Annotated in this window: 50 protein-coding genes and 3 tRNA genes (1 of these 53 running past the window's edge); 26 read left to right on the top strand and 27 right to left on the bottom strand. The window is 40.6% G+C overall.

Annotation, left to right across the window (positions count from 1 at the left end):
* From AAEY98_RS18745 to sstT, 4 genes are all read left to right on the top strand, one after another.
* Positions 1 to 777: the 3' portion of a DEAD/DEAH box helicase gene (locus AAEY98_RS18745; RefSeq protein WP_351018755.1), read on the top strand. 510 nt of this gene lie to the left of the window's left edge; the window shows 777 of its 1,287 coding nt (coding positions 511-1,287); its start codon lies off the left edge, out of view; it ends in the stop codon at positions 775 to 777.
* Positions 778 to 788: 11 nt separating this feature from the next.
* The gene (locus AAEY98_RS18740; RefSeq protein ID WP_101086564.1) at positions 789 to 1,268 is read left to right on the top strand and encodes a dual specificity protein phosphatase family protein; all 480 of its coding nucleotides are present in this window, start codon (positions 789 to 791) and stop codon (positions 1,266 to 1,268) included.
* A 506-nt stretch (positions 1,269 to 1,774) separates the two neighbouring features.
* Positions 1,775 to 2,668 carry a chemotaxis protein CheV gene (locus AAEY98_RS18735; protein WP_162023549.1) on the top strand — a complete coding sequence of 298 codons (894 nt, stop codon included), beginning with the start codon at positions 1,775 to 1,777 and terminating at the stop codon, positions 2,666 to 2,668.
* 500 nt (positions 2,669 to 3,168) lie between these two features.
* Positions 3,169 to 4,401 (top strand): serine/threonine transporter SstT, encoded by a 1,233-nt coding sequence (gene sstT / locus AAEY98_RS18730; RefSeq protein WP_101086565.1) that lies wholly within the window; start codon positions 3,169 to 3,171, stop codon positions 4,399 to 4,401.
* Between the two features lie 287 nt (positions 4,402 to 4,688).
* On the opposite strand, the gene AAEY98_RS18725 is transcribed toward sstT, so the two are convergent.
* The 3 genes from AAEY98_RS18725 to AAEY98_RS18715 all read right to left on the bottom strand — a co-directional run bounded on the left by AAEY98_RS18725 (position 4,689) and on the right by AAEY98_RS18715 (position 6,701).
* Positions 4,689 to 5,342: a pseudouridine synthase gene (locus AAEY98_RS18725; RefSeq protein ID WP_101086566.1), complete on the bottom strand. Its 654-nt coding sequence runs from the start codon at positions 5,340 to 5,342 to the stop codon at positions 4,689 to 4,691.
* A gap of 151 nt (positions 5,343 to 5,493) precedes the next feature.
* Positions 5,494 to 6,075: a protein disulfide oxidoreductase gene (locus AAEY98_RS18720; protein WP_351018751.1), complete on the bottom strand. Its 582-nt coding sequence runs from the start codon at positions 6,073 to 6,075 to the stop codon at positions 5,494 to 5,496.
* Between the two features lie 29 nt (positions 6,076 to 6,104).
* Positions 6,105 to 6,701, bottom strand: coding sequence for an acyl carrier protein phosphodiesterase (locus AAEY98_RS18715; RefSeq protein ID WP_351018748.1), 597 nt, complete (start codon positions 6,699 to 6,701; stop codon positions 6,105 to 6,107).
* Between the two features lie 194 nt (positions 6,702 to 6,895).
* On the opposite strand from AAEY98_RS18715, the gene AAEY98_RS18710 reads away from it, so the two are divergent.
* The 6 genes from AAEY98_RS18710 (at position 6,896) to secF (ending at position 12,649) form a co-directional block, all read left to right on the top strand.
* Positions 6,896 to 7,084 (top strand): hypothetical protein, encoded by a 189-nt coding sequence (locus AAEY98_RS18710; protein WP_162023547.1) that lies wholly within the window; start codon positions 6,896 to 6,898, stop codon positions 7,082 to 7,084.
* Between the two features lie 68 nt (positions 7,085 to 7,152).
* Positions 7,153 to 8,193, top strand: coding sequence for a tRNA preQ1(34) S-adenosylmethionine ribosyltransferase-isomerase QueA (gene queA, locus AAEY98_RS18705; protein ID WP_101086569.1), 1,041 nt, complete (start codon positions 7,153 to 7,155; stop codon positions 8,191 to 8,193).
* A gap of 142 nt (positions 8,194 to 8,335) precedes the next feature.
* Positions 8,336 to 9,460 (top strand): tRNA guanosine(34) transglycosylase Tgt, encoded by a 1,125-nt coding sequence (tgt, locus tag AAEY98_RS18700; RefSeq protein ID WP_011638151.1) that lies wholly within the window; start codon positions 8,336 to 8,338, stop codon positions 9,458 to 9,460.
* A 25-nt stretch (positions 9,461 to 9,485) separates the two neighbouring features.
* Positions 9,486 to 9,818, top strand: coding sequence for a preprotein translocase subunit YajC (yajC, locus tag AAEY98_RS18695; RefSeq protein ID WP_011638150.1), 333 nt, complete (start codon positions 9,486 to 9,488; stop codon positions 9,816 to 9,818).
* An 18-nt stretch (positions 9,819 to 9,836) separates the two neighbouring features.
* Positions 9,837 to 11,687, top strand: a complete 1,851-nt coding sequence (secD, locus tag AAEY98_RS18690) for a protein translocase subunit SecD (protein ID WP_059744418.1) — start codon at positions 9,837 to 9,839, stop codon at positions 11,685 to 11,687.
* Positions 11,688 to 11,701: 14 nt separating this feature from the next.
* Complete coding sequence (gene secF, locus AAEY98_RS18685; protein WP_101086571.1) at positions 11,702 to 12,649, top strand: protein translocase subunit SecF; 948 nt, start codon at positions 11,702 to 11,704, stop codon at positions 12,647 to 12,649.
* A gap of 56 nt (positions 12,650 to 12,705) precedes the next feature.
* Here secF and AAEY98_RS18680 read toward each other — a convergent pair whose 3' ends face one another.
* Together AAEY98_RS18680 and AAEY98_RS18675 are read right to left on the bottom strand one after the other, a co-directional pair.
* The gene (locus AAEY98_RS18680) at positions 12,706 to 12,924 is read right to left on the bottom strand and encodes a hypothetical protein (protein WP_351018744.1); all 219 of its coding nucleotides are present in this window, start codon (positions 12,922 to 12,924) and stop codon (positions 12,706 to 12,708) included.
* Positions 12,917 to 13,318 (bottom strand): DUF3224 domain-containing protein, encoded by a 402-nt coding sequence (locus AAEY98_RS18675; protein WP_101086573.1) that lies wholly within the window; start codon positions 13,316 to 13,318, stop codon positions 12,917 to 12,919. The genes AAEY98_RS18680 and AAEY98_RS18675 overlap by 8 nt, the downstream gene beginning before the upstream one ends.
* 165 nt (positions 13,319 to 13,483) lie before the next feature.
* Between AAEY98_RS18675 and AAEY98_RS18670 the strand changes: the two genes are divergently transcribed.
* The 5 genes from AAEY98_RS18670 to AAEY98_RS18650 all read left to right on the top strand — a co-directional run bounded on the left by AAEY98_RS18670 (position 13,484) and on the right by AAEY98_RS18650 (position 16,921).
* Positions 13,484 to 13,804 carry a putative signal transducing protein gene (locus tag AAEY98_RS18670; protein ID WP_101086574.1) on the top strand — a complete coding sequence of 107 codons (321 nt, stop codon included), beginning with the start codon at positions 13,484 to 13,486 and terminating at the stop codon, positions 13,802 to 13,804.
* Between the two features lie 385 nt (positions 13,805 to 14,189).
* Positions 14,190 to 14,549 (top strand): rhodanese-like domain-containing protein, encoded by a 360-nt coding sequence (locus tag AAEY98_RS18665; protein ID WP_162023543.1) that lies wholly within the window; start codon positions 14,190 to 14,192, stop codon positions 14,547 to 14,549.
* Between the two features lie 8 nt (positions 14,550 to 14,557).
* Complete coding sequence (locus AAEY98_RS18660; protein ID WP_351018741.1) at positions 14,558 to 15,469, top strand: precorrin-2 dehydrogenase/sirohydrochlorin ferrochelatase family protein; 912 nt, start codon at positions 14,558 to 14,560, stop codon at positions 15,467 to 15,469.
* 78 nt (positions 15,470 to 15,547) lie between these two features.
* A complete protein-coding gene (locus tag AAEY98_RS18655) occupies positions 15,548 to 16,084 on the top strand; it encodes a YaeQ family protein (RefSeq protein WP_101086577.1) in 537 nt (178 codons plus the stop codon).
* A gap of 234 nt (positions 16,085 to 16,318) precedes the next feature.
* Entirely contained in the window at positions 16,319 to 16,921 is a 603-nt protein-coding gene (locus tag AAEY98_RS18650) for a CBS domain-containing protein (RefSeq protein ID WP_242445127.1), read from the top strand.
* Between the two features lie 97 nt (positions 16,922 to 17,018).
* On the opposite strand, the gene AAEY98_RS18645 is transcribed toward AAEY98_RS18650, so the two are convergent.
* The 15 genes from AAEY98_RS18645 to AAEY98_RS18575 all read right to left on the bottom strand — a co-directional run bounded on the left by AAEY98_RS18645 (position 17,019) and on the right by AAEY98_RS18575 (position 36,992).
* A complete protein-coding gene (locus AAEY98_RS18645; protein ID WP_351018738.1) occupies positions 17,019 to 19,463 on the bottom strand; it encodes a S8 family serine peptidase in 2,445 nt (814 codons plus the stop codon).
* 473 nt (positions 19,464 to 19,936) lie between these two features.
* Positions 19,937 to 20,314: a rhodanese-like domain-containing protein gene (locus AAEY98_RS18640; RefSeq protein WP_443024174.1), complete on the bottom strand. Its 378-nt coding sequence runs from the start codon at positions 20,312 to 20,314 to the stop codon at positions 19,937 to 19,939.
* A 13-nt stretch (positions 20,315 to 20,327) separates the two neighbouring features.
* Positions 20,328 to 20,540 (bottom strand): YgaP family membrane protein, encoded by a 213-nt coding sequence (locus tag AAEY98_RS18635; RefSeq protein WP_101086581.1) that lies wholly within the window; start codon positions 20,538 to 20,540, stop codon positions 20,328 to 20,330.
* 45 nt (positions 20,541 to 20,585) lie between these two features.
* Entirely contained in the window at positions 20,586 to 23,846 is a 3,261-nt protein-coding gene (locus AAEY98_RS18630; RefSeq protein ID WP_162023540.1) for an efflux RND transporter permease subunit, read from the bottom strand.
* Positions 23,847 to 23,851: 5 nt separating this feature from the next.
* Positions 23,852 to 24,913, bottom strand: coding sequence for an efflux RND transporter periplasmic adaptor subunit (locus AAEY98_RS18625; protein ID WP_192116324.1), 1,062 nt, complete (start codon positions 24,911 to 24,913; stop codon positions 23,852 to 23,854).
* Positions 24,914 to 25,113: 200 nt separating this feature from the next.
* Positions 25,114 to 26,397, bottom strand: coding sequence for an OmpP1/FadL family transporter (locus tag AAEY98_RS18620; protein WP_101086584.1), 1,284 nt, complete (start codon positions 26,395 to 26,397; stop codon positions 25,114 to 25,116).
* 406 nt (positions 26,398 to 26,803) lie between these two features.
* Positions 26,804 to 28,264 carry a sodium/proline symporter PutP gene (gene putP, locus AAEY98_RS18615; protein ID WP_182744553.1) on the bottom strand — a complete coding sequence of 487 codons (1,461 nt, stop codon included), beginning with the start codon at positions 28,262 to 28,264 and terminating at the stop codon, positions 26,804 to 26,806.
* A gap of 134 nt (positions 28,265 to 28,398) precedes the next feature.
* Positions 28,399 to 29,106, bottom strand: coding sequence for a DUF3379 domain-containing protein (locus AAEY98_RS18610; protein WP_101086586.1), 708 nt, complete (start codon positions 29,104 to 29,106; stop codon positions 28,399 to 28,401).
* Positions 29,099 to 29,662 carry a sigma-70 family RNA polymerase sigma factor gene (locus AAEY98_RS18605; RefSeq protein ID WP_011638133.1) on the bottom strand — a complete coding sequence of 188 codons (564 nt, stop codon included), beginning with the start codon at positions 29,660 to 29,662 and terminating at the stop codon, positions 29,099 to 29,101. The genes AAEY98_RS18610 and AAEY98_RS18605 overlap by 8 nt, the downstream gene beginning before the upstream one ends.
* Positions 29,663 to 29,763: 101 nt before the next feature.
* On the bottom strand, positions 29,764 to 31,398 hold the full coding sequence (locus AAEY98_RS18600; RefSeq protein WP_351018733.1) for a BatD family protein: 1,635 nt from the start codon (positions 31,396 to 31,398) through the stop codon (positions 29,764 to 29,766).
* Positions 31,392 to 33,497, bottom strand: a complete 2,106-nt coding sequence (locus AAEY98_RS18595) for a VWA domain-containing protein (protein WP_351018731.1) — start codon at positions 33,495 to 33,497, stop codon at positions 31,392 to 31,394. The genes AAEY98_RS18600 and AAEY98_RS18595 overlap by 7 nt, the downstream gene beginning before the upstream one ends.
* On the bottom strand, positions 33,497 to 34,516 hold the full coding sequence (locus AAEY98_RS18590) for a vWA domain-containing protein (protein ID WP_351018728.1): 1,020 nt from the start codon (positions 34,514 to 34,516) through the stop codon (positions 33,497 to 33,499). The genes AAEY98_RS18595 and AAEY98_RS18590 overlap by 1 nt, the downstream gene beginning before the upstream one ends.
* Positions 34,510 to 35,058, bottom strand: coding sequence for a DUF4381 domain-containing protein (locus tag AAEY98_RS18585; RefSeq protein ID WP_351018725.1), 549 nt, complete (start codon positions 35,056 to 35,058; stop codon positions 34,510 to 34,512). Before AAEY98_RS18585 ends, AAEY98_RS18590 begins: the two co-directional genes overlap by 7 nt.
* Positions 35,059 to 35,994: a DUF58 domain-containing protein gene (locus AAEY98_RS18580; protein ID WP_351018722.1), complete on the bottom strand. Its 936-nt coding sequence runs from the start codon at positions 35,992 to 35,994 to the stop codon at positions 35,059 to 35,061.
* Positions 35,995 to 36,035: 41 nt separating this feature from the next.
* Positions 36,036 to 36,992, bottom strand: a complete 957-nt coding sequence (locus AAEY98_RS18575) for an AAA family ATPase (RefSeq protein ID WP_059744447.1) — start codon at positions 36,990 to 36,992, stop codon at positions 36,036 to 36,038.
* Positions 36,993 to 37,240: 248 nt separating this feature from the next.
* On the opposite strand from AAEY98_RS18575, the gene fadI reads away from it, so the two are divergent.
* The 3 genes from fadI (at position 37,241) to AAEY98_RS18560 (ending at position 41,212) form a co-directional block, all read left to right on the top strand.
* Complete coding sequence (fadI, locus tag AAEY98_RS18570; protein ID WP_059744448.1) at positions 37,241 to 38,551, top strand: acetyl-CoA C-acyltransferase FadI; 1,311 nt, start codon at positions 37,241 to 37,243, stop codon at positions 38,549 to 38,551.
* A gap of 5 nt (positions 38,552 to 38,556) precedes the next feature.
* A complete protein-coding gene (fadJ, locus tag AAEY98_RS18565) occupies positions 38,557 to 40,683 on the top strand; it encodes a fatty acid oxidation complex subunit alpha FadJ (protein ID WP_192116331.1) in 2,127 nt (708 codons plus the stop codon).
* Between the two features lie 316 nt (positions 40,684 to 40,999).
* Positions 41,000 to 41,212 carry a hypothetical protein gene (locus AAEY98_RS18560; protein WP_101086592.1) on the top strand — a complete coding sequence of 71 codons (213 nt, stop codon included), beginning with the start codon at positions 41,000 to 41,002 and terminating at the stop codon, positions 41,210 to 41,212.
* A 236-nt stretch (positions 41,213 to 41,448) separates the two neighbouring features.
* Here AAEY98_RS18560 and AAEY98_RS18555 read toward each other — a convergent pair whose 3' ends face one another.
* From AAEY98_RS18555 to AAEY98_RS18545, 3 genes are all read right to left on the bottom strand, one after another.
* The gene (locus AAEY98_RS18555; protein WP_350979594.1) at positions 41,449 to 41,892 is read right to left on the bottom strand and encodes a hypothetical protein; all 444 of its coding nucleotides are present in this window, start codon (positions 41,890 to 41,892) and stop codon (positions 41,449 to 41,451) included.
* A 105-nt stretch (positions 41,893 to 41,997) separates the two neighbouring features.
* Positions 41,998 to 46,344: an EAL domain-containing protein gene (locus AAEY98_RS18550; protein ID WP_335692886.1), complete on the bottom strand. Its 4,347-nt coding sequence runs from the start codon at positions 46,342 to 46,344 to the stop codon at positions 41,998 to 42,000.
* 247 nt (positions 46,345 to 46,591) lie between these two features.
* Positions 46,592 to 49,381, bottom strand: a complete 2,790-nt coding sequence (locus tag AAEY98_RS18545) for an insulinase family protein (RefSeq protein ID WP_351018719.1) — start codon at positions 49,379 to 49,381, stop codon at positions 46,592 to 46,594.
* 188 nt (positions 49,382 to 49,569) lie between these two features.
* Between AAEY98_RS18545 and sixA the strand changes: the two genes are divergently transcribed.
* On the top strand, positions 49,570 to 50,043 hold the full coding sequence (gene sixA, locus AAEY98_RS18540; protein ID WP_351018716.1) for a phosphohistidine phosphatase SixA: 474 nt from the start codon (positions 49,570 to 49,572) through the stop codon (positions 50,041 to 50,043).
* Between the two features lie 84 nt (positions 50,044 to 50,127).
* Here the strand turns inward: sixA and smrB are convergent, their stop codons facing one another.
* The gene (gene smrB / locus AAEY98_RS18535; protein WP_162023529.1) at positions 50,128 to 50,655 is read right to left on the bottom strand and encodes an endonuclease SmrB; all 528 of its coding nucleotides are present in this window, start codon (positions 50,653 to 50,655) and stop codon (positions 50,128 to 50,130) included.
* Between the two features lie 79 nt (positions 50,656 to 50,734).
* Here smrB and prmB point away from each other — a divergent pair, with 79 nt between their 5' ends.
* The 7 genes from prmB to AAEY98_RS18500 all read left to right on the top strand — a co-directional run bounded on the left by prmB (position 50,735) and on the right by AAEY98_RS18500 (position 56,911).
* Positions 50,735 to 51,679, top strand: a complete 945-nt coding sequence (prmB, locus tag AAEY98_RS18530; protein ID WP_101086598.1) for a 50S ribosomal protein L3 N(5)-glutamine methyltransferase — start codon at positions 50,735 to 50,737, stop codon at positions 51,677 to 51,679.
* Between the two features lie 56 nt (positions 51,680 to 51,735).
* Positions 51,736 to 52,830 carry a chorismate synthase gene (gene aroC / locus AAEY98_RS18525; protein ID WP_351018713.1) on the top strand — a complete coding sequence of 365 codons (1,095 nt, stop codon included), beginning with the start codon at positions 51,736 to 51,738 and terminating at the stop codon, positions 52,828 to 52,830.
* Positions 52,830 to 54,002, top strand: coding sequence for an MFS transporter (locus tag AAEY98_RS18520; RefSeq protein WP_192116336.1), 1,173 nt, complete (start codon positions 52,830 to 52,832; stop codon positions 54,000 to 54,002). Before aroC ends, AAEY98_RS18520 begins: the two co-directional genes overlap by 1 nt.
* A 71-nt stretch (positions 54,003 to 54,073) precedes the next feature.
* The gene (locus AAEY98_RS18515) at positions 54,074 to 55,228 is read left to right on the top strand and encodes an ATP-NAD kinase family protein (RefSeq protein ID WP_351018709.1); all 1,155 of its coding nucleotides are present in this window, start codon (positions 54,074 to 54,076) and stop codon (positions 55,226 to 55,228) included.
* Between the two features lie 3 nt (positions 55,229 to 55,231).
* Complete coding sequence (locus tag AAEY98_RS18510) at positions 55,232 to 55,510, top strand: YfcL family protein (RefSeq protein WP_101086601.1); 279 nt, start codon at positions 55,232 to 55,234, stop codon at positions 55,508 to 55,510.
* 23 nt (positions 55,511 to 55,533) lie between these two features.
* Positions 55,534 to 56,082, top strand: a complete 549-nt coding sequence (locus AAEY98_RS18505) for an RNA methyltransferase (protein WP_162023525.1) — start codon at positions 55,534 to 55,536, stop codon at positions 56,080 to 56,082.
* A 466-nt stretch (positions 56,083 to 56,548) separates the two neighbouring features.
* Positions 56,549 to 56,911, top strand: a complete 363-nt coding sequence (locus AAEY98_RS18500) for a rhodanese-like domain-containing protein (protein ID WP_351018705.1) — start codon at positions 56,549 to 56,551, stop codon at positions 56,909 to 56,911.
* Between the two features lie 410 nt (positions 56,912 to 57,321).
* On the opposite strand, the gene AAEY98_RS18495 is transcribed toward AAEY98_RS18500, so the two are convergent.
* The 3 genes from AAEY98_RS18495 to AAEY98_RS18485 form a co-directional block, all read right to left on the bottom strand.
* Positions 57,322 to 57,397 (bottom strand) — tRNA-Met (locus AAEY98_RS18495).
* Between the two features lie 45 nt (positions 57,398 to 57,442).
* A tRNA-OTHER gene (locus AAEY98_RS18490) sits at positions 57,443 to 57,539 on the bottom strand.
* Positions 57,540 to 57,585: 46 nt separating this feature from the next.
* Positions 57,586 to 57,661: transfer RNA gene (locus AAEY98_RS18485), tRNA-Met, on the bottom strand.
* Positions 57,662 to 57,671: the final 10 nt, after the last annotated feature.

The following is a 57,671-nucleotide window of genomic DNA, read 5'->3' as shown; positions in this document are numbered from 1 at the left end:
ATGTTAAGCCTTGGTTTTACTGAAGAATTGACTCAAGTACTCAATTTACTTCCTAAGCAAAAACAAACGTTATTGTTTTCAGCTACTTTTCCAGATGAAGTACGCCAACTAACGCAAGCGCTGCTCGTTAATCCGCTTGAGATACAATTACAAAGCGCTGAAGCGAGTACATTAGTACAACGGGTAATGACGGTTAATCGTGAAAAAAAGACCGCATTACTTGCGCACTTGCTACAACAACATCAATGGCGCCAAGTATTGATTTTTGTTAATGCCAAAAATAGTTGCAATCATTTAGCTCAAAAACTGGCTAAACGTGGTATCACTGCAGAAGTGTTTCACGGTGATAAAGCCCAAGGCGCGAGAAGTCGTGTATTGGAAGGTTTTAAAGCAGGAGATATTCAAGTGCTCATAGCGACTGACATTGCTGCTCGTGGCCTTGATATTGAAAAATTACCAGTGGTAATAAATTTTGACTTACCGCGCAGTCCAGCAGATTATATGCATCGAATTGGTCGCAGCGGACGTGCGGGAGAGGTCGGTTTAGCGTTGACCTTGTTGTCGCATGATGAGTATCATCACTTCTCTGTTATCGAGAAAAAGAATCAAATTCGCCTTGAACGTGAACAAGTTAACGGATTTGAGGCTGATGATGTAGTGCCTGAAAGCGTACTGGAACAACCTAAGCCAATGGCGAAGCCAGAAGGTAGCGGTAAGAAAAAACGTAAAAAGTTGTCCTCAGTTAATGTTGATATTTGGGCTAAAAAACCAGATTAGTAGTAGGTAATATGAAACATATTTTTTGGTTAGTTGATGGACAAGTTGCAGGCCGTAGCGGTCCAAACAAAGATGCGTGGGACTTAGCTGAGTTAAAGCAAGCCGGTTTCGGTGCAATTGCATCCTTAAATAATGGTGAAGGTTGCGATATCGACGCTATGGCTGAATTAGGTCTTCGTCATAAAGTATTTAATTTACCTGATAATATTCCACCTAAGCCGCATGATTTAGCTATTTGTGCTGAAATACTCCCCCAGGTATTAACATTTATTCGTGAATGTGAAACTGATCAGTTACCCGTGTTACTTCATTGTCGCTCTGGGATCAATCGTACAGAAATGGTGATGGCTTATTATATGATGGAGAACGGTGCAGCGCCTTTGCATGCGGTTAGTCAAGTTCGTAATGCCAGTGGCTTAGCGTTCGATGCTGAGGGGTGGGATCAATTTGTTTATGATGTGCTTTACGAGCTGCAATCTGCTTCGAACTGATTAATGTCAATTTAAAGCATCATAATAATGAGGGAAACAACGATAATTAAATCAGTGGCTGATTTAATTATCGTTGTTTCCCTTTGTTGTTTTTATTAGGCTATATTCGGTGCTAACTTGCACTCTGTTCTAGCTTATATGTGTATATTGCCGATTAAGTTTTTTCCCGGCTTTGATAAATTACATAAGAAAGGTTCACAACAATTCAATCGTTGATCTTTTTTGCACGACATATCGACAACTTGTTGCGGAAATAGTACTAATGTAGTTTGCTATTTCTGGTTATCAACCAAAGTCTCCGCCTCAAATACTCATTATTTATAGAACCGTAATTGTATCGTAATGATTTATCTAGTTGGCTATTATCGGATGAATAGCTAATTTTGTGATTTGTAATGATCTTTGCAGATAAAATAGGCCACTTAAGCTAGTCTAAAGACTGACGATAAATGCTATAGTGAAGTAGATTTCAGTCTTCAGATGAAGGGGTAATGATGAGTCCGAAAATGAGCAAAGCGAATCAATCGCAGGGTTTATTGCTTTTTAAATTAAATCAAACACAAGTGTTTGCTTTAGGTACTTTAAAAATTCGTGAACTCGTGCCGTTTACTCCTTTAACTAAAATCCCACACTCTCACTCGGCTATTCTTGGTGCAGCAACCATTCGGGGTATGACTATTCCGATTATCGATATGGCTGCAGGTATTGGCTATAGACCCGTTACCGAAGCAGAGCTTAAAGATAGCTATATCATCATTACTGATTGTCAGAGAATGGTGATAGGTTTTCTTGTGCGCTCAATCGATAAAATCATTGAATGTAATTGGCGTAATATCGAAGCACCTTCAGGTAACTTAGGCAAAAATGCCTTTTTAACAGGTGTAACCCGTTTTAATGATCAGCTGGTTCAGTTATTAGATGTCGAGTTATTACTGTCGAAAATATTTCCGGATGATCCGATTAATAATCGAGCGATATTAACCGATGTACAACGTGAGAAATTAACACCGTTACGTATTTTACTGGTGGATGACTCAAAAGTTGCCCGTAAACAATTATCTGATGCATTAGACTCTATTAACATTGCTTATCAGGTGACGGCAGATGGTCGCGACGCTCTGCAGATGATGCAACAAGCCGCGGAAGAACGAAAGCCTATTGATTTACTGGTGAGTGATATTGAAATGCCAGGACTTGATGGATACGAATTAGCCTTTGAGGTTAAAAATAATCCAGCAATTGAACATGCGTACATTATTTTACATACGTCATTATCCAGCGAAATCAGTGTCAGCCAAGCCAAACAAGTCGGAGCCAATGAGGCGTTAACTAAGTTTGATGCTAAAGAGTTGATTGAAGCGATGCTTAGAGGTGCTCAAGCATTGCAGCCTGCTGGATGATTGTCATTGTTTTATTTTTGGTATTTTCAGCCTGTAACATGGTTAACAATTTAACAGCAAGTAACCTGTAACCGTCAAATTAGTGCTCTCTTTATGACCGATGATTGAATTTTTTTACTCATTTGGTATCAACACTAGACTTATTACATGGCATCCTGATATATAGCTACAAGGCTTTTATAGTGTTCAGTATATTCGCTGGGCACAAGGTAATGCTTAACTTTAATGAGGGAGTGCTATCCCTGAAAACGGATTGATTGAAGTGTGCTAATTGAGTGTGGTGAGTTAATCTCCCTCAATGAGTAAGATAGTAGGGTGTTTTCAGTAATAGCATTGATATTATCGAGATGTCATGACTATCGTAACCTAAGTATTATATCGCTGTAAGTTGCAAGGTGATGAATACGTGGATACGACGAGTATTATGATGTTTCCTTTTCTAAAGATAAGCAAAACCTTGATCATAAAAAGTCATAAATATAATAATCATAGGTTAAGCAATGAATCAAAAAACATCACTGTTAGCTCGTATCGCTAACGGTAGCCTCGTGCTACAAATCATCAGCGGAATCATTTTGGGCGTGATTCTGGCAAGTATTTCAACCACAGGTGCCAATAATGTGGCTTTTTTGGGCTCACTTTTTGTGGGTGCTTTAAAAGCCATTGCGCCAATACTGGTTTTTGTTTTGGTTGCATCATCGATTGCCAATCAAAAGAAAAATAGTCAAACCAATATGCGTCCTATCATTGGGCTATATCTTTTCGGAACGTTTGCAGCGGCATTAACAGCAGTATTATTCAGTTTTGCTTTTCCAACGACTTTACTACTAACAGCCGGGATAGAGGGCTCAAATCCTCCTCAGGGGATTAGCGAAGTAATCAATACCTTATTGTTCAAAGTTGTTGATAATCCGGTGAACGCATTATTAACGGGCAATTACATCGGTATTTTGGTGTGGGGGGCAGGCCTTGGGATAACCATGCATCATGCCAGCGACAGTACTAAGCAAATGCTCTCTGATGTCAGTGATGCGGTGTCAAATATAGTCCGCTTTGTCATTCGTTTAGCACCAATTGGTATTTTTGGTTTAGTTGCGGCTACATTTGCTGAAACAGGTTTCGACGCTCTTGCGGGTTACGGCCAATTATTGATGGTACTTGTGGGATCCATGTTATTCATTGCTTTGGTGATTAACCCTATTATCGTTTATGTCAAAATTAAACGTAACCCATATCCATTAGTATTTAAATGTTTACGTGAAAGTGGTGTGACAGCCTTTTTCACCCGTTCAAGTGCGGCCAATATTCCGGTCAACATGGCATTGTGTGAAGAGCTAAAATTGCATAAAGACACCTATTCTGTGTCTATTCCATTAGGTGCCACCATTAATATGGGCGGTGCTGCGATTACCATTACGGTATTAACATTAGCAGCAGCTCATACTTTGGGTATTCAAGTGGACTTTATGACAGCTCTGTTATTGAGCGTGATAGCGTCCGTTTCTGCTTGTGGTGCTTCAGGTGTTGCCGGTGGTTCACTATTATTAATCCCATTAGCGTGTAGTTTGTTTGGCATTTCTAATGATGTTGCTATGCAAGTTGTGGCAGTTGGTTTTATTATTGGTGTGATTCAAGACTCAGCTGAAACTGCATTAAATAGCTCTACAGATGTGATCTTTACTGCTGCAGCATGTGAAGCTGCTGAAGCGAAAGAGACAGCTCAAGCGCGTTAATATCGTGAAAAAGTCCTTATTGATAAATGCCGACGCGATAGCGTCGGCATTTTTTTGTTTGAATGGCCAAGGTAACCTGATGTGAAGATAACAAACGCCTCTCAAACAGTTCCTTGTCTTGATACCTGCGTTATGCTTTACACAAGAAGACTTGCAATAGGCTAGATATTGACGCGTCGATTCGTCTTGTTACTAAGACAAATAATAATATTGAGAAGGATTAATCGCTAAGCTTTTAATCCTTCTGACTACATTCTCATCTCTTATCCCAAGCTCTGGTTAAGATATTAAAATGGATGCTGACTAAAAAACGTCATCTCGACTTGGCTATAAGGATGGGTAATTGTGAGCGATTGCGCATGCAGGTTTAACCGTTTACTGGCACTAATTGTTTCGGTATCGCCATAAAACTCATCGCCTAAAATGGCATGGCCAAGCGCCAACATATGAACCCTAAGCTGATGAGTGCGGCCAGTATGAGGTTTAAGTTCCATCAGCGTTGACTGCGTCCTATGTTCAAGTACCTGGAAGTAGGTTAACGCAGCTTTGCCTGAATCTGTAAGCATTTGGAATGGTGGTGAATCAGGATTAGGTCCTAGGGCAAAGTTCACTTTACCTTGTTGTTCACCCACGTGGCCAATCACTTCAGCAATGTACACTTTTTTGGCCTGGCGATTTTGAAACTGAATTTTTAAATGTGATTCCGCTTTTTTAGTACGAGCAAAAATCATGATCCCAGAAGTATCACAATCTAAACGATGGATCAAAATCGCTTCAGGATAGCATCGTTGCAAACGGGTTATGGCCGTATCGTGTGTGTCAGGTGAACGCCCTGGATTTGATAATAGGCCTGAAGGCTTATTGATGACGATAATGTCACGGTCTTTATAGCGTATGTCCAACCACGGAATTGAGGGTGGTTGATAAGTAAAGATGTGCATTATAAAGTGTCTCTCTAATTGTGTCTGATTCAGGTATTGATGTGGCGAAACGTTAATCTCGCGAGTACTCATGTTGCGGATACTAACAAAGTTTTACTGATAACCAAAAACCAATTATTCGACTGAATAATGCTGTTTGGTTATGGCGGCTTTACCAGGTCGCTAACCATAACCGTAATGACATTCCCCAACTGCTTGTTACGCCAGAGGTAACAAAGCGAATATTGTTTTCAGTATCAACGATATAAATAGCAGGCAATGCCATGGCGCCCCATTGTTGGCTTAATAACATTGTTTGATGCTGATTGATGACATCAAAATGATAATGATGATGTTGCATAAAGGTGCTGATGTCGTCGTCAGAACCTGAAGCTACTGCAATGGAAACAACCTGATAATTTGGATTAAGATTAACCGAGTTCACCATAGGAGAGGTCACTTTACACACCGGACACCAAGTGCCCCAAAAATAGACCAAGGTGGGTTTATTTTGGGTACTGTTCTCTCTGATATGCTGCTGGGCGTCAATTGATGCTGAAGTAAATAATGATATTGGTTTATTGGCGATAGTATATGCGTTAATTGGCATCGCTATGCCTGTTCGCATATCTCGCTGTAGATAACTCGCGATAGCGAACAACACCACCGCAATAACGATTATATCGCGTAGACTCGTTAGCCAAAACCGTTTGGTTTTGAGTGTGTATTTTAGATTAAGTAACCATGACGGCATACGACATTAATTCCTATAAATACCCTGTACTAAGGTAAATATGCTGCCGGAGTCTTACGACTATAAAGCCTGCTATAGGCCATTAACTGTGGATAAAAGGTTCTAAATGCAATCTCGATATCAATATAAATCTTATCGATATCGTTAATGGCATGGTCAAAAAGTTCTGGTTTTGATAAACGACGACTGACGCCTTTAATCGCTTGATCTAATCCTTGCCTTGTTTGGTAACTACTTAGCCAATCTTGCTGGATAATTTGTGGCGCAATGGCCTGTAACGTCGGAGGTAGTTCAAGTGTAGTACTAAGCTGGTGGTATGCTTTTTGGCAAAATTCATCTAATGGCTGATGATGATACTCTTCCCAATAAAATGCTAAGTAATGATCAAATACTAAGTCTACTAATATCGGTGCAACACGACGTGAGGTTTTAGGAAACAGCTTGAGCAGGTCGATAATAATTTCATGACTATCAGTAATTTGGTCTATTTGTCGATGAAGCCATATCCCTTGTTGCAGATGTTTTGGATGTTGCTCTATGTTACCTTTCGCGAAATCACCCGACAAATTAGCTACTAGGTGAGTATCGCTGATGTCGGCTAAATGTAAGTGAGCTAAAAAGTTCATAAATTGTACTTCTAATTTTATTATTTTACAGTATGATACAAGCCGTTTGTAACAAAGCGTTACAAAGTGGCGAGTGAGTGGTGTTAATCATAACGTTTTATAGATAAATGTCATGGAGTATTGAGCTTCGTATCATTGTGATGCGTATATGTAACTGCTTTTTAAAGGTTATAGGATTAATTTAGGGATCAAGGATGATGAAAGACTGGATTAAAAAGTTATTGGGTAAGCCAGCTGCACCAAAAAGAAATAAAGTACACATCGACATGCGTTATGAAGAACATTCATATAAATCGGACCAAACCTTTGACTCTGCCAAGTCAGATACTATTGAATTGGACGATATCGACACCGAGTCGATAGAACAAAAGCCGACAAAATAATCACCAAACTTGATCTTAACCCGCAGTCGCCATAGACTAGCGGCCGTTTTTACTGTTGAGATCATACTATGCGTGTTGCAGATTTTTCATTCGACCTACCTGATGAGCTGATTGCTCGCTATCCGACAGCACAACGCAATGCTTCGCGTTTACTCACATTAAGTGGCGAAAACGGTGAGCTTGCCGACAAAAAGTTTACTGATTTATTCAATCTGATCAATCCTGGAGACTTGATGGTGTTTAATAACACCCGAGTCATACCTGCGCGTTTATTTGGTCAAAAGTCGACTGGCGGTAAGCTTGAGATTCTCGTTGAACGTATGCTCGACGATAAACGTATTCTAGCCCATGTTCGCAGTTCAAAATCGCCTAAAGTGGATACGATTATCGACTTAGACGGCGGCTACCAAATGAAAATGTTGGTTCGTCACGATGCTTTGTTTGAGCTTGAGTTACTGTCCGATAAAACCATATTAGAAGTCCTTGAAGACGTTGGCCATATGCCACTGCCTCCTTACATTGATCGTCCAGATGAAGATGCTGATAAAGAACGTTATCAAACAGTGTACAACCAAACGCCAGGCGCAGTAGCAGCACCTACAGCAGGCTTACACTTTGATGATGCCATGCTAGCCGATTTAAAAGCCAAAGGGGTTAATATTGCCTTTGTTACTTTGCATGTCGGTGCCGGTACATTCCAGCCTGTACGAGTAGATAATGTGCTTGAGCACAAGATGCATTCAGAATGGGCTAATGTGCCACAAGAGGTTGTTGACCTAATTGCGCTTACTAAAGCGGCTGGAAATCGTGTTGTTGCCGTCGGCACAACCTCAGTGCGTTCATTAGAAAGCGCAGCACGCGCGAGTGGAGAAGGTCCGCTTGAAGCCTTTAGTGGTGATACCGATATCTTTATTTACCCAGGTTTTCAATTTAAAGTTGTTGATGCCATGGTCACTAATTTTCATTTACCAGAATCAACATTAATCATGCTGTTGAGTGCTTTTGCAGGTTATGAAGCGGTCATGAAGGCTTATCAACATGCTATTACGCAAAAATATCGCTTTTTTAGCTATGGCGATGCGATGTTTGTGACGAAAAAAGCCCCGTAGGCAATGAATTTGATTTAAAATACTCGCCCACAATAGTGGGCGTTTTTTTGATTTAATGTGTCAGTAACCTTGAAGCATTAAAATTTGCCCTCATTACTATAGAAACTAAACGAGTCAGACTGTTTATCTGGCAAGGTGATTTATGAAATTTGAATTAGATACAACTGATGGTCGTGCACGTCGCGGACGTCTTATTTTTGATCGTGGCACTGTAGAAACACCAGCATTTATGCCTGTTGGAACTTACGGTACGGTAAAAGGTATGACGCCTGAAGAAGTGCGCGCTACTGGAGCCGACATTTTATTGGGCAACACCTTCCATTTATGGTTACGTCCTGGCGAAGAGATCATGCGTAAACACGGTGATTTGCACGATTTTATGAATTGGCAACGCCCTATTCTAACGGACTCGGGTGGATTCCAAGTGTTTAGTTTAGGTGACATTCGTAAAATTACTGAAGAGGGTGTGCATTTCCGTTCACCGATCAATGGTGAAAAGATTTTCTTAGACCCAGAAAAATCAATGCAAATTCAGGATTCTTTAGGATCTGACGTGGTGATGATTTTTGATGAATGTACACCGTATCCAGCGACACATGACGAAGCACGTAAGTCGATGCAAATGTCACTGCGTTGGGCTAAGCGCTCACGTGATGAGTTTGACCGTTTAGAAAACCCAAACTCTTTGTTTGGCATTATTCAAGGTGGCGTATTTGAAGATTTACGTGACGAGAGTGTAAAGGGTCTTTTAGACATAGGTTTTGATGGTTATGCCGTAGGTGGTTTAGCTGTTGGCGAGCCTAAAGCAGACATGCACCGTATTTTAGAGCATGTTTGTCCGCAAATTCCTGCTGACAAGCCGCGCTATTTAATGGGCGTAGGCAAACCTGAAGATTTAGTCGAAGGTGTTCGTCGTGGTGTGGATATGTTTGACTGTGTAATGCCAACACGTAATGCCCGTAATGGCCATTTATTTACCAGTGAAGGTGTCATTAAAATTCGTAATGCACGTCACCGTGATGACACAGCAACATTAGATCCTAAGTGTGATTGTTACACTTGTAAAAACTATTCACGTGCTTATTTATACCATTTAGATCGTTGTAATGAAATTCTAGGTGCGCGTTTAAACACCATCCATAATTTACGTTATTACCAAATGTTGATGGAAGGTTTGCGCGGCGCAATTGAGACAGGTACATTAGACGCCTTTGTTAAGGAGTTCTATACCAGTTTTGGTCGTGAAGTACCTGAGTTAATCGTTTAATTTTAGCTAATAAGAAGAGAGAACTATGTTTATTTCAAATGCATATGCAAGCCCAATCAGTGGTGTAGCCGGTGGCGAAACCATGCAGTTAATTTTCATGCTAGTCATGTTTGGATTAATCTTTTACTTCATGATTTTCCGTCCACAGTCAAAGCGTGTAAAAGAGCACAAAAACCTAATGGCGTCAATTTCAAAAGGTGATGAAGTGTTAACCAGTGGTGGCATTCTCGGTAAAGTGACCAAAATCGGTGAAGAAAGTGATTATGTGTTATTAGCGATTAATGATAACAACCAAATCACGATTAAAAAGGATTACATCGCAGCGGTATTGCCTAAAGGTTCTATCCAGTCGTTATAAAGCCAAGAGGGCTATGGTGTGTTAAATAAATACCCAATGTGGAAAAACATCATGGTGATGCTTGTCATCGCCATTGGTAGTTTTTATGCAATACCAAATTTGTTTGGTGAAGATCATGCAGTGCAGATTGTCGCAACTCGCGGCGCAGAAGTGACTGCATCGACACAAACGACTGTGGTTGATTTATTAGATAGTCAGGGTATTGCCGTAAAGCGTGCCGAGCTTGAAAATGGTCAGTTATTGGTCCGAGTGCAAAATCCTGAGCAGCAGTTGGTGGCTAAAGAAGCTATCGCTGAGCTGCTTGGTCAGAAATATACCGTTGCGTTAAACTTAGCTCCGGCAACCCCTGAATGGCTTGAAGCTGTTGGTGGGTCGCCGATGAAATTAGGTTTAGATTTACGTGGTGGTGTTCACTTCTTAATGGAAGTGGATATGGGCGAAGCTATTCGTAAAATGGAAGAAGCTAAGATAGCTGATTTCCGTAGCCAGCTTCGTGAAGAAAAAATTCGTTATGCTGGTATTCGTAAAACCCCTAAAGGAATTGCGATTAAGTTTCGAGATGCTGAAACTGTTGACCAAGCTGAGACTTATTTAAAAACTCGCAGCAATGACATGACCTATACCGACGCGAGTAGCGGTAATGAGTTTATGCTTCTTGCTACCATGAGTGATGCTTACCTTAAGCAAATTAAGGAAGAAGCATTACAGCAAAACATTACCACTATTCGTAACCGTGTTAACGAGTTGGGTGTTGCTGAGCCTGTAGTACAACGTCAAGGCGCTGAGCGCATTATTGTTGAACTGCCTGGTGTACAAGACACAGCTCGTGCAAAAGAAATTTTAGGTGCTACGGCATCGATTGAATTTCGTATGGTTGACGATAAAGCCGACGTAAGTGCAGCAGCAAATGGTCGTGTTCCAGCAGGTGCAGAAGTGTACCAACGCCGTGAAGGCGGGATTGCCGTATTGAAAAAAGAAGTGATGCTAACGGGTGATCATATCACTGGTGCACAACCTACTTTTGATGAATACAGCCGTCCACAGGTAGCGATTAATCTTGACGCGAAAGGCGGCTCGATTTTCTCTAACGTCACCAAAGATAATATCGGTAAACCAATGGCAACATTGTTTATCGAATATAAAGACAGTGGTACACGTAATCCTGATGGCACAGTGAAAATGACTCGTATTGAAGAGGTTATTTCAGTTGCGACGATTCAGGCTCGTTTAGGTCGTAATTTTGTCATTACCGGTCTTGAGCATACTGAAGCACAAAGCCTAGCGTTATTATTACGTGCAGGAGCGTTGATCGCGCCAGTGACCATTGTGGAAGAAAGAACTATTGGCCCAAGCTTAGGTGCTGAAAACATCCAAAACGGTGTTCAAGCGATGATTTGGGGCATGGTTGTTGTTCTTGTATTTATGATGGTTTACTACCGTGCATTTGGTTTTATTGCCAACCTTGCATTGATGGCAAACTTAATTATGGTTGTTGGTGTGATGTCTATGATCCCAGGTGCGGTATTAACCTTGCCAGGTATTGCGGGCATGGTATTAACGGTGGGCATGGCGGTTGACGGTAACGTACTTATTTTTGAACGTATCCGTGAAGAACTTCTTGGCGGTCGCAGCGTACAACAAGCTATCCATGAAGGTTATGGTAATGCTTTTTCAACCATTGCAGATGCTAACATCACCACTTTTATGACCGCGTTAATCTTGTTTGCTGTCGGTACCGGTGCGGTTAAAGGCTTTGCTGTTACCTTAATGATAGGTATCGCGACTTCGATGTTTACAGCCATAGTTGGCACACGCTCAATCGTGAATGCGGTTTGGGGTGGTAAGCGCGTTAAGTCATTGTCTATCTAAGGGAGAAGTTGAATATGTTGCAAATATTTTCAGTAAAGAAAACAGTCGACTTCCTTCGTCATGCACTTCCTATTAGTGTAATGTCGTTGATCTTAGTTATTGCTTCTTTTGTATCGCTAGGCGTACAAGGTATTAACTGGGGCTTAGACTTTACCGGCGGTACGGTTGTTGAAATGGAGTTTTCAGCACCTGTTGACTTGAATGCTTTACGTGCGACCATGACCACAGCGGAAGCTGAAGGTGCGGTAGTACAGAACTTTGGTTCAAGCCGCGATATATTGGTGCGTTTACCGGTAAGAAATGAGTTAAAAAGTGATGTGCAGGTTGCAGCAGTATTAACTGCTGCACAGTCAATTGATTCAGGCGTGATTCAAAAGCGTGTTGAGTTTGTTGGGCCACAAGTAGGTAAGGAATTAGCGGAGCAGGGTGGCTTAGCCGTTATTGTTGCTTTAATCTGTATTCTTATCTATGTATCATTTCGTTTTGAATGGCGTTTAGCTGCAGGTTCTGTAGCGGCGCTAGCCCATGACGTTATTGTGACCTTAGGGGTATTTTCGGTATTACAGCTTGAGTTTGACTTGACCGTATTGGCAGGTTTATTAACAGTTGTGGGTTACTCACTTAACGATACCATCGTAGTGTATGACCGTATCCGTGAAAACTTCCTTAAAATGCGTAAAGGCACCCCTGTAGAGATTGTGAATACCTCAATCACTCAGACCATGAGTCGTACTGTTATTACTACAGGTACTACATTAATTACCGTTATTGCGCTGTTTTTAAAAGGCGGCACAATGATCCATGGTTTTGCGACTGCATTGCTACTCGGTATTTTTGTTGGTACATACTCATCGATTTACGTGGCAAGTTATTTAGCCATTAAATTGGGTATCAACCGTGAGCACATGTTACCGGTAGAGATTGAGAAAGAAGGTGCTGATCAGCCTTCAATGATGCCTTAATAAGTATTATTAATCTTAATCGCTAAAAAGAAACCCCAGCTTGCTGGGGTTTCTTTTTATGCCTTAGTTATGTTCTGTTGTTCTGCTAAATGCACTTCACAGGCAGCCATCAAGGTTTTGTGCCATTGAGTTTGTGGGTCGATTATCAGCGCTTCCCACCCATCACTGCCGAGTATATCAACACTGAGAAACATCAGTGAAGTTACCATCATCTTCCCAGATACTCTAAATGTACCGATATTAGTCTCTAAACGAGAAATGGTTATTTTAGTCATGATGCAAAGTGATGAGGTAATCTGCTTGGCCGTTTTCGGTTGAGGTAAACTCACCGTGGCCGATAAATTGATGCAAGTTATCGGTACCCGAGTCAGCTATTACATTGAATTGGCTTTGTGCAACACCTTGTGAGAATACCCCATTATGTTGTAACACTATGGTGCCGGATATTTCTGGCGTGTTTATGGTTAAGTGCTCCATTCCGACAAATACCGCTGCCTCCCCATTTTGATATGACATTACATAGCGAATTTGAGCAGAACCATTGATATCACCAGAATACGTTTGGGTAATTTCGGCAATGGTTTGTTTGCTGTTATTGTCGTGTTCAGCATATGCCGATTCATTCCAAGCGGTGATTTGAAATACACCTTTTAAGACTATTTTTGTCATGTAGAGCCCTGCTTATGATGTTATTAAATGCGAAGAGTTCATATAAAGTTAACATAATCATTGTCTATGACAAATGTCCAATTTATAAACAACACTCGACAGATTTTGGTAGAGGCAGTAGGATGAAACAAATTTGCCAGCAAGAGCAATGCAGTAGGATAACGCATGGAACAACGAAAAGTATTATTAGCCGGTGGTAATTTACTGCAGGCTCACACATGGAAAGGGCTACTGGAAACCAGTGGAATTGAAGTTGATCTTAAAGGTGAAGCACTCATTGGTGGTGTAGGCGGTTTACCGATTGAAATGCAAACGGTAGAATTATGGGTAGCAGACAATCAACTTGTCACTGCGCAAACCTTACTCGATTCACTCGATATTGAACAGCCTCAATGGCAATGTGTCCAATGCCATGAAATAAACGAAGGCAGTTTTGAATTGTGTTGGCAATGTAGTTCGCAAAGAAGTGAAATGCATAACGAATAAACCCGTATGATGGTTTTTTAACGTTGAAAGCCATCTTTCATGACCACATATTATTCAACATAAACGGGGTTTAATCGCGACGTAAATATTAGACGAAAAGTGTCTAAGTCAATTTACGTTTAGTAATAAAGAGCCTAGTTTATAAATATGCGCCCGTTTAGTTGAGCCACTAGGATTGCATATGTGGCTTATTTTGGGGCAATTAGCGCTTATTCATGTAAATGACACCATCATAAACTCCTCGTTATAGTAAATTGCCACTAACTGCAGCAAAATTGCTTTCAAAAATCCAATAGACTCTAATGATTAAACTACTTTTAGGTTTATGACGTATGTAGTGCTAATTTGTCACAAATGAGTGATTTAACTAACTTAAGGAAACGCTATGCAACCCTCTCCAGCATTCGCCAGTTTGGTCGATTCTGTTATGCCACATGTTAGCTTGTTAACCATTGAGCAATATCAACAACAAGATCAATGGCAATTAATTGATGTGCGAGAAGATAACGAATGGTTACAAGGGCATTTACCTAATGCAAAACACCTCAGTCGTGGCATTATTGAACGTGATATAGAGCATCGTTTTCCGGATAAAAATACTCCAATATTACTTTATTGTGGCGCAGGCCAGCGTGCAGCATTATCTGCCTATAATTTACAACTTATGGGTTATACGCAAGTCGCCTCAATGGTTGGTGGCTACCGTGCTTGGATACAACATCAATTCCCTATCGTTGAAGACTGAGTAGATTAATGCAATATTTCCCTTTGTTTGTCGATACTCAAGGTTTGAAGGTCTTATTGGTTGGTGCTGGTGAAGTTGCCACACGTAAACTCGATTTGTTGTCTCGTACGGATGCTCATATTCATGTCATAGCGCCGACGGTTGCCAATGATATTGAAAACTATTATACGCAGGGGCGGATCCAGCTGTCTCGTCGTGAAGTATGTGCTGATGATATTGCCAATGTGGATATCATTTACCTTGCTACTGCCGCTGAGCAATTGAATATGGATTTTGCGCAGTTGGCCACAGAGCGGGGGATTTGGGTGAATGTGGTCGATAATCCTAAATTTTGTCGATTTATTACGCCTTCGATAGTGGATAGAGGCCGGTTAGTGGTTGCGATAAGTACAGCTGGTGCCGCACCTGTTTTCGCTCGAACCATCCGTTCACGCCTCGAAACTATGCTACCGTCATCATTAGCGCCTTTATTTGATTTTGTTGCCAGCAAGCGCGAGGAAGTACAACATAAATTATTAGCAGGCAAAGATAGACGTTTATTTTGGGAACGTTTTTTTACCACTAACCAAGATAAATTCGATGCATTAACAGAACAACGTTACCTTGAGTCTTTTGAAGACTTTAGTGTTAAAGGTGAGATTCTTTTGTTAACCGAGGATACGCCGGCACATTTACTCCCTATTGCAGCAATGCCGCTATTACAGACATTAGACGTGGTTTACAGTGATAGTGCGCTTGATAGTGAGATTAATGAATTATTAAGGCGAGACGCAAGCAGAGAAGCGGTGCCATTGTTAAGTGATATCACTCATCAATATGAACATGGATCTCGTATGTTAATCGTGTCTTCTGCTGCTAAAGTCGCCCAGTTCAGCGCGCATTTTCCAATGGCAAAACATCTACGCCCTGGTGCTATTTAACCCAATATGTACGATGTTCTATTATGCCGAGTCTACTTTGTAGTAGACTCGGTTTTTTTATACTTGTTGGAACCTTTTATGGCTGCTAAAGCTACCGTCTTTAAAGTCTCGCTGCAGATTGCAGATATGGACCGTCATTATTATGCCGATCATCAGTTTACCTTAGCCCAACATCCGTCCGAAACCGATACGCGCATGATGGTGCGTTTACTGGCATTTGCCATTAATGCATCCGAAACTTTAGTGTTTAGTAAAGGGTTATGTGTTGATGATGAAGCTGAACTTTGGGATAAAAATCTGAGTGGTGAAATCGATCTTTGGGTTGAGTTTGGTCAAGCTGATGAGAAATGGCTTAGAAAAGCCTGTGGTCGGTCAAAACACGTTATTCTTTATACTTATGGTGGCCGAAGTGTGCCTATTTGGTGGCAGCAGAACCAGCAAGCGTTTGCTCGCTACGATAATTTAACTGTGATTAATTTTCCAGAAGATGCGGTGAAACAAATGGATGTATTTGTTAATCGAAATATGGCGTTACAAGTTAGTCTTAGCGAAGGGCAAGTGTGGTTGTCGGATGCAAATAATAGCGTGTTAATAGAGCCTGAAACGTTAAAGTAGTGGTATTTACGTGATTTGGGTTGCTATCACATTTTGCTATCATACTTACGATCACAGTAAAGTGAATTTAACCTTAATTTATCAAAAATTAATTAAATTTAATCAAATGGGTCTTGTACTAATAAAATCACAGGCAGATAATCAAATCATGCAGTGAACATCACAATAAATTATAAATCATTAATAAATATGATGTTTCACGTTTCGCGATGGTTGTTGATTAAGGATGTTATTGTGAAGAAATTAGCCCTATACCCAGTAGAAAAAATTGATGAATTAACTTCACCAGAAGCCCATGAAGATATCTCAGTACTATCCTCAGCATTAAACGTGTTTACTGATTTTAAGAAAGTGACACCTATGGTGATAGAATCGAGCACGTCGGCGGTTAAGGTCGAGCACTTAATGCAGAAGTCGCATGTACGTCTTAAATTAGTCATAGATGATAAAGATAAGTTTATTGGCCTAATCAGCTTTGAGTCTTTACATAATCAAGAAATATTAAAACGTGTTGCAGCTGGTCATCAGCGTGAGCATTTAAGTGTTGCAGATTTTATGATCCCTAAAGAAGATCTGAAAGCGATTGATTTTGAAGATTTAAGTTATGCTCGTATTGGTGATGTTATTGAGACATTACAATCAGCAGGACAGCAACATTGTTTAGTGGTTGACCGATCTAATCATGCTATTCGTGGTGTGCTATCTGCTAATGATATTGCTCGTCGATTAAAGCTTGCTGTCGATGTGAGTACACCAAACTCATTTGCATCTATATTTGAAGTGATTGCCAATATTCAGCAGCCTGCCGTGTTGCAAACAACACAACCTCACTATTAGATTTTTAATTATTAGTCTGCTAACTGTTAAAAAGTTAATCCATCAGAAATAAAAATAGCCACATAATGTGGCTATTTTTGTAATCAACGAAATAATATTACTGGAAGCTTAAGCTCCAAGTATCAATATATCCAGTATCTTGTCTCGCATTATCAACTGCTTTTAATGTCCATACACCACTTGATTCTACACCTGCCATATTAGCCGTATAAGTTTGGGTTAGGTTATCGGTTCCACCACCAGTGTTGTTATGCAGTACAACAGTTTGACCTGTTGGGCTAACTAACTGGATTTTTAAATCACCAATATAAGTATGAATAATTCCAATAGACACTGATACCGTTCCTGAATCGCCAGTGCGGCTAACAGTAATAGGGCTAGTGATACCACTAGTGTTGTTGTCTGGAATCGTATAATTTCCGGTATTGTTGTAGCTCGCTGGGCCGCCTGTGTTGCTGCCACCAGTGCTACCAGCGGTGTAGTTAGCCACTAAATTTACACCACTAAATGCACTATAACCTTGTAGCATCACATAGTAAGTACCAGATTGAGGCGTCGCAATTGGGCAAGACTCTGCATTACCACCTTTCCATGGACGACAGTCGTAACTGCTGCTGGTAGGTGATGCGCCATACTGCACATATAAGTCAGCATCGCCAGTGCCACCACTCATAGTGAAGCTTAAGTCTGTCGCGCCTGCAGGAACGTCTAACGAGAAATATAATTCATCGTTTTTAGCGCCAGCTAAGCCTGTTTTTACCACGCCTTTTTCAAGTACGCTGTCACCAGAGCCTGTACCAGGATCGGTTGGACCATTACATGATTCGTCTAGGTAAGCCTTTGCTGCTGTTGCATTAACCATCCCGTAACCAGTTTGGTTATCACGACCGGCAACGCTTAAGTCATCTGCTGTGGCATTTAATGCCGCACGCACTTGGCTGGCGCTACACTCTGGGTGGTAACTCCACACTAATGTTGCTACGCCTGACACATGCGGTGTTGCCATTGAGGTGCCATTGTAATATTCATAATCTCGATTGCCTTGATTACTCACAGTGGCTGACTGACCCAACTTGGCTTTAAGTACAAGCCCCGTAGCCCGATCAACAGACATCGACGGAATCAGAATTTCACTATTAGCGTCCACTAGGAAAGGATTTTGTAACCCTGGTAGTGCAGTGTTACTGTATACAATGACACCTTTGGCACCGGCTGTTTTACAGGCTTTAACCGAGTTTATTTCAGGGTAACTTGAGCCTTGGTTGCCTACACGCTCAACAAGACAGATTTTATTGGTCATGCTACCGCAATTAAAACTGGTTCCATTTACAGTACATTCCGCTAAGGTTCCTGTTGCACTTGCGTTAATTGGTGCCGAAGTGTAGCTAGTACCTGACGGGGTTAAACGGTTGTGCGGCACTACACCATTGTTAAAGTATGACTGACCGCCAATAGTTATATCGGCTAAACGACCTTCGCCAACGGTAACCGTTGATAGAATTGCCTCGCCAGGACCTGAAATCTCAACTTGGTCTGTATACTGTGAAAAAGCGGCATGATCAAGATTGCTGTCAACCGCAGCAACAGACATTACGCTATCATAAGATGCTGGGTAGCTATAACTACTGTCGCCAGCATTACCTGCAGCTGCAATTAATAGCACCCCATTGTTATAATGAGCATTTAATGCATTACGCTCAGTTGTGGTTGAACCACTGCCACCTAAACTCATTGTGACTACGTTTGCACCACCTGAAGTAACACAGGTATCAATAGCAGCGACTAAAGACGATGAGTAGCCCCATCCGGCTTCGTTAAACACTTTTACAACATGAATATTGGCATTCTGGTTAGGCATAACCCCGACCACACCTTCATTGTTCGCTATTGCGGCAATGGTACCTGCTACGTGAGTACCATGGGCATTATTATTACCTGGTTGATACCAGTTACCTGTACCTGAGTTATTGGTCCCGGTTGCATTGTTACCACTTAAATCATTGTGGCTACGGTCATAACCAGAATCAATAATACAGATAGTACGATTACCTGCTTGGCTGTCGCTTAACACTGTCGCACCAACAAAGGTTTGTCCCCAAGGTGTTGTCTCCGCAAGCAGTCTACGGGGTAAATCCTCTTCCACGTATTCAACATCTTGACGCAAACGTAATGCTTTAAGAGAGGGAGAATCGAGTTTAACTGAGTAGCTATTACTACGACCTACACGCTTCATTTCTCGTGCCTTTACGCTGTTCAAAGCTCTAAACTGGGTAAATACTTCGTTAGAACGAGGCTCGTAATCCATGCTGTTGTCGGCTTCAACATTCACATTTTGCACAGCGGCATTGCCATTAAGAGTCTGAGCAGCATTATCATTTCTGAACTTGACGATATATCGTTTAGGTAAAGGTGATTGTTGTTCAATCTGTTGATTAGTTGCAGAGAGTTGTGACGGGGTTGGTGCTGCGTTTACTTGAGTTGAAATAGCCAAAGCGAGTGCTGTCATGCTAAGCACGACCGTTGGGTTTTTATGCTTTTTCATATTATCTTCCATGTTAATCAGGGTGGGACGTAATGTCTTTTATAATTATGTTTTACAGATAAGCTATTTTGCCTATCTGTCTAAAAGGTAACCACATTTTTGCCTGGTGTAAACAAGTTGTTAGTGTTTTTTGTCAAGTAACTGGTGTTATAGAACGGATTTATTTGAGTTTTTATTCATCAAAAACGACTTAACATTCACTTAGAGCTCGAGTTGATAGAATGTTATCTTTCGAGCGTTAATGGAGTTAACTTTATGAAAGCGCTTAACTAGAAAGTGCATAAACGGATCCGTTTTATGCTAATAAATAATTATCTAATATTAAGTGTAAAGATTTTTTTACATAAAAATATAAGGAGTGAAAGCAGTAAGGTTTATCGTATTGATATGAAGAGAATATCAATACGATAAACCATTGTATTTGCTTAATAAAACCACAGTTGTAAATGTGTGACTTTAGATTGTTAGTGAGGTTATCGTGCTGATATTAAGCTATCAAAACCACCCGCATTATAGGTATTGGTGTAACCCTGTTTAACTAATGATTCCTGTGCAATACCACTACGGTTGCCGCTGCGGCAGTAAAGAACCACTTCGGCGTCTGTATCGATATTGAGCTTTGCCAACTCTGGGACGATAATCTCAAATGGAATATTAATCGCACCGTCAATATGTCCAGCAGCAAACTCTTCAGCAGTGCGCACATCAATTAACGTTACACCGCGGTCTATTTTTTCCCAAGCAACGCTAGGCTCTTGCTCTGCAGCCCAAGTAGGCATAAGCGATGCCGCTAATAAGACCAACATCGCTAAGATAGATTGAATAGACAGCAGCATAGATTTTTTAAGCACGATAATTTCCTTGTTATTTATTTAAGGCTATTTCAGCTGCAGTTTTGACGCCGAACTTTTTCATTATCATCGCAGCAGGACAAAAGCCTGTAAAAGCACTCTGAAATAGATTAGCGCCGACAAATACTGTAAGCCAGACAAAATGTGGGCTAACCGTTGCGGTTAACACAAGAGATAATAAAACCATAAAGCCGGCAAAGGCCATAATATTTCGTTCTAATGACATGTTTAGCTCCTTATTGGGCGATGCCCAGTGAATAATATAATTTTGTTACACATGCTTATGTTTCATTACTGAAAAATACAACACTGGAATCACCACCAAGGTTAAAATAGTTGAGATAAAAATCCCAAATATTAAACTAATGGCTAAACCGTTAAAAATAGGGTCATCAATAATAAATAATGCCCCAATTATTGCTGCTAATGCTGTCAACATAATGGGCTTTGCCCTTACCGCGCCAGAGTGGATAACCGCTTGTTCTAACGGAACGCCTGCGGCAGTTTGTTGATTAATGAAATCAACCAGCAAAATTGAGTTTCGGACAATAATGCCTGCTAGCGCTATCATGCCTATCATAGAAGGAGCCGTGAATTGAGCGCCTAATAAAGCGTGGCCAGGCATAACACCTATGATGGTCAATGGAATGGGCGCCATGATGATTAACGGCACGATATAAGATTTAAATTGGCCCACAACAAGTAAGTAAATAGCTATCATACCAACGGCATAAGCAATGCCCATATCGCGGAAGGTTTCATATGTTATTTTCCATTCACCATCCCATAGAATCGACACATCGGTTAATCCATCAGGCTGATTAACCAAATTTTGTTGAATTGGATAACTAGTGTCACCTTGTTCATTTTGCTGATTAATCTGGCTGACCATATCGAACATGCCATAAAGTGGGCTACCCGTTGGCCCTGCCATATCGGCAATAACCATTATCATAGGCACCATATTTTTATGGATAATGGGTGCATTAATCACTTGTTGTTGCACCTTAACTAATTCAGTTAGCGGTACTGTTTCACCTGATTGAGTCGGTAGGCGTAATAACAAGACTTGCTTTAGATCTACTTTAGCGGCTTCATCAAGCTGTAATCTAATCGGCGTGGGATGAGCTAACTGTGCTTGATGCAAGTAACTGACGTCCTTACCATCAACAGCAGTGCTGATCGTATCCACAATACTGGCGTAAGAAACACCCATTAAGCTGGCTTTATTTCGATCAATGATCACTTGCCACTTTTGTTGTTGCGCTGGCAAATATATATCCATATCAACAACGTATTCGGTATCTCTGAAACGTTGCAATAAGTCATTGGCTGCTTGTTCACGTAATTCGGTGTTAGGCGCATAAACCTCAGCAACTATAGGCGACCAAACCGGTGGCCCTGGTGGTACCTCAACAATTTTGATATTGGCTTGATAACGTAGACCAATTTTTTGCAACGGCTCGCGTACAGATGATGCAATGGTATGACTGTCGCGGTCTCGATGTTTTTTATCCACTAGATTGACCTGAATTTCACCGAGCTCTTGGCTGCTGCGTAAAAAATAATGTCGTACTAAGCCATTAAAATTCATAGGTGCATGGGTGCCCGCGTACAACTGTAAATGCTCAACTTCTTCCACACTGCTGAGATATTGACTGAGATCTTGTAATACTCTTTGAGTTTGTTCCACAGGGGTGCCTTCAGGCATATCAACCATTACCTGAAACTCAGACTTATTATCAAAAGGCAGCATTTTTAGTACTACAGCTTGCATTACAGGTAAGGCGATAGCGAAGGCAATCAATAATACGATACCTAAAGCCAAGCCTTTTCGCGCTTTTGGCGCATGTTCGCCGAGTAAAAAAGGACTCATTATTCGCGTAAATAGACGGGTTAATCGATTGTCTTCTTCTACTGGGATACCTGTGTCAGGCGCTTTATTGTTTGAACTATGTATCTTTTTGTGAGGTTTTAACAATATGCGGCTTAACCATGGGGTCATAATAAACGCGATTAAGAGCGAAATAATCATTCCCATACTGGCATTAATCGGAATTGGGCTCATGTATGGACCCATTAGTCCAGATACGAACGCCATTGGCAATAGGGCGGCGATAACGGTGAAGGTAGCTAATATCGTTGGCCCACCGACTTCATCAACGGCATGAGGGATGAGCTCGCTTATGGGTTTATCACTCATTGCCATATGCCGATGAATATTCTCTACCACCACGATGGCATCATCGACCAAGATACCAATGGAGAATATAAGTGCGAACAATGAAATTCGGTTTAGAGTGAATCCCCATGCCCAAGATGCAAATAAGGTTATGGCGAGAGTAATGATAATGGCTACACCAACGACGGCAGACTCACGAAGTCCCATGGTGAAAAATACCAGTAGTACTACCGCAGATGTGGCAAAAATCAATTTGAAAATAAGTGTATTAGATTTATCTCCAGCGGTTTTACCGTAGTTGCGAGAGATAGCGACATTGACATTATTGGGAATTAATACGTTATCGACAGCATCGATTTTAGCTAATACGGCATCTGCAATGTCGACGGCATTTTGCCCCGCCTGTTTACCAATCGCGATGGTTATAGCCGGGTAAGTCCCCTTATCTGTTACGTGCCAAACATGTTGTTTAGGAATATCACTTTTAAGGCTCACATCGGCGACATCAGATAAATAAACTGCACGAGGAAATGGACTTTTCTCCGTTATAGACTCGGGTTGATTAACTTTAATCAGCAGATTATTAACATCATCAGGCGTGCGTAAAAACTGCCCCGCTTGCAGTTTTATTTCTTGATTAAACTGCGTCATCGAGCCGACTGTAGACAGTTGGTTATTATCTTGTAATGTGGCACTAATATCGTTGAACGTTACGCCGAAACTGTTCATCTTGACAGGATCAATACGCACATTTAACACCATCTCGTGGCCACCTTGGCTATAAATTTCTCGAGTACCCGGTATCCGCTTTAGCTCTGTTTCTAGGCCCGATGCGACCAAGGTAAGCTGCTCTGCAGTGATGTTTGGATCTTGAGACCAGAGCGTCAACCCTACTATAGGTACGTCGTCAATACCTCTAGGTTTGATTAACGGCTCACCAATGCCTGCTGCATGGTTAAACTTATCGCTGTTTGAATACAGTTGATTGTACAAATTAACCACAGCTTCATCTCGTGGGACACCAACGTCAAAAATAGCGATAATGAGCGCGCCATCGGGCTGGGAAAATGAGTACAGGGTATCAATGCCTTTTATTTGAGAAATTATCCGTTCTGCAGGTAAGGTGACCTGATTTTCAACCTCCGTCGGTGTGGCTCCAGGGTAGGGGATAAACACATCAGCAAAAGTCACATCAATTTGAGGTTCTTCTTCTTTGGGGGTAATAATCACCGCAAAAAGGCCGAGTAATAAACCTAGAATAGCCAGTAATGGGGTAATGGCACTGTGTTGAAATGCTTTTGCTATTGAGCCTGAAAGGCCAAGTTTTATCGATTCATTAGGTGTTGTCATCAGGTTTACTCCTGACCTTTCGCTGCTGAGGACATAATTAAATATCGTCCAGCATCGATAACAATTTCATCGCCTTCCATTAACCCTGATAATACTTCAGCAGTATTATTCTGATGGTCTACTCGGCCGATACGCACTTGGTTAAGCACAATCTTGTCTGAATGTTTACGATACACTGACGTTAAGTCACTGACTTGATGTATGGCCGATAATGGGATCATTAAACTCGTTCGACTAGGGAAGTTAACGACTACCTTAATCCACTGACCTACAATGACGTCTTCCATGTTACTGGCATCAATATTGACTCTGACTTGATGCTGATGAGTTAACGGATCGGCAAATTGATAGACGTTAATATCATTTGAAATGATTTCATCGCCGTTGAACAATTGAACACTCACTTGCTCCTGTTGTTGCACCTGAGCAACGTCTTGCTGGGGAATTTGAAATACAGCTCTAAGGTGTTGAGTATCGTAGCCAGAGAACAACGCTTGGCCGTAAGATATGGTTTCACCTTGTTCGATAAATCGATGGGTCATTCGGCCACTAAAAGGCGCACTCACGACAGTGTAATTTAAACTCTCTTTGGCCTTTATTAACTGTGCTTGAGCAGCACTGACTGCTTGTTTGCTGGATTTTGCTTTGGCAGTGGCTTCATCCATGGCACCTTTTGATATGGCGCCCTTGGGAAACAATGTTTTATAACGAAGATATTGTGCTTGGGCCTCACTGTTTAGCGCTTCTGCTTTAGCGAGATCCGCTTCTGCCCCCGCGTATCCAGCGCCTTGCTCTTTATTGGTGATTTCTAATAATGCAGCGCCTTGTGGGACGAGATCATTCACATCAAAATGAATATTAATAATCCGTCCTGAGGTTTGTGCAGAAATCGTTGCCGCTTTAATTGCTTCAATTTTTGCATCATAAATACGGGGTTGATATTGTTCTGAATACTCTAGCTTTAATGTAGCAACATCAGAGGCTTGCACTGTATAGGATACTATTGTGGCTAGTACCGTTGTTGCGAGAATTGTGCCGAGGAATAAATTATTAGATAAGCGAGACATAGTGATAGCCTAATGTGAAGTCTATAAGAAAATTCTAATGGACTTTGCACCGTTAAGCAACCGATATATTGTAAAATCGTATAGATTAGAACCCTATGATATAAATGGCATAAAAAAACCGCCAATTAACAATAAAAGGCGGCTTGGTTGGAAACTTTTAGCCCGTGGTGAGCGGGCTAAAAAAGGGTAAATACTGCTAATTAAAAACTGTAGTTATATTGTACTGAGTAGTAAACCGCATTTGAACGCGTTTGTGCTGAAATCTCACTGTTGTAGCCAGGCACTTGAGCAAGAAGGTTACTATTTTCTAGTACAGTAACATCTTCTCCGCGTACAAAAGCGATACCTAAATCAACGCTTGATTTTGCATTTAAATCGTAACTCACACCCGCGGTGTACCAAGTTCGATCAGAATCAGGTATTGATAATGATGAATGCTGATTAACTACGCCCTGATCGGTTGCGACACCTGCGCGTAAAGTCCAGTCTTGAGTGAGGTTATAAGTCGCGCCTAGGCTTAAGAACCACGAATCTTTCCAGTGGTATTCTTTTAAATCTGCTTGGTCGACACCATTGGCACCATCTTTAACCACGATTTTGTCGAATGCACTCCAATTGGTCCACTGTGCAGTGTAATGCACGGCAAATTTATCCGTTAGCTGGTGGAAACCGGCAAACTGAGCAATATCAGCGATAGGAATATCAATTTCATTGTATTCAGTGTAAAGATAATTTACATCACCTTTGGCGGTAAGTTTTGGGCTAATACGATAACTTAAACCAAAGCGATTATCTGGATTAACTTCATACACAACACCAACAATCCCACCTAATGCCCAACCATCTGCATCGACATCGACTAGACTACCAATCTGTGGGTTTTCGCTAGTACGAGTTAAGGTTCCGCTGCCGTAAACGGCATCAACACCAAAACCAAAACTGAACTCATCATTAATGCGATAAGACATACTGGTGTTGAAGTTAATAGTAACCACTTCTGTATTACCGAGTAAGTCTACTGGAGGTGGCAGTGGTACTGCATTGCCGCTAATGGTAGGGGTTCTGTTTGCCAAGTCACCTAAATCGGTGCCAGTGCCGTAGTTACTGAATACCGCAACGCCAAACGCCATTTTGTCATTAATTGGATTGATGTAATAAAAATTGGGGATAACTTTTGCTTCTGCAGCATTATGCTCACTACCAAAAGCAACGTCTTGTCCGGCAAAACTGCCTTGTGCATCAGATACTGATACATCAATGTCTGCATAAACAACACCTAAAGATAGCGCTGTTTCATCAAAAAGAGCCATGGCTGCAGGATTACGAGATAGAACCGATGCGTTGTCAGCAATAACGGCATCACCCGCCATTGCACGACCAATACCAGTAGCAGATTGGCTGTTTAACTGAAAACCAGCAGCGGATGCTTGTGCACTGAGTAGGCCTACCGCGGTAGCAATGAGGGTCTTGTGGAATTTATTCATTATTATGTCCCATTTATTATTACCGTTTTGCACAAAGTTTATTCACTTCAAGCATTTGACGGTCAAAATTTTAGGCATATTAGGTAAGTGTGACTAATGTAACAACTCCGACCAGATGTTAGTTGTTGTTAATATTAAGTTAATTCTGGTTTTTAATCGTGAAGTAGGTGTTTGATAGCATGGCAGTATATGTAAATTTATCAGCAGTTTTAGATAACCATTACTGTGCAGTTAGTTTAAGTTAAAGTTTATTCATAGTGGATTTTAGAGACTAATCAGATGAGATTTATCGAAGCTTGTTAGGTCATTCGTTGGTATTGACACTCGATTATAAGATTAGTAGCTCAACCTCTGCAATTACAGCGGTTGAGCTATTAAAATGACTAATACAGCCTTTTATTGGAGTTTATTGTGTTTTTAAAGATTCTCGAAAATCGGCAAAGTCGGCGATAGTTTTCGGTGTTGGTGGTGACATTTTACTGACGATTACCCCCACTAACATTGCGAAAATAAATCCAGGGACGATTTCATACAACTCAAAAATACCGCCAGTCAGTTGTTTCCACACGACAACGGTAAGAGCACCCACTAGAATGGTTGATATCGCACCATTACGGCTATAACCTTGCCAAAATAGTGATAATAACACCACGGGACCAAATGCAGCTCCAAACCCAGCCCATGCGTAACTGACGAGTCCTAATACGCTGCTTTCAGGATTAAGTGCAACAACGCCGGCTACTAATGCAATGGCAATAACGCCAATACGGCCTACTAACATTAACTCTTTACTGCTGGCTTGTGGACGTAACCATTTAAGGTAAAAGTCTTCTGTGATGACACTAGAGCAAACCAGTAATTGTGAGTCAATAGTACTCATAATGGCAGATAAAATAGCGGCAATCAGCAAGCCGCCAATCCATGGATTAAAAGCGGCATGGGCTAAATGAATAAAGACTGTTTCTGAGTTCTCAAGTGGCTCTGCAGCAAAATAAAGACTACCGGCAATACCCGTTGCTAAGGCACCAACTAACGACACTAACATCCAGCTCATGGCGATACGACGAGATAACACTAAATCTTTTGGACTGCCGATAGCCATAAAACGAGACAAAATATGCGGTTGGCCGAAATAACCTAATCCCCACGCTAATAGCGACACGAGTCCAATGACGGTGGTGTTTTCGTTAATAAACGACAACATAGCAGGATCGATTTGTTCAAAACTTGCTTGAGTATCGGGTTGGCTGAAAATTGCAATGGGTACAATTAATAATGCAATTAACATTAAGCAGCCTTGAAAGAAGTCAGTCCAGCTGACGGCAAAAAATCCACCTACGAAAGTATAAGACACAATGATGAATGAACCGATCAGTAAGGCGAGGTTATAATCGAGGCCGAATACTTTTTCAAATAATATCGCACCGCCCACCATGCCTGAAGAAGCATAGAAAGTGAAAAAGATCAGGATCGTTAATGCCGAAACCAATTTCAATAGTCCATGAGAGTCATTAAAACGGTTTTCAAAAAAATCGGGTAACGTCAAAGAATTATTGGCAACTTGGGTATAAATTCGCAGTCGTTTTGCAACAAATAACCAATTAAGCCACGCACCAAACACTAACCCAAATCCAATCCAGGCTTCACCTAAACCACTTAAATACACCGCGCCAGGTAAGCCTAATAACAACCAACCAGACATATCTGATGCGCCAACACTTAACGCTGTTACTGCGGGCCCCATTTTGCGACCACCGAGAATGTAATCATCAACAGTGTCTGTTTTACGATAAGCCCAGTAACCGATACCCATCATTAAGGCAAGATATCCGATAAAGGTAATGATGATTGGCGTTTGAATTTCCATATTGCTTCCAGGTGATTATTTTTATGGTCGACATGCTAGCAGAAGTTTGATCTAGTTCACACTTTGATTTTTTAAGATGAAAAAAAATCCGCTATTCCAATGAAGTAGCGGATTTTAAATCATTAATTTATAAATTATATAAAGGTATTTTCAACTTCTTTTTTGACAAACTCAAGGTCAGAAGCGGGCTCGCCCACTAACACCATATAGGCGTCGGCTGTTTGAAAGCTTTGGCCTTTGTATTGATTGTCTGCAAATGCTTCTTCTAACACAATACGACTTTCGACGGGCACAATAAACAAAGTGACTTTGTTTCCGTTCTCGTCGGCCATCACTAAATGCAATGATTTAACACCTTGGAAGTCGCAATAAGAGGTGTAAAAAACACGGCCTGGTTGTTGGATAAATTTCGAATCACTTAATCCTTCTAAACTGGCTAGTTTAAAGTTTACGTCATTAAAACCAATATCCTGTTCCATCACTAATGCTTTGGTTTCATGATGAACATGAGCCAACGAGTTTTCCCCTAAGTTTACTGGCGTGAAGCGTAATAAACTAAAGCTAACTCCCACAATAAAGGCAACTGAAGCAGCCATTGCCATTAAGTAACGGGTCTGTTTTTTGTTTTTTTGATGCTGACTCAATTGCTGTCGTAAAATTAACTTATCAGCAAGCCCATCAGGCACACTAATATTGAGTGCTTGAGTGAGTCTATGATCAAATGCTTGTAGATCTTTGACAAATTTAGCATCGTCTTCATTTTCAGCTAAATGAGCTAAAAAATCGTCGGCTTGATTATTGGGGTCACCGTATGCATGGCGACGAAACTGTAGATCATCCATTTGATTGACCTCTTACCTCTGGTGCTTCGAGAGCGTCTTTTAACTGGTTTCTGGCTCTAAATAAACGGGTCATTACCGTATTTCGATTGAGTTCTAGCATGGTGGCAATCTCTTCACCACTAAACCCGCCAATCAGCTGCAATAACAACGGCTCTCGATATTCGATATCGAGTTTACCTATTTGACGACGTAACCAATACTGCTCGGTATCTTCTTCATGACTTGTCGATAGTACATCTTCAAGTAAATCTTGTTCTACGTCGCTGTAGTCAAATTGTTTACGCTCAAAACGTCTGGCATTTTCCCGTCTTAAAATGGTAATTAGCCAGGCTTTAGCCGCTTTTTCGTCATTTAATGAGTCCAAAGAACGCCACGCCCTTAAGAACGTTTCTTGAGTAATATCTTCAGCAACATGTTTATCACCACACAACCAAAAGGCGTAGCGAAATATGTCGGTGTGAAGAGCCCTGACAAGGCTATCGTATCGTCGTTGTTTTGTTAGCATCTCAGATAAGACCGCAGGTTCGGACTTTTTCTTTCGCAATGAATCAAACATTTTTTAACTTTTTTGAGTTAATAATATGTAACAGCTTAAAAAGGAGGAGGATTAATAGCAAGCTAAATAGCAGCATCTAGCTACTATTTAGCTTTTTAATGTTATGGATTTAGCTCTGCTATTATTGATTTTTTATTGGCGAGAGGGGGTTGTTGATAAGCCAAAATGGCATCCATTAACGATTTTTTATCAATCGCTTGTGGTTTATTGCTATATTTGTCTGCTTGTAGCTTATTCATTGCTAACGCTAATTGTTCTGATAAACCGCTGATTTGAGCCAAAGTCATCAATTTACCTAAACGTTCGCTAAAGTAGGCTTGTACCGCAATAATCGCCGCACTGCTGTCGTTACGGTCGCATGCATGAATAATTGCATTGAGTCCAGTCGTTGCTGTTTTTCTAGGTATTTTGAGGTTTTTATTGTCTTGATTAAATTGTGGCAACGTGCGGTTTACCGATGCTGCTTTACGCCATAATACTAAAGTGATGAGCCATAATACCGCCAGAACAGCACTCAGTAACGGCCAATATCCGCTGGCTTGAACTGCGCTAAAACTATCCGCTGGTGGAATATCTGTCGTAGCCGTTGTGCTGCCTATAACGTTAATCGTACGGGCTGGCAATGTGGCAAATTGTTGCTTTTTAAGATGTGGGTTCCACCAAGGAACATTTATCTCAGGTAGAGTATAAGTACCTGGTTTTGTTGGCACAATAGCAGTAGTGATACTGTATTGTGATACCACTTGATTGTCGCGAACAAAAGTTTGTCTTAACGGCTTTTCTGGATAAGCTTTTAAGCCGTCGGCCAGTGGAATATCGATGTCGGGTAAACTAGTGTCATCGGTATTAGATGCAATTAAACTAATTGTGCGGGTAATTGGGCTGCCCACTTCAAATTCGCTGATATCGTCCGGCCACGTCTCTTTTAATACCGCAATATCGCTGACTAACCATTTTCCTTGGTAACTTGGCGGTGTTGAATTGATTTGAATGACTTCTCTTTCCGCTTCTGTTTGCATTGGCCGACTTTCATTAAAGCCAAACATACCTCCGCGTCTAGGGGCTTCAACAAGTACATCGCCTGAGAAACTGGCGCCATTGATAACTAACTCCCCTGGCAGATCGGCAATAATACCGTAAGTGCGTTCAATGACTCTAAAGCGACGGCCATCAATGATCTCACTGCCATCTTTGTCTTCGCCTATTTGCTTGATTTGCGCGCCTTCAATAACGGGAGCACTTAATACTCCTCGTTGTAATTCTACTGCAAGGTATAGTTTTACTTTATAAGTGATTAATTGGCCCACATAAGCTTCTGAGGCACTAGTGTTGATGTTAATAAATACGTTTTGTACTTCGTCGGTAGTTGAACCTTGTGGAATAACTTTTAAGGTAATTGAGTTTGAGCTAATTCCTTTGATGTTAAACGCCGGTATGGTGACATTGCCCACTGACTTAGGTGACAATAATACCTGCCAGCGAGTTTCTTTGGTGGTGTCAAAGTTAACCATTTTAGTGCTGCGGCCAACGCTAGTTCTTCCAACAATAAAGTCATCGAGCAATACTGAGGTATCTAATGCCCCCGCATTTAGATCATCATCGGCAATAATATCGAGTACGAAATACTCGCCGGTAACAATTGGATTTCGGTCTATGGTTGCTTGTACTTGGCTAAGTGCAAATACCGGTGCAGCAATGATGAATAGCAATAGGCTAAAAAAAGTTCTGATTACCACTGTTCATTTTCCTTAGGCGGTTGACTATTTTGACGACGTTTTAGATATTCAAGCTGCATTTTATTGCGGATTAACACTTGTGGATCTTCGTTTATGGCGCGAAGGGCACGTTGCATATCTGCAGGCAAATCATCTTGATTAATTTGTGAAGCCGAGATCATTTCTGATGGTTTGCCATCTTTTATGTCTTCGGTATTTGACTCTGTTGACGACGGTACAGCACTCATTTTTTGGTTGCCATCATCTTGTTGGTCTCCATTTTTAGTTGCACTGGCCTGCATGCTAGATTCGTTACTAGCTGGAGAATCTTGCGTTGAATCATCTTGCTGTGAAGTGTTGTTATCTTCAGAGGTTGATGATTGTTGATCCGAACCATTTTGTTGCTGACCATTTTGCTGTTGTGCTTCGTTTTGTGACGATTCGGATTGTTTATCATCTTGTTGTTCATCGCGGTCTGATGGCTGATCACTTTGTGATTGCGGTTTATTATTATCAGATGAACGATCATTTTTATTGTCAGATTGGTTTTCAGCGTTCTGTTGTTGGTTTTGTTGGCCAGATTGGTCTTGTTGACCTTGTTGGTTTTCCTGTTCTCCAGACTGTGATTCGTCGGAATCGGCTTGTTGAGATCCATTTTCATCGGAAGATTGTTCTGATGTAGAGTTGTCATCATTTGAGTTAGATGGATCTTGCTCTGATTTATCAGATTGCTGATCTGATGACTCTTTTTGTTGTTCAAGCAATTGCTGGGCTAAGGTCAAATTCTGTTTTGCTTCAGTAAACGGTGATTGAGCCGCAATAGCTTGTTGATACCGCTTAATGGCCTCTTGATAATCTTTAAGCTGCATTAGGGCATTCCCTTGGTTATATAAACCTTGGGCGCTGCTGTCTTGTTCATAGCCTTCTAGCGCTTGTTGATAATTACCGGCTTTGTATTGCGCAGAGGCTTGCCATTGGGGGTTTTCGAATGTTTCCGCTGCTTGGGTAAATTCACCTTGTTCAAATGCAGACTGTGCTTGTTGGTCTTTAGTTTTCCATAAGTCCTGCCACACAGAGGCTTGTGCTGGTTGACTGTTGGCTAGACTAAATGTCATTGCCGTAGCGAATAGCAAGCTAGGGCTAAGCATGAGGGTTAAGAATCCTTGCCTAAAACTCATTAACATCGGGATGATTAATAGCATAGCTAAATATGGACCCAGATCTTGCCAAGTTTCGCCAGCAAGATCCGTTTCGGTTGCCTTGCCATCAGTTGCCAGCCAGTGGGTGAGGGTGGAGATATCGCTACCATCTGTTTGAGCTGGCACAAGGATCCCTTGATGTTGTTGGACAAGTTTCTGCAATAGACCGTAATCGGTTTTAGCGACGACGATTTCATTACTATTATCACGCAATAATTGACCATCAGCTAAACGAATGGGTGCACCTTGTTTACTGCCAAAAGCCATGATCGATAAACGATAACGGCTGTTAAGTGCGCTGCTTGCTTGATTAAATTGTTGTGCAGAAATGCCATCGGTCATGACAATAATATCGCCACTGACATGACCACCTTGAGCCAATAGTTTTTCTGCTAGAGATAACGCCGCTGTTAAGTTAGATCCTTTAGTGGGCATAATATCGGGTGATAATGTTGGCAGTAAGTTTAAAATAGTGTCACGGTCGCGGGTTAACGGGCTAATGGTATAAGCATCACCAGCATAGGCAATCAACCCTGTTTCGCCTTCTTTTAATTCATTTAATAAGTCGGTCGCTCTAAATTTAGCGTAGGACAAGCGATTTGGACTTAAGTCGGTGGCATACATGGACTGAGACATATCCATAATGAGCACTCGACCTTGTTCGGTTGCAAATACTGGCAGATTTTTTTTGTTTAATGCCGGCCCTGAAAGCGCAATCACGGCGACTATCCAACTGGCAATTAAAAGCCATTTGGGTTGATGACTTTTTTCGACAGTTTGAGTGATTAATAATTGGCTTAAATGTGGAGCTATATATTGTTTCCATGCTGATTGCTGGCTATGTTTACGCCAAAATAATGCACTTAATATTAATACCGGAATGAACCCTAATAGCCATTCAGGGCGAATGAAATGGATCATTATTGATTCGCCTCTTTGGTTTGGTTAGTTTTAGTCTGGTTGGTTTTAGCCAATAACTGACCTGGCCATTGTTGCTGCAAACTGATTAAAAAACTAATCAGTAATGACATTAATAACGGCCAATAAAATAACTCACTTTTGGGACGATAACTCAATTGATCACGACTCACTGGTTCTAACTTGTCTATTTCTTGATAAATGCTGGCTAACTCTTCACTGTTTCGGGCTCTAAAATAACGCCCCTTAGTCATGGCAGCTAATTTTTTGAGTTGGCCTTCGTCTAAGTCCATTGATGGATTAATGCGCTCTTTTCCAAAAATAGTTCGGCGTTCTAATATTTCTGCGCCAACCCCGATAGTATAAATAGTGATGTTACGTTTCGCGGCAATTTGTGCGGCGACTTCTGGTTCAATATTACCTGCATTATTAGAACCATCCGTTAACAGAATGAGCACTCGATTACTTTCGTCAACTTTATCAAAGCGCTTAACCGCAAGGGCAATGGCTTCACCGATAGCGGTTTGCTTGCCGACTAACCCTATCTGCGCATCATCTAAAAATGTAGCAACAGAGCGGCGGTCTAAGGTGAGTGGAGCTTGTAAATAAGCATGATCAGCAAATAAAATAAGTCCGAGTCTGTCACCTTTACGTCGTTCGATAAAGTCACTAAGTACATGTTGTATTAGGGTAAACCTGTTAACAGTTTGTCCATTTATTACCATGTCTTCAATTTGCATACTGCCGGATAAATCCACCGCAATCATTAAATCACGGCCTTTTGCCGGTAATTCTATGGGATCGCCAAGCCACTGTGGTCGAGCGATTGCTAACAACAACAATATCCACATTAGCCAGTAACGTTTTCTGCTGCTTTTTCGGTTTACTGAGCTGGACACTGTAACCGTTGTAGCGATGCCGGGTAGTTGTAAATGTCCGCCGATATTATGTATGTTGATGCGTTTTATCAACAACGGAAGTGGCAGTAAGATTAATAACCATGGCCAGTAAAATGCTAGCATTTGGCCTCCAGATGTGAATTATTGGATGATAACGTTGCATCACTAAAAGGACGTTTATTGCTTAGCCAGGCTTTTGCTAAAGATTTTAATTGGGCTTTTTCGGTTTGGTCTAAACCACTTGCTTGATGTCGCTTAACTAATAGTTGACCAATCATATGTTGCTGGCCAGAGGCGAGGCGAGTATCTAACCAATCAAACCAAGGCTGACCGTTGAGTTTAGCGAGGTGTTCACGCGGTAAATAGGTAAGTGCGGTGCGTTTGAGTAAGCTGTTAACCTGTGCTGCAAAGGTATCATCTTCAATATCATAGCTATCTAGTAACGTCAGCGCTATTTTTCGTGGTGCATGATATTGATGTTGTTTATATAAACGCTTAACTAACCAGATTGCTAAGGTTATTAATATTGCTGCAATTATCCAATATCCAGGTGCGATAGGCACTGCACTGATTGGCTCTGGTAATACAATATCTTGCATTTGCGCTAAAGCGGAGGCTTTGGCATCAATCGGCAATGGCTGTGTTGGTAAGTTAGCAGTGGTCATTTAACGTAAAATATCCAATTGTGCACTGAGCGGTTTAGCGGCATCGATGAATTTAGGTTGTACTTTTATCATATTCATTAATGAGACGAATTGCTGTAACTGCTGTTGCTGAGTACTTAACCAGGCTTCATAACTTTGACGTGTTAGGGTCAGCTGTTGTTGGCCATCTCGTACGGGTAAAGAAAATTGTTTGGGTAACGCTAAGGTTCCCTGCCTTAATGGATCGGTTACCACAAAGGCACCAATATCACAGTGACGCGACAACTCTGTTAAAGGCGCTAAACATTGCTGGTTGATATGTTGGCCGTCAGTAATAATCCAAATAAGTGACCCAGGCTTAGCAATGCGCTGTAGCCGTTGGCAGGCTTTAAACATATGGCCGGGATCGGGTGATAATTGATTTATTTGGTTTAATTGCTGTTGATGGACATCAATTAACCCTGAGGTTAACTGTAAAATACCTTGGCGGCGACTACGTGGCTTTAACTCTAAGTGAGTACTTTCACTGGCAATTAATGCCCCGAGTCTATCGCCATGGTTAATGGCATTCCAACCTAACGTTGTGGCTAAATGAGCCACTTGTACCGATTGTAATAGTAGCTGGGAGCCAAAGTATAAGCTGTGGCTCAAGTCTATCAATAGCAGGATAGGGCGTTCGCGTTCTTCAACAAACAACTTAGTATGTGCAACACCTGTTCGTGCAGTGACTCGCCAGTCTATAGTACGAACGTCATCTCCATTTTGGTAATGACGTACTTCAGCAAACTCCATACCGCGGCCTTTTATTTGGCTGCTTCGGTGACCAGACAATGCTGCTTTCGCCCGCGATTTGCGATCGGGTATGGCGCGGGATAAGCTTTGACAAGCAATAAGCTCTTGCTCATTTAAGCTCACACCATCACTGTAAAGTGGTAATGAATTAGTTGGGTTCATCATAATCTAATCATGCTTAATAATAGGTGCTCGTGCTGCAACATTTACGGTACGGCAACTTGACTAAGAATGTGATCAATCACCTGATCTGCCGTAACGCCTTCCGCTTGCGCTTGATAACTGAGTAACAAACGATGACGTAACACATTAGGCGCAACAGCTTGAATGTCTTCTGGTGAAACAAAGTCTCGTTCATGTAACCAAGCACGCGCTCTGGCGCAACGTTCCAGTGAAATTGTGGCGCGAGGACTGACACCATATTCAAGCCATTTAGCTAAATCAGCACTGTAGCGCGCAGGTTGTCGAGTCGCCATCACAATTTCAACGATGTATTTCTCTAACGGTTCAGCTAAGTAAATATCTAATGCCTGATCTCTTGCTGCAAACACATCGGCTTGTGCGACGGGGTCTATCGTAGGCAACTGATGTGTTTTGGCCTCTTTACGCGATTGGCGTAAGATTTCGACTTCGGTTTCTGCGCTAGGATAATCGAGATTTAAGTGCATTAAAAAACGATCTAATTGCGCTTCTGGCAGCGGATAAGTACCTTCGTTTTCTAGCGGATTCTGTGTAGCCATCACTAAAAATAGTGGTGGTAAAGGATAACTATTCTTACCAACGGTAACCTGGCCTTCAGCCATGGCTTCTAATAGCGCTGACTGAACTTTAGCTGGAGCACGATTAATTTCATCTGCTAGGATTAGATTATGGAAAATTGGCCCCGCTTCAAATTCGAATGTCCCTGTTTGCTGACGATAAATATCAGTGCCAGTTAAATCGGCAGGCAATAAATCGGGAGTGAACTGAATACGATGAAACTCGCCTTCTACTCCATCACATAATGCTTTTACTGCACGAGTTTTGGCTAAACCAGGAGGACCTTCAACTAATAAATGTCCGTTTGCGATAAGTGCTATCAGCAAGTTCTCAGTTAATACGGGTTGACCTAAGACAACATTATCTAAATAGGTGCGTAGTGAGTGGAAACGACTTAACGGCATAGCTGTACTCAATTTATTTAGTTGGCATTGGGATTATTACACCCTATGTTATGAATTCTATTGGTTTTTGGCTAGTAGGATTAACACAATTTAACTCTTTATGAAGTAGATAGTTGTAAACGCCTGTTTAAAACTATTCAATAAAAAGTTAGAATCAGGTCACACTTTGATGGTCTGACCAGATTATCTGGCAAAATAAAAATTTACCGGCAGAGCCGAGATAAGCTAACAATAATAGAGGGTGACACATGAGTGATAGACAACAAGTAACAAATTCCCGGGGTGAGCGCATTGCGATTGTTGCCGGTTTAAGAACACCATTTGCAAAGCAAGCAACCGCCTTTCATGGCGTATCAGCGCTAGATATGGGCAAAATGGTGGTTAATGAGTTGCTGTCTCGCTCTGAAATCGACTCTCAGTTAATTGAACAGCTTGTCTATGGTCAAGTTGTGCAAATGCCTGCAGCACCCAATATTGCTCGTGAAATTGTACTAGGTACTGGCATGAATGTGTCAACAGATGCTTACTCTGTCACTCGAGCTTGTGCAACCAGTTTTCAGTCGGCGGTTAACGTAGCTGAATCAATTATGACCGGCAATATTGAAATCGGCTTAGCTGGTGGGTCTGACTCGTCTTCAGTACTACCTATTGGAGTATCAAAAAAGCTTGCACATGCTTTAGTCGATTTAAATAAAGCGCGTACTTTTAAGCAAAAATTTGCGATTGCACGTCGTTTAGGCTTGAAAGACCTGATGCCGGTACCGCCAGCGGTTGCTGAGTATTCAACGGGTTTGTCTATGGGGCAAACCGCAGAACAAATGGCTAAGACTTACAACATCAGCCGTGCAGATCAAGATGCATTAGCGCATCGTTCACATACATTGGCTACTGAAACGTGGAATTCTGGCGTGCTTCAACAAGAAGTGATGACAGCTCATATTCCACCTTACAAACAGTTTATTGATCGTGATAATAATATTCGTGAAAACTCTGTATTAGAGTCTTACGCCAAATTGCGTCCCGCATTTGACCGTAAGCACGGTACCGTTACTGCCGCCAACAGCACGCCACTAACAGACGGTGCATCGGCCATTATTTTAATGAGTGAAGGTCGTGCTAAAGCCTTAGGGTATCAACCTATTGGTTACATCAAGAGTTATGCGTTTACGGCCATCGATGTATGGCAAGACATGTTAATGGGTCCTTCGTACGCGACGCCATTAGCGTTAAAACGTGCTGGAATGGAATTAGAAGATCTAACGCTGATCGAAATGCACGAAGCATTTGCGGCACAAACATTGGCCAATATGCAGATGTTCGGTTCTAAAAAGTTTGCAGCAGAGAAGCTGGGTCGCAATCGCGCGATAGGCGAAATAGACATGAGTAAGTTTAACGTATTAGGCGGTTCATTAGCCTATGGTCATCCTTTTGCGGCAACCGGTACGCGTTTGATTACCCAAGTGTGTAATGAACTTAAGCGTCGTGGTGGTGGTACTGGTTTAGCAACTGCTTGTGCTGCTGGCGGTTTAGGTGTGGCAATGATTTTGGAGGTGGAGTAATGAGCATGGAAAAAACATTTAATTTAGCTCGTCGTGACGATGGTATTGCCATTTTAACAATGGACGTTCCTGGCGAAACCATGAACACCTTAAAAGAACAATTTGGTCCTGAAATTAGTGAAATATTAACTGAAATCAAAGCTGATAACAGCATTAAAGGCTTGGTTGTTATATCTGGTAAGGCTGATTCGTTTGTTGCCGGTGCCGATATTACCATGTTAGCAGCTTGCAAGAGTGAAGCTGATGCTAAGGCATTGTCACAACAAGGTCATGTGGTTTTTTCTGAGCTTGAAGGATTATCAATTCCTGTTGTTGCTGCTATCAATGGTGCTTGTTTAGGTGGTGGCTTAGAATTAGCGCTAGCGTGTCATTTACGCGTATGCAGTGACGATAAAAAAACCATGCTAGGGGTGCCTGAAGTGCAACTGGGTTTGTTGCCCGGCGGCGGCGGTACTCAGCGTTTACCTCGACTAGTCGGAATTGCAACTGCGTTAGATATGATGCTTACTGGCAAGCAAATTCGTCCTAAACAAGCATTAAAAATGGGGTTAGTGAATGATGTTGTGCCTAACTCTATTTTGCTTGAAACCGCGATAGAGCTAGCAAAAAAAGGTAAACAAGCTGCAAAACCTGTGGTGCAATCTAAAATTAATCAGTTTTTAGAATCATCTTCATTCACTCGCGATATTATGTTTGATCAAGCTCGCAAACAGGTAATGAAGAAAACTCAGGGGAATTATCCTGCGCCAGCTAAAATCATCGATTGTGTTCGTCAAGGTATGAATAAAGGTATGGTGAAAGGGCTTGAGGTTGAAGCAACTCATTTTGCTAATTTAGTGATGTCGAAAGAGTCGGCAGCATTACGTAGCTTGTTCTTTGCCACCACGGAAATGAAAAAAGAAACCGGTGCTGAAGGTGCTGTGCCACGTAAAGTTAAAAAAGTAATGGTATTAGGCGGTGGCTTAATGGGCGGTGGTATTGCGTCTGTAACAACCACTAAAGCTAAAATTCCAGCGCGTGTCAAAGACATTTCAGAGCAGGGATTAAGTAACGCACTATCATATGCTTACAAACTGCTAGATAAAGGCGTTAAGCGTCGTCATATGACACCTATAGCGCGTGACAATATCATGGCATTAATGACAACGACGACTGAATATACAGGTATTAAAGATGCCGATATCGTTGTTGAAGCGGTATTTGAAGATTTAGCACTTAAACATAAAATGGTTCAAGACGTTGAGCGTGAATGTGGTGAAAACACCATTTTTGCTTCTAATACGTCTTCATTACCTATTGGTCAGATTGCTGCAGCGGCAAGTCGTCCTGAAAATGTGATTGGCCTACATTACTTTTCTCCGGTAGAAAAAATGCCGTTAGTTGAAGTGATTGCCCATAAAACCACATCACCAGAAACGATTGCTACCACAGTGGCGTTTGCACGCAAGCAAGGTAAGACACCTATTGTGGTTCAAGACGGCGCAGGTTTTTATGTAAACCGTATTCTAGCCCTGTATATGAACGAAGCTGCGCAGTTATTACTTGAAGGTCAACGTGTTGAACACCTAGATCGCGCATTAGTGAAGTTTGGTTTCCCTGTGGGACCGATGACTTTGCTTGATGAAGTTGGCATTGACGTAGGTGCTAAAATTTCGCCAATTTTAGAAAAAGAGCTCGGCGATCGTTTTAAAGCGCCTGCAGCATTTGATAAGTTATTAGCCGATGACCGTAAGGGTCGTAAAAATGGTAAAGGTTTCTATCAATACGGACCTAAAGCTAAAAAAGCCAAATTGGTTGATGAATCCGTTTACAAAGTGCTCGATATCTTAATCGCTTCGGATAAAGAAGCAAAAGATGTGGCAGAGCGTTGTACTATTCAAATGCTCAATGAAGCTGTTCGTTGTCTTGAAGAAGGGATTATTGCCTCTGCAAGAGATGGTGACATCGGTGCTATATTCGGTATTGGCTTCCCGCCATTCTTGGGCGGCCCGTTCCGTTATATCGACACCTTAGGTGCAAGTAATTTAGTGGCAACTTTACAAGGTTATCAATCACTGTACGGTGACCGTTTCGCACCGTGTGATACGTTAGTAAAAATGGCTAGTGATGGCAGCCAATTTTATAAAAAGTAAACCGAGTGATTGTTATTGATAATATTTAGTTATCAAATTGTAAAAAAGCGGCAGTGAATTGCCGCTTTTTTATGTAACAAAGGCATACCTTTGCCTTATTTTTAATCAATCAGATACTTCTTTACGGTATAATGCCCGTTATTTAGTATGATAAGTCAAGGATGATAGCGTAAACGATCATACGAATGATATTTCGCCATTAAGCTGTAATCACCTCGATATAATGGCGTTAACATGATTGCTTGCGAGTCAAAGATGAATCGTAATGTTGTATAAGTAGGGATTAAGTTAACTGAGTTATTTGGAGTCAGCGATAATGCAGTTTAGTTGGTTATTCATGCTTATTTTAGTGAGTATTAGTAGTGGTTTTTTATTTGGTTTTGCAGCTTATCAGCATGGTTTAGCCGTAAAGCGATGGGGATGTGTAGGTTGTATATTAGGGCCACTCACTTACCCATTGTTTAGCACCCACAAACGCTTGGCTGATATGAAGGTTTGGCGACATGGCCGCTATAGAATAGAAGGTTAAACTCATTTTAGTTTGCTATATAAAAATTCAAATTCAAATTCAAAACAACAAAAAAGGAGCTTATGCTCCTTTTTTTATGGCTGATGGTTAATCATCAGTATCTCAATAATTACTTCCACCAAGCTCTAGCTTGGATGACTTCAAGGTGATTTAAACCTTCAGGCAATTTTACTTTTTTACGAGCTGGTTTTGCTAAACCAAGTGCTATTTTTAGAGAAGTAAACATAGGGTTCTCCTTAAGCTGTTTGGGTGTTAAGCAGTTTAACGCCCGGGATTTTAGCTGTTTGAGAGTTAAGCAGTTTAACACCTGGGATTTTAGCTGTTTGAGAGTTAAGCAGTTTAACGCCCGGGATTTTAGCTGTTTGAGAGTTAAGCAGTTTAACGCCCGGGATTTTAGCTGTTTGGGTGTTAAGCAGTTTAACGCCCGGGATTTTAGCTGTTTGAGAGTTAAGCAGTTTAACGCCCGGGATTTTAACTGTTTGAGTGTTAAGCAGTTTAACGCCCGGGATTTTAGCTGTTTGGGAGTTAAGCAATTTAACACCCGGGATTTTAGCTGTTCGAGTGTCTAACATGCTAACATTGCAAGTATTTGCTGCTTCGGTCATAGGACTATTTACCATTGAATAGCCATTGAATGATAATGCCGATAAAACCGCAACTGTAATTATTCCTTTAATCATTTTAATCTCTCTTATATTTTGTAATTGAAGCTCAGGGTTAAATAACAATATTATTTTGACAACTGAACTTGCATTTGCATTTGTTATGCCAAATATAAGAGGTAGTTATTTATTTTTCTTTAATGTACCGTTTAATGCTTCAAATTTAAGTTTGTCTGCATTCAACATAAGCTCAAAGTCAGCTTCTTTAATAGGCTTACTATAGATATAGCCTTGAATCTCTTCGCAATTAAGTGCTTTTAATATATTGAGTTGTGCGGTTTGTTCAACCCCTTCACCTACCACGGTCAGTCCCATATTGTGGGCAATAGTAATAATTGAATCGACCATCTTGAGGTCTCGGTCAGATTTATCTATGTCATCAACAAAGGTTTTATCGATCTTTAAGCAATTAATAGGAAATCGCTTTAGATAAGACAAAGAGGAATAACCTGTCCCAAAGTCGTCAAGAGCAAGGCTGACACCCATTTTAGCCAATTGCTGCATCACTTTAATCGCTTGTTCGGGATCTTTAATGACAGTTCCTTCAGTGATTTCAAGCTCTAAGTGTTTAGCTGGTAACTTTGTGAGTCGTAAAATTGACTCTATTCGTTGCTGTAAATCGGGCAGAGCAAATTGTCTTGACGATAAATTGACAGCAACACGACCACTAAATAATCCTAGTTCGAGCCATTTCTGCGCAGCAAAACACGCTTTTCGCAAGACGACATCACCAATTTCAACGATTAAACCATTTTCTTCGGCAAGGGGGATAAATTCATTCGGTCCAATCAGGCCTAATTTAGGATGATTTAATCTCACTAATGCTTCCATTCCGTTAAGACGATCTTTCTTCACATCGATTTTGGGTTGGTAATATACTTCAAACAAATCGTCTTTGAGTGCTTCTCTGATTAAACTTTCGATTTCAAGCTGACGTAAAGCATTTTGATTTAATGACTCAGAATAAAACTGATAGCGGTTGCCACCACCAGACTTAGCGTGATACATGGCGATATCTGCTTTACGTAACAATGCTTGCTCGTTTTGCTCGTCTTCAGGATAAAGCACAATTCCGATACTAATGCCTAGTACCAGTGAGTCATTATTAAGAGTGAAAGCTGGCTTTAGACAATTTATCACTTGCGTTGCAATGGCGGCACATGATCCGATATCAGGGTGTTGATCTACGAGTAAGGCAAATTCATCGCCGCCTAGACGGTATAAGCTGGCATGTTTTGGGATGGCTAACTTTATACGCTCAGCAACACCAATTAATAAGTCATCACCAATTTGATGGCCTAATGAGTCATTAATACGTTTAAAATTATCTAAATCAAGCACCATTAGGGTGTGATGAACATCCTTTTTAACTAGGTTGCTGAGTGTCACTTGCAAACTAGACCGATTGGGTAAACCGGTAAGTAAGTCATTATTGGTTAGTTTTCTGAGTTCTTCTTCTTGTTGTTTACGGCGAGTTATATCGGAAAACACGCCAACATAATGACTTGTGTCACCTTGTTCATTGTATATAGCGTCAATAGTCAGTTCCATTAAGAAATAATTGTCTTTACCTTTACTCGCTTCAACTTCGCCGCTCCAACGACCTTGCTGTTTTAGTAAGTTTCTTATTTGTTCTGAATAACTGGCTGGATAACGAGTGAAATTGAGTATTTCATGAGTAAATTTTTCCTTTGTCGAAGCTGCCAGTTCACAACAGGCATTATTGACTTCAACAAATTGATATTTTTCATTGAGAATAAACATCCCTTCAGAAATATTTTCAATTGCTCTAGCGAATAAACGAAGTTGCTCTTCTGCTTGCTTAATATTATTGATGTCTTTAATGGTGCCAGTCATTCGAAGGGGTACATCTTTCTGATCACGTTCAACTATCTTGGCTCTGTCTAAAATCCAGATCCACTCTTGGTTGCGCGCTTTAACGCGATAAGCAATTTCGAAGTGATCGGTTAGGGCATTGAAATGATCATTTAGCGCCCTTGTCACACGATCTCTATCGAGAGGGTGGATATTACTTTCTTCATCAGGATTACCCGAGCGACGACCGTCTTGAGGGAAGTCTAAAGAGCCCCATATATTAGAACGGTAGATTTTGCCACTTTCAATATCCCAGTCCCACATTTCATCGCCACTGCCCCATAATGATAATTTTAAACGTTCTTCACTCTGGGCTATTTTCTTTTGGATTTTTCTACGATGTATTGCTGATTTAATAATTAAAGTAATGATAATTATAATGATGGCAACATAAATTCCTATCGCTAGATTTGATAACCACCATGGTGGAGTTACTAATATCTTAATATTTCTTTCATTAGTCTCTTTTCCGGAAGAACGATTTTTTGCATAAATTTTAAAATTATATTTTCCAGGAGATAAATTAGTATAAGTTACGGAATTATTACCTTCAGTTGATAACCATGTTTTTTCCAGATCTTCTAAATAATAAAAAAATTCAAAATCTTTATTGCTTTCCCCTAAGATATTAAATTTTATAGTGAATGGGTAGTCCGAATAGCGTAATGAGATTTTTTCAATATAATTAAGTGGTTCTTTCAATTTTTCCGAACCTACCTCTACCGGAGAATTAAATAGTAAAAGTTCTTCAAAGTTTATTTTGTTGCTTGGTTCTTTTTCTAGTGTTGATATGATCTCAATTGGATTAATTAGAAGCATACCATCAGGGCTTCCAAGTATTATTTCTTGACCCATACTAAGTGTTGCTTGTGTATTATAATCGTCAAAAGAACCATTTTCAGTATTCAAAATGTATTTTTTATTTTTATTAAGATCTAATAATATTACTTCTCTACTTGAAGCAATTGTAAGAGTATCTTCAATGCTTGTTATTGAATAAATTATCTTCTTTCTATCTATTATTTTTTTTATATTTTCATTTTTTAATACATAAACTGAATTTTTTGTTCCAAAAAATATACTATTTTTATTTTTTGTTAGGTTGAATACGAAATCTTGATTGAATATGTTTGTAAATACACCATTGTTATACTTTATCAAGCCGCTTTGTGATGCTATCCATAAAGTTTGTTTATCGAGTAAGGTGTCATATATAGGGAATCCCGTTTTTGTGTCTAAAAGGGTGATTATTTCTCCTTTAAAATTAAGCTTGTAAATTTTTCCATCAAAAGTAGAAGCAAAAAGGAAATTACCGTGTTTTTTAATATTGAAAATAATATCAGAAAGTAATTTTTTTTCTTCTTTTGTCGTATTATTTTTTAGTGTTAGACCGTCAGATGAGCCAATGAATAAGGTATCACCAATAGATATTATCGATTTAGGCCCATGATTAAGGTTGTTGACTTCAACAGTATTTGATATTGATTTGTTATATCGATAAATATTGCTTTTATTGTTAGCGATAAGTAATCCAGTATCAATGTTAGTCATAGACCAAATGTTTTTTTCTGGAGTATTTATCCTTTTTAGATAATTTTTATTTTGTGATATATCAAAATAACCATCAACATAGTTTGAAATGTAAATATGCTTTTTGTTTTGTGAAATAATAATGTTATTTAATCTTTCTTTTTTTAAATCTATAGTCCCGATCTTTTTTGTTTCTAATTTTTTGTTGATTAAATTTAGCTCGTATAGATGATTTTCAGACAATCCAAGTGTATGTTGTGAGTAAAAATTAGCCGATGAACTTAAGGCCTTAAATTTAAGCTTTGATAATAATAATACGCCGTCATTGATAATATAGATACCGTCATTAGTTACAGCTATTAAGCTATCTTCCATAGTTACTATATCATTAGTACCGCTTAATATTTTTGTAACACTTTGATTTTTAAATTCGAAAACATCACCATCAAAATTCCTAATAAATAATGATTCTTTGCTTTTTATTATTTTTTTGATCTCTTTAAATTTATTTTCATTAATGTCTAATATTATGTTTCTAGTCGCATTGGAATAAGTGATTATTCTATTTTCTAGACCAATGATCACACCTTCTTTCTGTTTCGAAAGTGACCAAATTGTTTGTTTACCAATTAAGTCTGATATTTCATTTTTAACAAATCTCTCTGTATTTTTGTTATACGATACAAGGCCTTTATCTGTCCCGACTAATAATGTGCCATTGTCATCGATAAGTAAATTACGAATAAAAGAACTGGGTAGAGAATTTTCATTTTCTTCTGCATAGAATTGCTTAAATTCATTGCCGTCGAAACGATTTAATCCATTGATAGTACCAACCCAAACGTAACCCTCTGGATCTTCTACGATGGCAGTTACTGTGTCCTGAGACAAACCATCCGCAACACCATAATTAGTGTAGTTTAGTAGTAGATCGAAATTTGATTCTGTGTCATCAGCTTCAATGGCTGCTGCGCCAAAGCTGAAAATAAAATAAACACAGATAAAGAGTAAAATTTTAGGCATAGATTTATACTTATTCTCTTTTGATGCCGCAAAGAAGTTCATGAATTGTCTACTTTTTCAGAAAGCAGGCCCTTTGTCAAAAGCATGTTAACAAAAAAGGTGTGATTGATAGAATATTACGCAATTATCGCTGTAAAATTTGTTTATAGTTATTTTTTAATCAATTAGTTATGTAATACTAAGGTTTTATTTGGTTGCTTGTACTGTTAACAATGATTGAGACATTTTGTTAACCTAATTTCGATTTATCTCGCTTTATATTTTTTAGACCTTTAAACGTCGATGCTGGTTAAAACTGAAATTTATCTGCTTGATGTTTGAATGTTTTTAAGTCGACAATCATATTATCTGAACGAAGGCTTGTTTGGCTGTGATGTTGTTCACCACTGTTAAACAAGACTAAACGGTCACAATCTCTACTGCGCATGTGAGCCACCATAAACTTGATCAAGTGAGCTCTGGTGAGCTTTTCGACTTCCGCGACGACCATTTCACGTTGATTAAATCCATAATCGCGGTTACCTAAGCTCACCCAATAGCGTTGGCTGCGTGTCTTTAGATTGGTATCATGTTCCATTATTTGACTTATCATACCTTGCTTTGTGCTTTCCCATTGTTCATTGGTTATTTGCATAACGGCATAATTAAAGTCGGCGATGAATTCGTCGATTGCTTCGAGAAGTTGTCTTGGACCTGTAGTAGGGGACTGCACATAAAAAATCATCCCTGGATGTCGGTTTAACGGTAAGTAACCTGTCCCAACCATGTAGCCTAATTGTTGTTTAGTGCGTAACTCATGAAAAAAGGTAGATGACATTGTATGGTTCAGTAGACTGAATAACGCCACACGTTCTGGTGTCGCCATCCGAGACTGATAGTAAACAATAATCGCACTATCTTGATGGGAAATGGTTTTTTCGCGAAGTAATGAACCTCTTTTATCTAGGTTGATAAGTTCGCGTGAAGACTCTGCGCTTGGTTTCGTGACTAAAGACAATAGATGTTGCAAACGCTTGCCGAGTTGCTGTGCTTCTTCAACCAGCCAATCCCCGTATACCAAACCTTCAAGATAAACTTTTTTGTAAAATTCGCTGACATGATTGTGTAAATCATCAAGTGTCAGTAGCGTGAGTTCTTCAGCCATTCTTGCGGGTTCAAAACTTCTTTTTTGTAGCGACACGGTTAAGCTGGTAAATAATTGAGATATTGGCTTAGCTTGAGCAACATTATTCCAGCTGCGTAATATCTGATTTTTAATCATACTAAAGCGTTGTTCGGTAAAGTTACGCTCGCGTGCTTTGTTGATGATTAGAGTGAGGAGCTTTTCTTGGTTACCCGTAAAACCGGTTAAATGCAGGGTAATGCCGCCTTGGTGAGGGTAAATATTGTAGTTAAGGCCAGCAACCTCTGCTTGGTATGTTGGTTCAGTCAGATAATCGATAAGCATTTCAACGTATAGTCTTGTTAATGCTGCTTGTCTAGGGGTTGAGCTCGCTTGATCTGAGTCTAACGATAAGTATAAATGCCCTTTAGGAACATTGAATTCATCATCTTTTTTATGCCAAATACGGTAACCTTCGCCTTCTGCAACAATAGTGGGTACTGGAGTATCGCTTTTGTCTGCCCTAGCTTGCGGGTTGGCGACAATAAACGGATTTCTTTCCGGAAGTTTAAGTGACTCTCTTACCGTAACGGAAGACCATTTTGCTATTTGTTGGGGTTGTAATGATCTCACTTGGTACGGAGTGTCGTACCATTTTGCTTGATTATCGACCTGTGATTCTTTTGCAACCGTAAGTAAGCGCATATTAGCTGCCGACATCATAGACAGCAGTTGTGTTGTTTCATCCTCTAGCATTTCATCCATGCGATAGTCGCCATAAATAATGTCTTCAATATCATAATGGTGCATGTTGATACTGAGATGGCTTGCTAAATCCAAGGTTTTGATCTGTTCTTGGAATCGAAACGCAGTGTTAAGTAAATTGGCTCGCTCTTGGTAACGCCATGCTTGTACACCTTGCAGCTTAATCAATTCAATGTATTCAAATACACAAGTTACCACTTCATCAAGCTCTGCAAATCCCTTGTCGGTTAATTGTATGCTGATTGAATAATCTTTGAAGTTGTAACCATTAACCCCACCGCCAGCAGATAAGTTATTGGCTAACCCCTGTACTTTTAAATAGGACAGTAAACTCCCTGGGCTTTCATTACCGAGTAAATGGCTGATAAATGTGAGTGGTTTTCGCTTATAAAATTGGTCTATCTCTGGCAGTGAAAAACTAATACTGACTCGTTTTTGATCTTTCAACGGTACAATTTGTATATGTTTTTGACATTGGTCCTTCGTTATCATTGCTTCAGATGGATAGTGTTTACTTACATTTCTATTGATAATGTTTGAGAAGTATTTTTTAACGATGGTGTCTAGCTCTGCAATAGGGCGTGGAGCGACAACGCACAATGTCATAATATTAGCACTGTAATGTTGTTGATAAAAAGCCAGCAATTCATCCCGAATGTCTGCTTGTTTACCCGCTAAAGTTGTTTGGTTACCGACAGAGAATTTTGAAAATGGATGTTTTGGATTAACGGTTTCTTTTTGAACTTGGTAAACTCGGCGAATATCATCCTTTAATTTTAAGCTAAATTCAGATTCGATTGCCTGCCTTTCACGATCCACTAACTCTAAGTCAAACTTTGGGGCAATAAAAAATTGACTGAATCGGTCTAATGAACCTTCTAAGGCTTCGGCATTAATGCTATAGAAAAAGTTAGTTTGTTCTGTGCCTGTCCAAGCATTATTACTGCCACCATGTTGATTAATATAAGCGTGGTATTCTCCTGAATCTGGATATTTCTCGGTGCCTAAAAATAACATGTGTTCAAGGAAATGCGCCATACCTGGTCGGTCAACAGGATCGTCAAAATGACCAACACTAACCGCCATAGATGCGGCTGCTTGATTTGATTGCATGTCTTCAACCAATAACACTCGAAGTTGGTTGTTCAACACTCGATATTGGTATTGGCGATGATCATTTTGGCTTTTATAAACTGCTGGAAATTCAGGCAAGAGGAGACTCCAGAAAAGATAACTTGTTATATATTGATCTTGTTATTACTTTTTAGCAAATTACCTTGGTCAGTTTTATTCAATTATCGACTAAAGTTTATCTAAATATGCTCAATTCTAGGTTTGTTGTTGCGCTGATTAACGCTACAATTGGTTAAGAATGATAATAAAAACATCACGAGAGAAGTATGCAGCTATTTTTGATGCGCCATGGTGAAGCGAGTTTTGATGCTCTGTCCGATAGGGAACGAAAGTTAACTGAAACAGGCCGTATTCAAACTGGCTATATGGCTAATTGGTTAGCAAAACAGGTCAGCCATTTTGATTTGGTGATTGTGAGCCCTTATTTACGTGCGCAGCAAACGTGGCAAGAAGTCAGTAAACACTTAGCTGAACCCCGTAAGTGGTTAGTACTTGATGATGTGACTCCCTCTGGCGATGCTAAAGTGGCGATAGATGTTGTGTTGGCTTATGCCGAGCAATATAAAGCCGATAATGTATTGGTTATAGCACATATGCCAATTTTAGGATTTATGGTCAGCGAGCTTGTGGCGGGGGTTGAGCCACCTTTGTTTGCTACCTCTGCGGTGGCTCACATAGACAAACAGACGCATAACGCGAGTTTTGTCGCAATGACGGCACCACATCAAGTTGTTGTGTAATGACAATAACGTTTTGAATCACATCTGAATAAAAAAAGGTAAGTGATTACTTACCTTTTTTATGTTCGCGCTTATTTCTTCGTATTAACGTCGGTGAGGTTGTTCACCAATATCAATTAATACCAATAACGCGGCATCGCCACCCCATTCTTTGGGTGCTTGGTGAAACGCTTTTACGTTTGGGTGTTGTGCTAACCACATTGGTGTTTGCTGTTTTAAAATACCCATTCCATAGCCGTGCATTACGCAGCAACAAATCGTGTTTTGCTTAACACATGCTTGGATAAGTGCGGCTAATTCAAGTTTGGCTTCTGCTTGACGCATGCCATGCAAATCAAGCAACAGGTCCGGAGAATAGTCACCACGCCTTAAGCGTTTTAATTCATGCTTATCTGTGCTGGTATTAATCCAACGCATAGGGCCATCTACCGGCAGAAGCGGCTGATATGTATCCGAAAAATAGCTATCAGCATGAATCTGCTGTTCTTTTATTTCGAACTGTTGTTTGGCTTTGACAGGCTGTTTAAAGTGGTGAGTATCTTGCCTTAGCGGTTTGATACCCTCGATTAATGCACTAAACAGCGATAAGTCTGGATAATTATCGTCTTTCATGGGCGTATTGTATTGAATTCTAGGTCATCTTAATAGACATCAGTTACAATAGCGCAGAACAATTTTTAAGGAGTGTGTTTTGGATAAGATCTTTGTAGATGAAGCTGTCACTGAGTTACGTACTATAGCTGATATGTTACGTTGGGCTGTCAGCCGTTTTAATGATGCCAATATTTATTATGGTCACGGAACGGATAATGCTTGGGACGAAGCCATTGCATTGGTTTTTGATGCTCTACACTTACCAGAAGATATCGGCCAGCAGGTTATTTTAAGTAACCTGACCAGTAGTGAAAAACACAAAATCGTTGAATTAATTATTCGCCGTGTACGTGAACGTTTACCGGTACCGTATTTGACCAATAAAGCCAAATTTGCGGGTCTTGAATTTTATGTTGATGAACGCGTACTGGTTCCGCGTTCGCCGATTGCCGAAATGATCAATCATCATTTTAGCCCATGGTTATATAACAAACCGGTTAATCGCATTATGGATTTATGTACTGGCAGTGCTTGTATTGCCATTGCTTGTGCCTATGCGTTTGAAGATGCTGAAGTTGACGCATTAGATATTAGCGAAGACGCACTTGAAGTTGCCCAAATTAATATTGAATCTTTGGGCGTGTTAGATCGTGTTTTCCCGATGCAATCCGATTTATTCTCAGCGATTCCAAAAGGCCAGCATTACGACTTAATTGTGTCTAACCCTCCATATGTAGATGCACAAGATATTGGTGATATGCCTGAAGAGTATCATCACGAACCTGCTATTGGGTTAGCGTCTGGCAATGATGGCTTAGATTTAACCAAGCGTATCTTAGCTAATGCGGCAGATTATTTAACAGAAACGGGTTTGCTAGTCGTTGAAGTCGGTAATTCAATGGTGCATTTGATTGAGCAATATCCTGATATGCCATTTGCTTGGGTTGATTTTGAATTTGGCGGTGATGGCGTGTTTGTATTAACCCGTGATCAGCTAGTTGAAAATGAATCACTTTTCGCCATCTATAAAGATAGTGAATAATAGCGACAAGAATCGCACTCAATGAAGTGAATAATTAATAGAGGTAGTTAACGCGCATGTCAGGAAATAGTATTGGTCAAAACTTTGTTGTTACAACATTTGGTGAAAGCCATGGTGTTGCTTTAGGTTGTATCATTGATGGCTGCCCTCCAGGACTGGAGTTAACCGTTGAAGATATGCAACATGATTTAGACCGTCGTCGTCCTGGCACGTCACGTTATACAACGGCACGCCGTGAAGCTGATGAAGTAAGAATTTTGTCAGGAGTGTTTGAAGGTAAAACCACTGGCACCTCTATTGGTTTGTTGATTGAGAATACCGATCAACGTAGCCAAGACTATTCAGATATTAAAGACACGTTTCGTCCTGGTCATGCAGATTATACCTACCAACAAAAGTATGGCATGCGTGATTACCGTGGCGGCGGGCGCTCGTCTGCACGCGAAACGGCAATGCGAGTTGCCGCAGGTGCGGTAGCAAAAAAATACCTCAAGCAAGTGCACGGCATTGAAATTCATGGCTATCTTGCTCAACTAGGACCTATTAGCGCTGACACTATTGATTTGACTCAAATTGAGCAAAATGCATTTTTCTTCCCTGATGCCAGTAAATTAGAAGCGTTAGATGAGTACATGCGTGGCTTACGTAAATCTGGTGATTCAATAGGCGCCAAAATTACTGTTGCAGCCACTGGTGTTCCTGTGGGATTAGGCGAACCCGTATTTGATCGCCTTGATGCTGATATCGCGCATGCGTTAATGGGCATTAATGCCGTTAAAGGTGTTGAAATTGGTGATGGCTTTGGTGTTGTTACTCAAAAAGGTTCAGAAGGTCGTGATTTAATGTCACCACAAGGTTTTGCATCTAACCATGCAGGTGGCGTATTGGGCGGCATTTCATCTGGCCAACCTGTTGTGGCTCATATTGCGCTAAAACCTACCTCGAGCATTAGCGTACCAGGTCAAAGCATGACAGTGCAGGGCGAAACAATCGATATGATCACCAAAGGTCGTCATGATCCTTGTGTGGGTATTCGCGCCGTGCCTATTGCTGAAGCGATGCTCGCGATTGTATTGATGGATCACTTGTTAAGACATCGTGCGCAAAACCAATATGTTACTAGTCAAACACCCGTTATCGGAATGCGATAATGTCCTCATTGAAACCCGCTGAACCAGATTTACGCTGGCTCAGAGCTTGTTATTTCTTTTTCTTTTCTATTCTTGGCATCATGGTTCCCTATTTGGGGGTTTTCTTTGATAGCCGAGGTTTCAATGCCCAAGAGATAGGTTTTTTGTTGGCCATTTTAATGGCCACTCGAATTGTCGCGCCTAACGTATGGGCGGCTGTAGCCGATCGCACTGGTATGCGAGCAGAATTGATAAAGCTTGGCTCCTTTGCTGCAGCGATTACCTATACCAGTTTTTTCTTCGACGGCAGCTTCATGTATCTTGCGGTTAGTTTAGCCATATACACTTTCTTTTGGAATTCCATTCTTGCTCAGTTAGAAGTGATTACGTTAGAAACGCTTGGTGATAAAGCTGAACGTTATGGTGCCATTCGAAGTTGGGGCAGTGTTGGTTATATTATTTTGGTGATAAGTGGTGGATTAGCGATTGATCACTGGGGCCCCGAAGTGTTGCCTTATATGGGGATGATACTGTTTTTAGGTTTGTTTGCTTGCTCATTGCCTTTACCCGCTAACCGTAGTGTTGTAGTCAATAAATCTGAGCGTCCTAAACTTACATTTGATAAATCATTAGTGTGGTTTATGCTATCTGCAATGTTATTGCAGATGAGTGTCGGACCATTTTATGGTTTTTTTGTATTATATCTAAAGCAGGTTGGCTACTCTGAGACCATCGCTGGAATGCTAGTTGCCTTAGGCGTGCTAGCTGAAATTGTTATTTTCTTTTATTCATCCCGTCTTATTCGCCAATACGGTATTCGAGTATTGCTTGTGGTGAGCATTCTGTTAACTGCCATTCGTTGGTTATTGTTGGCATTTGGTGTTGAACACGTTTCATTATTGGTCATCAGCCAACTATTACATGCTTTCACTTTTGGTTTAGTCCATGCCGCTTCAATCCATTTCATTCACCGTCATTTTTCCATCAGTCATCGAAGTACTGGCCAAGCGTTATACGCCAGTGTCAGTTTTGGTGTGGGTGGCGCATTAGGCACGTGGATAAGTGGCATGATTTGGGGTGATGGTAGTAGCACTATGTGGGTTTGGGTATTTGCGGCAGCTTGTGCATTTTTATCAATGATAGCGGTATTGCTTATCCCCAATATTAATGGCCAACCAGCGACTAATACATAATTGGTTAACTAGGTCATTCATTTACTCTTCATTTTTAGACACAGAAGTTATGTAATCAGCAAGGAGTCAGTGTGAAACGTTTTCGCTTAGGGGTAATCATTAATCCATTAGCTGGCCTTGGAGGCAGTGTCGGTTTAAAAGGCTCTGACGGCGTTGCCGTAGAAGCTATTGCCAAAGGTGCTATTCCCAAAGCACAACAACGCATGCAACAAGCTCTGGATGTCATTTTACCTTTCGTTAAACAAATCGATATTATTACTACATCTGGTGATATGGGCGGGAGCTTATGTCGTCAAATGGGTTTTTCGACTCAAGATGTATATACCGTGTTAGAAACTACCTCAATTGAAAAAACGTCTGCAATAGATACCCAACAAGCGGTTAAATGCTTACTTGATCATCAATTAGATTTGTTGCTATTTGCTGGCGGGGACGGTACTGCCCGTGATATTTATGCTGTAGTTGATGACTCATTTCCGGTGTTAGGAGTACCAGCTGGTGTTAAAATTCACTCGGGTGTATACGGTATTACCCCGCATGCTTCTGGGCTCGTTGTCAGCATGTTACTTAAAGGTGAGCTAGTGAGCTTAATGTCTGCTGATGTAATGGACATTGATGAGATTGCCTTTAGGCAGGGGATTGTAAAAGCGAAACGGTTTGGTGAAATGACGGTTCCTGCTGCGCCACGATATATACAAGCCGTGAAAATGGGCGGTAAAGAAGTTGATGAATTAGTGTTGGCCGATATTGCCGCCGATGTGATTGAATCAATGGACGATGAACTTTATATCATGGGTTCAGGCAGCACCGTAGCGGCAGTCATGGAAGACCTTGGTTTAGAAAATACTTTGCTTGGTGTCGATGTTATTCAGCATAAAAGCGTGATTGCTAAGGATGTTGCCGCGCAACAATTACTCGCGTTGATTGCCGATAAAAAAAGGTATTCTAGCGTCAAGCTAGTGATTACATTAATCGGTGGGCAAGGGCATATATTGGGTCGTGGCAATCAGCAGTTGTCACCGGAACTGATCCGGCAACTAGAAAAAGACAATATTTTAATCCTAGCCACAAAAACTAAGCTAAAAGCACTTGAAGGTAGGCCATTAATTGTGGATAGTGGCGACCCTGAATTAGATAAAGCACTCACTGGCTATTACAAAATAGTCACGGGTTACCATGATTACGTAATGTATCAGGTAGCCAACCCAGATTTAGTGGAGAACTAGAATATGTTAGAACAGTACGATGCAGCATTAGAGTCTTGGATTGAAGACAGTGTTAGCCACAGCGATGACGATGCGTTATTTGCTTGTGGTTATTTACAAGGCCACGTCGCCGTTGTATTAGCTGAATTAGAAGTCGAACCTGAACAAGATTTACCTGCGCTTGATCAAAAGTTGGTTAAATGTCTTGCGTTGGCAAATGAAGAATTAGATGAACATGATTTTTCATTAGTGGAAGCTGCATGGCAGCAGTTACGTCAACGTATTGTCGCTCAAGCGGCATAACCCGGAATAGATAAACAGCTTTTATGGTAAATTCCTCATTGCAACAAGTCACTATAGGTTTAGTTAATCCCAAAACGCCGGTCAATGTTGGCGGCATTATGCGAGCAGCTGGTTGCTACGGTGTTGATAACGTTTGCTATACAGGAAAACGTTATGAATTGGCGGCTAAGTCGGGTGATGCTCAATACGATGTTGACACTAAAGATGCTGCCAAGCGTATTCCTTTAATTGGTGTTGAGTCATTACTCGATAGTGTGCCTGATGGCGCAACCATAGTCTGTGTCGATCTTGTCGTTGGGGCGACTCCGTTGCCTTTATTCTCTCATCCAGATAATGCCTTTTATATATTCGGTCCGGAAGACGGCACTATTCCACAGCAATTAATTGATGCTGCTGATGATGTTGTGTATGTACCGACTGTAGGGTGTATGAATTTAGCTGCATCTGTGAATGTTTTGCTCTATGACCGGTTGGCTAAAACGAGTCAAATTAAAGCTGATGATGAATTAATTAAGCAAAGTCGTGACAATAATAATCGCACCAAAGTGAAACACTGGTTGAAGTCACTTTGATGAAATAACTGTATTGCACTTTAGATAATGCCGAATGAGAAATCATTCGGCATTTTTGTTTACGCGTTGTTGCGCACAATCGCCGACAGCAATACTCGTCAATAGAAAAGCCAGTGTTGTATGATTGAATGGTCAATATATTACTGTTGTATCATCTAACCCCAGAGCATAAACATTTCAAATAGAAGCTCGATATCATGGTTGTTGTTTAATGTTAGATATCAAATCAGTGATATAAATATTAAACATCAGTGGTTCAAAGCTTGATGAAGCGACTTATGTGGTAGACATTAGACATTAGAGATTAGACATAGGAAAGGCAATCGCCATTCATGATGATGTTTTCCATAAAGTTAACTTGTCACTATTTAGCTTGATGGCTTGGTAATGAATGCCTCTGAATTCGGCTTTAGTTAAGCATACACATTAGAAATCAATATTAGAAATCAATATTAGGAATGCATAGATGTCGATATTAAAGAAACTGTGTCAGTGGCTACCGTTTGGGAAAGTACCCGAAATGAGCGCCCAAGAAGTACATAAACGACTTCAGAAGAATGATATTCAGATTGTAGATGTTCGCTCAAAAATGGAATGGCACAAGTCGCATATTGAAGGCTCTAAAAACCTGCCTATCACGTCGCTTTCTATTGATTCGATAAAACAGCTTGAATTATCACCAGAGGTAACAACTGTCGTGATATGTCTCTCTGCCCATCGCAGTATCCCTGGGGTTAGAAAACTTAAACAGTTTGGATTTACTGATGTATATCAACTTAAAGGTGGGATGTTGAGCTGGTGGAAATTATCGCTACCAACATCGAAATAACACACTAGAAAAGATACTCAACTGATGAAGTTAATATTTTTGGTTCAGGGGGTATAAATGTCGACTGGGCTCATAACAGTTTTTATTTTTTGAGTCCGGCGAGTGACACTAATCATTTCATACTCTCTGGACGAGCTATACAGATTAATTAACATGTGAGATTGAGATTAAAATATAAAAATAGGGGCACGATAAAGATATAGCTCTGATTGCAGATAATTAAAGCAGGGAAATTATAAGGAAAGGTATAACAATAGAAAATGGTTGCGGGAGTAGGACTTGATAAAAATCTAAGACCTTCGACTCTTTGTTTATAAAAAGCTGAGCATGACGACAGGAACTAATTGCACAATGGGATTTTAAGGGTTTAAAAAGGAATTAATTGAAATGAGAAAATTACTAATAGAAAATGGTTGCGGGAGTAGGACTTGAACCTACGACCTTCGGGTTATGAGCCCGACGAGCTACCAACTGCTCCATCCCGCGTCCGATAAACGCTATCAATTATTTTAATTCTATTGACTAAAGAAATGGTTGCGGGAGTAGGACTTGATAAAAAAACTACGACCTTCGACTCTTTATTGATAAAAATCTAAGCCCGACAAACTACCAACTACTCTATCCTGCGTCCGATAAAACGCTATCAATTATTTTAATTCTATTGACTAAAGAAATGGTTGCGGGAGTAGGACTTGAACCTACGACCTTCGGGTTATGAGCCCGACGAGCTACCAACTGCTCCATCCCGCGTCCGATAAAC

It is taken from the genome of Shewanella sp. AC91-MNA-CIBAN-0169 (assembly GCF_040310165.1).
Lineage (GTDB): Bacteria > Pseudomonadota > Gammaproteobacteria > Enterobacterales > Shewanellaceae > Shewanella.
This window is presented reverse-complemented; position numbering and strand designations above follow the sequence as displayed.

What these genes read in the sequence shown, in the direction of transcription:
- AAEY98_RS18645 (WP_351018738.1), bottom strand. Translation starts at nt 19,463, where the DNA reads ATGAAAAAGCATAAAAACCCAACGGTCGTGCTTAGCATGACAGCACTC.
- AAEY98_RS18715 (WP_351018748.1), bottom strand. Translation starts at nt 6,701, where the DNA reads ATGAACTTTTTAGCTCACTTACATTTAGCCGACATCAGCGATACTCAC.
- AAEY98_RS18620 (WP_101086584.1), bottom strand. Translation starts at nt 26,397, where the DNA reads ATGAATAAATTCCACAAGACCCTCATTGCTACCGCGGTAGGCCTACTC.
- AAEY98_RS18550 (WP_335692886.1), bottom strand. Translation starts at nt 46,344, where the DNA reads ATGAACTTCTTTGCGGCATCAAAAGAGAATAAGTATAAATCTATGCCT.
- AAEY98_RS18735 (WP_162023549.1), top strand. Translation starts at nt 1,775, where the DNA reads ATGAGCAAAGCGAATCAATCGCAGGGTTTATTGCTTTTTAAATTAAAT.
- AAEY98_RS18635 (WP_101086581.1), bottom strand. Translation starts at nt 20,540, where the DNA reads ATGTCATTAGAACGAAATATTATGGCCTTTGCCGGCTTTATGGTTTTA.
- sstT (WP_101086565.1), top strand. Translation starts at nt 3,169, where the DNA reads ATGAATCAAAAAACATCACTGTTAGCTCGTATCGCTAACGGTAGCCTC.
- AAEY98_RS18510 (WP_101086601.1), top strand. Translation starts at nt 55,232, where the DNA reads ATGTTAGAACAGTACGATGCAGCATTAGAGTCTTGGATTGAAGACAGT.
- smrB (WP_162023529.1), bottom strand. Translation starts at nt 50,655, where the DNA reads ATGAAAGACGATAATTATCCAGACTTATCGCTGTTTAGTGCATTAATC.
- AAEY98_RS18630 (WP_162023540.1), bottom strand. Translation starts at nt 23,846, where the DNA reads ATGACAACACCTAATGAATCGATAAAACTTGGCCTTTCAGGCTCAATA.
- AAEY98_RS18590 (WP_351018728.1), bottom strand. Translation starts at nt 34,516, where the DNA reads ATGCTAGCATTTTACTGGCCATGGTTATTAATCTTACTGCCACTTCCG.
- AAEY98_RS18675 (WP_101086573.1), bottom strand. Translation starts at nt 13,318, where the DNA reads ATGACAAAAATAGTCTTAAAAGGTGTATTTCAAATCACCGCTTGGAAT.
- AAEY98_RS18725 (WP_101086566.1), bottom strand. Translation starts at nt 5,342, where the DNA reads ATGCACATCTTTACTTATCAACCACCCTCAATTCCGTGGTTGGACATA.
- AAEY98_RS18595 (WP_351018731.1), bottom strand. Translation starts at nt 33,497, where the DNA reads ATGATCCATTTCATTCGCCCTGAATGGCTATTAGGGTTCATTCCGGTA.
- AAEY98_RS18710 (WP_162023547.1), top strand. Translation starts at nt 6,896, where the DNA reads ATGATGAAAGACTGGATTAAAAAGTTATTGGGTAAGCCAGCTGCACCA.
- AAEY98_RS18505 (WP_162023525.1), top strand. Translation starts at nt 55,534, where the DNA reads ATGGTAAATTCCTCATTGCAACAAGTCACTATAGGTTTAGTTAATCCC.
- sixA (WP_351018716.1), top strand. Translation starts at nt 49,570, where the DNA reads ATGCAGCTATTTTTGATGCGCCATGGTGAAGCGAGTTTTGATGCTCTG.
- AAEY98_RS18680 (WP_351018744.1), bottom strand. Translation starts at nt 12,924, where the DNA reads ATGACTAAAATAACCATTTCTCGTTTAGAGACTAATATCGGTACATTT.
- AAEY98_RS18660 (WP_351018741.1), top strand. Translation starts at nt 14,558, where the DNA reads ATGCAATATTTCCCTTTGTTTGTCGATACTCAAGGTTTGAAGGTCTTA.
- fadI (WP_059744448.1), top strand. Translation starts at nt 37,241, where the DNA reads ATGAGTGATAGACAACAAGTAACAAATTCCCGGGGTGAGCGCATTGCG.
- AAEY98_RS18575 (WP_059744447.1), bottom strand. Translation starts at nt 36,992, where the DNA reads ATGCCGTTAAGTCGTTTCCACTCACTACGCACCTATTTAGATAATGTT.
- AAEY98_RS18655 (WP_101086577.1), top strand. Translation starts at nt 15,548, where the DNA reads ATGGCTGCTAAAGCTACCGTCTTTAAAGTCTCGCTGCAGATTGCAGAT.
- AAEY98_RS18500 (WP_351018705.1), top strand. Translation starts at nt 56,549, where the DNA reads ATGTCGATATTAAAGAAACTGTGTCAGTGGCTACCGTTTGGGAAAGTA.
- aroC (WP_351018713.1), top strand. Translation starts at nt 51,736, where the DNA reads ATGTCAGGAAATAGTATTGGTCAAAACTTTGTTGTTACAACATTTGGT.
- AAEY98_RS18625 (WP_192116324.1), bottom strand. Translation starts at nt 24,913, where the DNA reads ATGTCTCGCTTATCTAATAATTTATTCCTCGGCACAATTCTCGCAACA.
- AAEY98_RS18605 (WP_011638133.1), bottom strand. Translation starts at nt 29,662, where the DNA reads ATGTTTGATTCATTGCGAAAGAAAAAGTCCGAACCTGCGGTCTTATCT.
- AAEY98_RS18665 (WP_162023543.1), top strand. Translation starts at nt 14,190, where the DNA reads ATGCAACCCTCTCCAGCATTCGCCAGTTTGGTCGATTCTGTTATGCCA.
- queA (WP_101086569.1), top strand. Translation starts at nt 7,153, where the DNA reads ATGCGTGTTGCAGATTTTTCATTCGACCTACCTGATGAGCTGATTGCT.
- fadJ (WP_192116331.1), top strand. Translation starts at nt 38,557, where the DNA reads ATGGAAAAAACATTTAATTTAGCTCGTCGTGACGATGGTATTGCCATT.
- AAEY98_RS18585 (WP_351018725.1), bottom strand. Translation starts at nt 35,058, where the DNA reads ATGACCACTGCTAACTTACCAACACAGCCATTGCCGATTGATGCCAAA.
- AAEY98_RS18720 (WP_351018751.1), bottom strand. Translation starts at nt 6,075, where the DNA reads ATGCCGTCATGGTTACTTAATCTAAAATACACACTCAAAACCAAACGG.
- AAEY98_RS18610 (WP_101086586.1), bottom strand. Translation starts at nt 29,106, where the DNA reads ATGGATGATCTACAGTTTCGTCGCCATGCATACGGTGACCCCAATAAT.
- AAEY98_RS18580 (WP_351018722.1), bottom strand. Translation starts at nt 35,994, where the DNA reads ATGATGAACCCAACTAATTCATTACCACTTTACAGTGATGGTGTGAGC.
- AAEY98_RS18520 (WP_192116336.1), top strand. Translation starts at nt 52,830, where the DNA reads ATGTCCTCATTGAAACCCGCTGAACCAGATTTACGCTGGCTCAGAGCT.
- AAEY98_RS18670 (WP_101086574.1), top strand. Translation starts at nt 13,484, where the DNA reads ATGGAACAACGAAAAGTATTATTAGCCGGTGGTAATTTACTGCAGGCT.
- AAEY98_RS18555 (WP_350979594.1), bottom strand. Translation starts at nt 41,892, where the DNA reads ATGATTAAAGGAATAATTACAGTTGCGGTTTTATCGGCATTATCATTC.
- putP (WP_182744553.1), bottom strand. Translation starts at nt 28,264, where the DNA reads ATGGAAATTCAAACGCCAATCATCATTACCTTTATCGGATATCTTGCC.
- secF (WP_101086571.1), top strand. Translation starts at nt 11,702, where the DNA reads ATGTTGCAAATATTTTCAGTAAAGAAAACAGTCGACTTCCTTCGTCAT.
- yajC (WP_011638150.1), top strand. Translation starts at nt 9,486, where the DNA reads ATGTTTATTTCAAATGCATATGCAAGCCCAATCAGTGGTGTAGCCGGT.
- tgt (WP_011638151.1), top strand. Translation starts at nt 8,336, where the DNA reads ATGAAATTTGAATTAGATACAACTGATGGTCGTGCACGTCGCGGACGT.
- AAEY98_RS18740 (WP_101086564.1), top strand. Translation starts at nt 789, where the DNA reads ATGAAACATATTTTTTGGTTAGTTGATGGACAAGTTGCAGGCCGTAGC.
- AAEY98_RS18560 (WP_101086592.1), top strand. Translation starts at nt 41,000, where the DNA reads ATGCAGTTTAGTTGGTTATTCATGCTTATTTTAGTGAGTATTAGTAGT.